Raw genomic sequence first — 49682 nt, 5'->3', positions numbered from 1 at the left:
ATCGCCCTGCGCGAGGCGGCGACCCCGCTTGCGCCCCGCATCGCCGAGGCGGCGCCCGAGCGGCCCGCGGGAGCGGCCCAGTCGGCCACCGAGGTCGAACAGGCCTCGGGCGTCACGGTGTTCCGCCCGGCTGGTGCCACGGCCCCGGAGGCGCCGGTCATCATCCGCGTGCCGAACGCGAGCACGATCAAGCTCAACGCCGCGCCCGATCCGCGCCTGAGCGAGCGCGGGCGCCACGGCCCGCTGCCGCGGGTCGGAGAGGGCCGCCTGCGCCCCCTCGACCAGTATGCCCGCCCGGAAGAGCCCGGCCAGGGCCCGCGCATCGCGATCCTGGTGTCGGGGCTCGGCATCGGGCAGGCGGCGACCCTGGCCGCCATCGCGCGCCTTCCCGGGGCGGTGAGCCTCGCGCTCTCACCCTACGGCAGCGACCTCGAGAAGACGGCGGCCCGCGCCCGCGAGGCGGGCCACGAGATCCTGCTCCAACTCCCGATGGAGCCCTTCGACTATCCCGACAGCGATCCCGGCCCCCAGGCGCTCCTGGCGGCCTCGCGCCCGGCCGAGAACCTCGATCGGACTGCCTGGGCCATGAGCCGCTTTCCCGGCATCGTCGGCGTCGTCAACCTGATGGGGGCCAAGCTCCTGGCGGAGCCCGCGGCCCTGGAGCCGGTCCTCAAGGAGGTCGCCGGGCGCGGCCTCGGCTTCGTCGACGACGGCACCGCGCAGCGCTCCCAGGTCGGAGCGCTGGCCGGCAAGGTGAAGCTGCCGGCCGCCCGGGCCGAGGTCGTGATCGACGCCACCGCGCTGCCCGAGGCGATCGATGCCGAGCTGGCCCGGCTCGAAGCGTTGGCCCGCCAGAAGGGCTTCGTTCTGGCCTCGGGCAGCGCCGCCCAGCTCACCATCGATCGCCTCGCCCGTTGGACGCGCGACCTGGAGACCCGGGGCATCCGGCTCGTTCCCGTCAGTGTGGCCCTGCGCCAACCGTCCGTCGCGAAGCTCTCGAGCGCGACGCCCTGACGGCGGGCGCGCTCCGCAAAAACTATCAAATGATAGAATCGAGGCCGGGGCGCAGCGAAAACGGAGAGGGCGCATCGCGTCTACTCGGCGCCCGCCGTTTCGTGACGGACACTTCCCTCCGCCATTCGCGCCGCGTTGCGGTGATCGACACGATCCTTCGCAATCCCGTAACCTTTCGGTGGTCACAAATGATTGACCGCCGAGGTTCGTGCGGCTTGCAAGATCGTGTCCGGAGCACGCCGTGTCGTTTCAAACGCTGTCGATCCGCAACAAGTTGATCGCTTCCTTCGCCCTGTTGACCGGGTTCCTGCTCGGGGTCGGCATTCTAGGGCTCGTCAGCATGCAGATTCTGCGCGACGACGCTCTGACGATTGAGCGAAACTGGCTGCCCAGTGTCCGGGCACTGGGCGAGATCGACACGTTGTCGGCACGCATGAACAGCGTGATGCTGCGTCACACCCAGGCCACCGATCCGCAGATGGTGGCCGGGATGGAGAAGGATTTCGAGCGCTTCGGCACCCGGATCGCCGAGCGGCAGGCCCTCTACGAGACTCTGATCACCTCGGCGGAGGAGCGCGCGCTCTACGACACCTACCGGCGCAACCTCGCGACGTTCGAGACCGAGCGGAACATCGTCCTCGACCTGTCCCGCAAGGGTCAGAAGGCGGAGGCCTTCGCCTTCTACGAGTCCAAGGGCCTCGTCCCGCGCCGGGCGATGTCGAGCGCCCTCGAAGCGCTGGTCGCCTACAACAACCAGGGCGCCACCCTCGCCATGGCCAAGAGCGAGGCGACCTTCTGGTGGGCCCGCACGGCGGCGATCGCCGCGGTCGGGCTGGGCTTCGCGCTCTCCGTGCTGCTGGCCACGATGATCGTGCGCGGCGTCACCCGCGGCATCGCCTCGGTGGTCGGGCCGATGCAGGCCCTCGCCGCCGGCGATCACACGGTCACGGTTCCCCACCGGGGCGCCCGCACGGAGATCGGGACGATCGCCGACGGCGTGCAGGTGTTCAAGGACAGCCTGATCCGGATGCGCGCCCTCGAGGAGGAGAGCGCGGCGGCCCGCGCCGATGCGGAGGTTCAGCGCAAGGTGGGCATGCGCACCATGGCCGATAACTTCGAGCGGGCGGTCGGCGGCGTCGTCGCCCTCGTCTCCTCGGCCGCGACCGAGCTTCAGGCGACCGCCCAGGGCATGGCCGGCGCCGCGAGCCAGACCGCGACCCGGTCGGTCAGCGTGGCCGCCGCCGCCGAGGAGGCCGCCACCAACGTCAACACCGTCGCGGCGGCGGCCGAGGAGCTCGGCTCCTCCGTGCAGGAGATCAGCCGGCAGGTCAGCGGCTCGTCGATGCTCGCCCAGGAGGCCGTCGGCGAGGCGGCGCGGACGGAGGGGCATGTCCGCGAATTGAGCGAGGCGGTCGCCAAGATCGGTGACGTCGTCACGATGATCACCACCATCGCCGGTCAGACCAACCTGCTTGCGCTCAACGCCACCATCGAGGCGGCCCGTGCCGGCGAGGCGGGGCGCGGCTTCGCCGTCGTCGCCGCCGAGGTCAAGGAACTCGCCAACCAGACCGCCCGGGCGACCGAGGAGATCGTGGGCCAGATCGGCCGCATCCAGGGCACCACGGAGAACGCGGCCACGGCCATCACCCGCATCACCGGCCGCATCGAGGAGATCAGCCGGGTCGCCGCCTCGATCGCCGCGGCGGTCGAGCAGCAGGGCGCGGCCACGCAGGAGATCGTGCGCAACGTCGCCCAGGCCGCGGCGGGCACGGGCGAGGTCACCGGCAACATCGCGGGCGTGGCGGGCGCGGCCGAGGAGGCGGGCGTCGCCGCCGATCAGGTCCTGGCCGCCTCCACCGAGTTGTCGCGCCAGTCCGAGCACCTGCGCGGCGAGGTCGGCCGGTTCCTGGCCGGCGTGCGCGCGGCCTGATCCGCCCCGAGGTCGCGGCCCTCGTGCCGCGATCGTGAGGGGTCCGGCGACGGATCGCGTCGCCGCGGCGGCCAGGACGGCGTTGCCGGTGCGGCGGCGCCCGTCCTATGGTCGCGCCGCCATGACAAGCCCGAGCCGAGATCGTCCGCGCGACGAACCCCGCGTTGACCCCGCGCGCCTGCCCGATGGCGGCGCGCTGCCCTATCGCCCCTGCGTCGGGGTGGCCCTGTTCAGTCGCGCCGGCCTCGTCTTCCTCGGACGCCGCAAGAGCGAGGCCGGACCCGAGCACGTCGCCGACGGGCATGCCTGGCAGATGCCGCAGGGCGGCATCGACGAGGGCGAGGCTCCCCTCGCGGCGGCGCTTCGCGAACTCCACGAGGAGACCAACGTGCCGGCCGAGGCCGTCACGCTGCTCGCCGAGGCCCGCGACTGGCTGGCCTACGACCTGCCCCCGGATGTGACCAAACGGGCCTGGAAGGGGCGCTATCGCGGCCAGCGGCAGAAATGGTTCGCCTTCGGCCTGACCGGCGGCGAGGATGCCATCGACGTCGAGGCCCCCGGGGGCGGCCGGCACAAGCCCGAATTCGACGCGTGGCGCTGGGAGCGGCTCGAGGCGCTGCCCGACCTCATCATCCCCTTCAAGCGGCCGGTCTACGAGGGCGTCGTCGCGGCCTTCTCGGGCCTGACCGGATGGCACGCGGCGATGGGCGGAGCGGGCGAGGGCGCGTCATGAGCCGCGCGCGCGGCTGATCCGATGCGCTGGTGGTCGATTCCCCTCCTGGCGGCCCTGGCGTGGTTCGCCTACACGCTGACGCCGTTCTGGTCGCTCTACGGCTTCGCCCGGGCGGTCCAGGCGGGCGACAGCGCGGAGGTGGCCCGGCGCATCAACTTCCGGACCCTGCGCCTCTCGCTCGCCCGGCAGATCACCGCCGCGATCCGGGCTGAGAGCGGCGAGGCCGAGCCGCGGGAGCGCCAGCGCCTCCTCGATGCCGCGGCGACCCTGGCTTTGCCCGTGGTCGAGGCGCTGGTGACGCCGCAGACGGTGGTCGATCTCCTCGACGACGGCTGGCCCCAGGGCCTCGACCTCGCCGAGCCGTCCGCCCGCCACGACCGCCGCGACGGCCTGCGCGTCCCCGACCTCGCCCGGATCGGGCGCTACTACCTCGCCTCCGACATGCGCGGCTTCCGCTCGGTCGTGATCGCGGTGCCGCCGGACCGCCCGCGGCAGGAGCAGTTCCGCATCCGGATGCGGTTGCACGATTGGGGCTGGCGCCTCGTCGAGGTCGAGTTGTCCGACGAGCTGCGGGGGCGCATCGCCGAGAAAATCGCCGCTGGGGCCGCACGATTGCGTGAACGGGCCGGGCAGGACAAGGCAGCGCCCGATCCGTCCCCGTCGCCGGCCCGCTGACCGCCATGGACGCGGCGCCCGCCGCGCATAGGTGAGGGACGCCGCGGCCCGCGGTCTCGTGTCCGGAGCGTGTCCGTGGCCCAGGAATCCGCGCTCCAACCGGCGTCCGACTCCGCGTCGGCCCGCGTTGCCGCACCCGCCTCCTCCGAGTCGGGACGGCGTCTCGGACCGAGCCTGCTGCTCGGCACCCTGGGGATCGTCTACGGCGATATCGGCACGAGCCCGCTCTACGCCTTCAAGGAGGCGGTGCGGGCGGCGAGCGAGGGCGGGGCGCCGACACCGGTCGCCGTCACCGGCGCCGTCTCGCTGATCCTGTGGGCGTTGATCCTCGTCGTCTCCCTGAAATATGCCGTGCTGATCCTGCGTGCCGACAACCGCGGCGAGGGCGGCATCGTCGCCATGCTGGCCCTGCTCGGGGCGCGGCAGGCCCGGGCTGGCTCCTGGCAGGGCTGGCTCCTCGTCGTCGGCCTCGTCGGCGCCGCGCTCCTGTTCGGGGACGGGGCGATCACCCCCGCGATCTCGGTGCTCTCGGCGATCGAGGGCCTGAAGGTCGATGCGCCGGGGCTCGACCGCTTCGTCGTGCCGATCACCCTCGCCATCCTGGTCGGGCTCTTCCTCGTCCAGAGCCGGGGCGTGGCCTTCATCGGGCGGATCTTCGGGCCGGTGATGCTAGTGTGGTTCGCGGTGCTGGCCCTGCTCGGCATCGGCGGCATCCTCCAGGCGCCGCAGATCCTGAGCGCCGTCAATCCGCTGCGCGCCGTGGAATTCACCGGCCATGCCGGCCTGCATGTCGGTTTCGCCATGCTCGGCGCGGCCTTCCTGGCAGTGACGGGCGGGGAGGCGATGTATGCCGATCTCGGGCATTTCGGCGCCCGGGCGATCCGGGTCGCGTGGTTCGCCCTGGTGCTGCCGGCCCTCGTGATCCACTATTTCGGGCAGGGCGCGATCCTGCTCGCCGACCCGTCGGCGGCGGAGAACCCGTTCTACCGCCTCGCCCCGGACTGGGCCCATTACCCGCTAATCGGGCTGGCGACCCTCGCGACCGTCATCGCCTCCCAGGCGATCATCTCGGGCGTGTTCTCCCTGACCCAGCAATCGATCCAGCTCGGCTTCCTGCCGCCGATGCGCGTCGTCCACACGGCTCCGGACGAGCGCGGCCAGATCTACGTGCCGACGGTCAACTGGCTGCTGGCCGGGGCGACCCTCGCGGCGGTGGTGATCTTCCGCTCCTCCGATGCCCTGGCCGGCGCCTACGGCATCGCGGTGTCGCTGCTCATGGCGATCACGACGCTGCTCGCCGGGCTGGTCGCCCGCAAATGGGGCTACGCGCTCCCTGCGGTGCTCGCGGTCAACGGCGCCTTCCTCCTGGTCGACCTGATCTTCCTCTCCGCCAACAGCGTGAAGATCGTCGAGGGCGGCTGGTTTCCGCTGGTGCTGGCGGGCTCGGTCGCCTTCCTCATGCTGACCTGGCGCAAGGGCAATGCCTGCATGGAGGAGGCCCGGATCAACCGGCGCCCGCCGGAGGCCGCCTTCCTCGAACGGCTGCGCACCGACCCGCCGATCACCCTTCCGGGCAGCGCTGCCTTCCTGTCCTCGGCCACCGAAGGCATCCCGCTGCCGATGGTGCGCGTCGTCGACCGGCTCGGCGCGCTCCACACCCGCGTCCTGATCGTCACCGCCCTGTTCGAGGAGGCCCCGACGGTTCCGGCGGCGGAGCGGGCCGAGGTCCGCACCGTCACCCCCGACATCCGCCGGGTGATCCTGCGCTACGGCTTCATGCAATCCGCCTCGATCCCCGAAGGCCTGCGCTGCGCCGTCGCCGCCGGCCAGTTGCCGGAGGCGTTCCTGCACGATCTGACCGTCTTCGTCGGCCACGAGACCATCATCCCGGTCTCGGACCAGCGCGGCATGTCGGCTTGGCGTGAGGCCCTGTTCGCGGTGATGCAGAACAACGCCGAGCGCACCGGCGCTCATTTCTGCGTGCCGGCCGCCCAGGTGGTCGAGATCGGCACCGAGATCGAGATCTGAGCGGCCCCGCCCGCTCAATCGTCGGGCTGGCCCTTCATCCGCAACTGCGAGGCCACGCATTCGCGCATGGCGTCCTCGATGCGGGCCTTCTCCGCGTTGGCGTAGCCCGCCACGTCGTCGATGCACTTCACGAAATAGCCCGCGGTGAAGCTCTCGTTGACCGAGACGAAGGCCTTGCCGAAGCGGCTCGCGAGCTGCAGGCGGTCCATCGCCGAGCTGTCCCGCCAGGCCTGCAGCGTGTCCGTCATCGAGAGCGCGCGGGCCGGCCCCGGCAGGAACAGGGCGGCGGCCAGGACGGGAATGAAGAGGCGGCGCATTCTGCGAGATTCTCCCGGTGACGGTTTCTGTTTTTTCGATGCGCGACCGAACATTGCGCCCGCTTTCGATCGATCCGCGGCACAGGATCGGTCGCTTGTCGGGGAGATAGACCGCATCGATCGGTAAGGCAGCCGCGCGCCCGCCGCGATCTTCTTAATTTAGTCTGAGAAAGCCAGGCCGCACTCGGTCCCGGCGACGACTCATACCAAATCCGGTTGATCCCTTCGGGATGGCGGATGTGGGCTTCGCTCAAACGCCGCGCGGGCTTGCCTGATCCGGGCTCCGCTTTGATCAAGCGGAGCCCGGATCAGGCCGGCGCGCCGAGCGCGCCCGGCCCGAAGCCGAGGCAGGTTTCGACGCCGCGCGCCTCCGCGTCCGTCAGGAACACGACCAGCGCCGTGCCGCCATCGGCCGCGACCCACAGGCGGCGCGGCTCGGCGGCGGGCAGGCTGGCGTTGAGGGGGGCGAGCAGCGCCCAGTCGAAATCCTTGTCCGCCGGGAACGTGACGGGCGGGATCGGCGGCTCGGCCGCGAAGGCGATGCGGAAGCCGTGGCCGTAGGGCCCGAGATCCGGAACCGGCGTGGCCGTCACGTCGCGACAGGTCCAGGCGCCGAGCGTCACGAGGCGCCGAAACAGGTCCGTGTAGGTCTCCGGCTCGGCCCCATCGTAGCAATGGTCGGAGAACATCGTGGCGTTGGCGAACTCGTCCTCGATCCCGTCCGCGAGGCTGCGGTAGCTCCACAGGATATCGATGGCCAGGGCGTTGGGTGCCTGGAGGGTGAGGTCGCCGTCGGCCTCGTCGCCGACCGCGAATTCGGGGTGCTCGGCCATCCCCCGGGCGACCTCCCGGAGGGACAGATCCCGAAGATGCGGCCCGAGCCGAATCCCGGCCGCGAGGAGGCCCGTCAGGGCCGCCTCGACGGCGGAGACCTCGTCCTCCCTCCGCGGGTGCCGGAGCGGCGCGTCGAAGGCCGGGGCCGGTTCGGCCCGGCCGAGGAGCCGCCGGAGCCAGTCGATCATGCCCCGTCCTCCCACAGCCATGCCGCGCCCCGCACGCCCGAGGCGTCGCCGTGAAGGCTCGCCCGCACCGGCGTGTCGAAGGCGTCGGAGAAGACGTGCGGCGCGATCCGGTCGGGGAGGGCGGAGACGAGGCTCGCGATGCGCGAGAGGCCGCCGCCGATGACGATGACGTCGGGATCGAGGAGGTTGACGGTGGCCGCCATGGCCCGGCCGAGCCGGTCGAGGTAGCGCGCCAGGGTGGCCTCGGCGGCGGCGTCGCCGCTCTGCGCGGCGGCGACGATCTGTTCGCCGGTCGCGGCCTCGCCGGTCCGCGCGCGATGGTCGGCGGCGAGCCCCGGGCCGGAGAGCCAGGTTTCGATGCAGCCGCTCCGCCCGCAATAGCAGTCCGGCCCCGGGCGCTCGTCGTCGCCCGGGCGGGGCAAGGGGTTGTGGCCCCATTCGCCGGCGATGGCGTTGCGGCCCGTCAGCGCCCGGCCCTGCACCGCGAGGCCGGAGCCGACGCCGGTGCCGAGGATCACCGCCCAGACGATCGCCGCCCCGGCGCCGGCCCCGTCCACCGCCTCCGACACCGCGAGACAATTGGCGTCGTTCTCGACGCGCACCGGCCGGCCGAGGCGGGCGGCGAGGTCCTGTTCGAAGGGACGCCCGTTGAGCCAGACCGAATTGGCGTTCTTGACGAGGCCGGTCCGGCGGGAGAGCGCGCCGGGCATGCCGATCCCGATGCTGGCGCCCGCCGCCCCGGCCTCCGCCTCGAGCCGCGCGACGAGGTCGGCCACGGCGGCGACCGTGCCCGGGTAATCGCCCCGCGGGGTCGGCACACGGGCCTCCGCCCGCGTCGCCCCGTTCGGAGCCAGGGCGATCCCGGCGATCTTGGTGCCGCCGAGATCGATTCCGATCCGCAACCGTCCGGACGCGTCCAAGCCGCTACTGCGCCGCCACGGCCTTCGGGGGCGTGGTGTCGGTGTCGCCGGGCGCGGTCGGCGACTCGTCGGAGATCTCGGTGCCGATCGAGACCGGATGCGCCATGACCTGGGCGAGCTTCTCCCGGTCGAGTTCGCCCTCCCAGCGGGAGACCACCACGGTGGCGACGCCGTTGCCGATGAGGTTCGTCAGCGCGCGGCACTCCGACATGAACTTGTCGACGCCGAGCACCAGCGTCATCGCGGCCACGGGAACCGGATTGCCCGGGATGGCGGCCAGGGTCGCGGCCAGGGTGATGAAGCCCGCGCCCGTGACGCCCGAGGCACCCTTCGAGGTCAGCATCGCGACGAGGAAGATCGTCGCGTATTGCGTGATCGTGAGGTCGGCGCCCACCGCCTGCGCCAGGAACAGCGTGGTGAGCGTCATGTAGATGTTGGTGCCGTCGAGGTTGAACGAGTACCCCGTCGGAATCACGAGTCCGACGACCGAATCCGAGGCGCCGAGGCGCTTCATCTTGGTCATCATGTGCGGCAGCACGGTCTCGGAGGAGGAGGTGCCGAGCACGATCAGGAGCTCGTCCTTGATATAGACGAGGAACCTGAAGATCGAGAACCCGGCGAAGGCCGCGATGCCGCCGAGCACGACGAAGATGAACAACAGCGAGGTCGTGTAGAAGGTGCCGACCAGCCAAGCGAGGTCGATGACCTTGCCGATGCCGTACTGGCCGACCGTGAAGGCCATCGCGCCGAAGGCGCCGATGGGGGCGAGCTTCACGATGAGGCCGATGATGCGGAAGAAGACCTGGCCGGCCGCGTCGATGCCGTGGGTGATGCCCTCGCCCTTCTTGCCCATGCCGGTGAGCACGACACCGGTCAGGATCGAGATGAGCAGCACCTGGAGCAGGTCGCCGCTGGCGAAGGCGTCGAAGAAGCTCTTGGGGATGATCCCGAGCAGGTGAGCGACCGTGGAATCGGCCGCCGCCTTGCTGGCGTAGCCCTCGACCGCCTTGGCGTCGAGCTTGGTCACGTCCGCGCCGAAGCCGGCGCCGGGCTGGATGATCTCGCCGACCAGGATGCCGATCAGGAGCGCGACCGAGGAGACCACCTCGAAGTAGATCAGGGCTTTGAGGCCGACCCGGCCGACCTTCTTGAGGTCGCCGATCGAGGCGATGCCGTGCACGATGGTGCAGAAGATGATCGGCGCGATCATCATCTTGATGAGGGCGATGAAGGCGTCGCCCATCCACTTGAATGACTTGCCCCATTCCGGGCTCGCCCAGCCCACGAGGATGCCGAGCGCGATGGCGATCAGCACCTGGATGTAGAGCACCCGGTACCAAGGCACGTGAGCCGTCGGCGGCGCGGCGGGCGCGCCCGCATCATGGATTGCGGAATGGGCCATGTTTCCTCACCGATAACGCGCCGTGCAGCCTTCGCCCGGGCCAGCTGCACGGGACGCTAGTCCCATTAATCCGCCCCCTCAATGGCGCCTCGGTAGTCGGCGCCGGCTTTGTAACCGACATCGCTGTCGACAAAGTCGCGGCGCCTCTTCCGGGAATCGCGGCTCGGGCCCAAGCTCCCCGGTAGCGGCAAATCGTTCGAGGCCTTCGCGGAAATCCCGTTCCGCGCGGTCCGTCCGTCCCGGCCGTGGAGCGCCGTATCCGTGACCCTGCTCTCGCGCTTCCGGGGCGTCCTGTCCGGCCGTCTCCCCGTCCTCGGCCTCCTGTCCGGGGCCCTCTTCCCCGCCGCGCCCGCGGCGGCGACGGTCGTCGCCCGGGTCGATCAATCGGCCCAGCGGATGCAGGTCTATGTCCGGGGTGTGCTGGCCCACGACTGGCCGGTCTCGACGGCCCGGCGCGGGTTCGTGACGCCCAATGGCCGGTTCCGGGTCGGGCTGATGGCGCCGATGTGGCGCTCGCGCAAGTATCACGGCGCGCCGATGCCCCACGCGATGTTCTTCCGCGGCGGCTACGCCATCCACGGCACCGACGCGGTGGGCGCCCTCGGGCGGCGGGCGAGCCACGGCTGCATCCGTCTGCATCCGAGCCATGCCCGGGCCCTGTTCCACCTGACCCGCGCCCATGGCGGCACCCAGGTGGTGATCCGCAACTGACGGGCCGATGCGGGCCAAGGCCGCCGCCGGGCTTGTCCGACACGGCGCATCCGCGCGTCGAACCGGCTTCCACTTCGTCGGAATGCGCTCTAGAAGCGCTCCCATGCTCGGCTTGATCCCCTCGGCGTCGCGAATTACGGGCCCGGCCTCCGCGTAGGCACCGCCTCCTGGCGGCCGCCGGATGCCGGGTGAACGCGTGCTCTCCCCCTCGCCCCCACCCCGTTCCCATCTCGCCCGTCGAGCCGTTCAGAAGACGCCGGACCCGCCATGAGCGACCTGACTGCCGCCCCCGCGGCCGCCCGCGACTATTCGCGGACCCTCTTCCTGCCCAAGACCGAGTTCCCGATGCGCGCAGGGCTGCCGGCCCGCGAGCCGCTCCTGCTGGAGCGCTGGGCGCGGATCGGCCTCTACGAGGCGATCCGGGCCGCGGCGAAGGGCCGGCCGCGCTTCGTGCTGCATGACGGGCCGCCCTACGCCAACGGCAACATCCATATCGGCCACGCCCTCAACAAGATCCTCAAGGACGTGATCGTGCGCAGCCAGGGCGCCCTCGGCCGCGATGCCGATTACGTGCCGGGCTGGGACTGTCACGGCCTGCCGATCGAATGGAAGATCGAGGAGCAGTACCGGGCCAAGGGCAAGAACAAGGACGAGGTGCCGGTCCTGGAGTTCCGCCAGCAATGCCGGGCCTTCGCCGCGGACTGGCTGAACGTTCAGCGGGACGAGTTCAAGCGTCTCGGCGTCACCGGCGACTGGGACCGGCCCTACTCGACCATGGCCTTCCCGGCCGAGGCCCGCATCGCCGCCGAACTCATGACGTTCGCCGCGTCCGGCCAGCTCTATCGCGGCTCCAAGCCGGTCATGTGGTCGGTCGTGGAGAAGACCGCGCTGGCGGAGGCGGAGGTCGAGTACGAGGAGCATGTCAGCGACACGATTTTCGTGGCGTTTCCGATCCGTACCGGGGCTCCCGCGGATCTTGCGGACGCCCGCGTCGTCATCTGGACCACGACCCCCTGGACGATCCCGGGCAACCGGGCCGTCGCCTATTCCAAGAAGGTCGCCTACGGGCTCTATCGCGTCACCGCCGCGGACGACGACAACTGGGCGAAGACCGGCGACACCTACCTCCTCGCCGACGCGCTCGCCGAGGGCGTGTTCAAGGCCGCCCGCGTCGAGGGCTTCGAGCGCCTGTCCGATGTGCCGGCCGCGGCGCTCGCCGGGCTGACGTTGTCGCATCCCCTGAGCGACTTCGATCCCGGCTACGGCTTCCCCGTGCCGATGCTCGACGGCGAGCACGTCACCGACGAGGCCGGCACCGGCTTCGTCCACACGGCGCCGAGCCATGGCCGCGAGGATTTCGAGGTCTGGACCGCCAATGGCCGCCGGCTGACCGAGGTCGGCATCGAGACCCGCATCCCCTACACCGTCGATGCCGACGGGGCGCTGACCAAGGAAGCGCCGGGCTTCGCGGGGCGGCGCGTCTTCACCGACAAGGGCGACAAGGGCGACGCCAACAAGGCGCTGATCGCCGCGCTCACCGAGGCCGGCGCGCTCGTCGCCCGCGGCGTGCTCCGCCACCAGTACCCGCATTCCTGGCGCTCGAAGAAGCCGGTCCTGTTCCGCAACACCCCGCAATGGTTCATCGCGATGGACCGGCCGGTCGATGCCCTCGGGAATCGGACCCTGCGGGAGACGGCGCTCCACGCCATCGAGCAGACCCAGTGGGTGCCGCCGCAGGGCAAGAACCGCATCACCGGCATGGTCTCGGGCCGGCCCGACTGGGTGGTCTCGCGCCAGCGCGCCTGGGGCGTGCCGATCACGGTCTTCGTCGAGCGCGAGACCGGCACGGTGCTGCGCGACGAAGCGGTGAATGCCCGCATCGCGCAGGCCTTCGTCCAGGAGGGTGCGGATGCGTGGTTCGCCGATGGGGCGACCGCGCGTTTCCTCGCGCCCGACTACGATCCGGCGAACTACGAGAAAGTGACGGACGTGCTCGACGTCTGGTTCGATTCCGGCTCGACCCACGCCTTCGTCCTCGACGACCCGGAGGCCTTCCCCGGCCTCGCCGGCATCCGCCGCGCCCATGACGGCGGGCCGGACCGGGTGATGTATCTCGAAGGCTCCGACCAGCATCGCGGCTGGTTCCAGTCCTCGCTGCTCGAATCCTGCGGCACCAAGGGCTACGCCCCCTACGACGTGGTGCTGACCCACGGCTTCGTCCTCGACCCCAGGGGGGAGAAGATGTCGAAGTCGAAGGGCAACGTCGTCGCGCCGCAGACCGTCATCAAGGAATCCGGCGCCGACATCCTCCGGCTCTGGGTCGCGGCCTCCGACTATTCGGACGATCTGCGGATCGGGCCGGAGATCGTCAAAACCTTCGCCGAGACCTACCGCAAGCTGCGCAACTCCCTGCGCTGGATGCTGGGCTCGCTCGCCCACCGGGTGCCGGGCGACGACGTCCCGCTCGCCGAGATGCCGGAACTGGAGCGGCTGATCCTGCATCGCCTCGCCCAGCTCGACGGCGAGATCCGCGAGGCCTACGCGGCCTACGACACCAAGCGGATCGTGGCGCTGCTGAACGGCTTCATGACCGGCGATCTCTCGGCCTTCTACTTCGATGTCCGCAAGGACGCGCTCTACTGCGATCCGATTGCCTCGGTGACCCGGCGCGCGGCTTTGCAGGTCATCGACGAGGCGTTCCGCCGGGTCACCGTCTGGCTCGCGCCGGTCCTCGCCTTCACGGCGGAGGAGGCGTGGCTCGAGCGGTTCCCGTCCGAGGGTGGGTCGGTCCATCTCCAGACCCTGCCGGAGACGCCGGCGGCGTGGCGCGACGCTCCCCTGGCGGAGCGCTGGCAGGCGATCCGGCGGGTGCGCCGCGTCGTCACCGGCGCCCTCGAGATCGAGCGGGCGGCCAAGCGCATCGGCGCGAGCCTGGAGGCGGCCCCGACCGTGTTCATCGCCGATCCCGACCTGCTCGCGGCCCTCGACGGCGTCGATTTCGCGGAGGTCTGCATCACCTCGGCGATCACCCTGCGGGCCGGCGAGGGGCCGCCCGACGCCTTCCGCCTCGACGAGGTGAAGGGCGTGGCCGTGGTGCCCGCGCGCGCCGAGGGCCGCAAATGCGCCCGCTCCTGGCGGGTCACCGAGACGGTCGGCGCCGACCCGGCCTATCCCGACGTGACGCCCCGCGACGCGCAGGCCCTGCGCGAATGGGATGCGGCGCATCCGGAGGCGGGCGCGGCGTGAGCGCGCCGGAGCCGAACCCGCTACCGCGTCAGCGCCTCCCCCGGCCGGGGGAGCGCCTTGTCGCGTGGCTGTGCATGAGGTGGGGCGGCCTCTCCCGATGACGCCCTTCCACGCCGGCGTGGTGACCGCCCTCGTCACTCTCGCGCTCGATCAGGCCTCGAAGCTCGGCCTCTATTTCGGCACCGACCTCGTGATGACGGGGCCCTGGCGGGTCGCGCCCTTCGCCGATCTCGTCGTGGTGTGGAACCGGGGCATCTCCTACGGCCTGTTCCAGCAGGAGGGGGGAATCGGGCGCTGGCTGCTCGTGGCGCTCTCCCTCGTCGCGTCGGTCGGTCTCTCGGTCTGGATGCACCGGGCCGGCAGCCGACTTCTCGCGGTGGCCCTCGGCCTGATCGTCGGCGGCGCTCTCGGCAACGCCATCGACCGGGCGGCCTACGGCGCCGTGTTCGACTTCGTCCACCTCCATGCCGGGACATGGTCCTGGTACGTGTTCAACGTGGCCGATGCCGCCATCGTCGCGGGCGTCGTCGGTCTGATCCTCGACAGCCTGAGGCCGGTGGCCCGGCCGCCGGACTCCGCCGCGCCGGAGGGCGAGGGCCCGCGCCCATGACGGTGGGGCTCATGACGGTGGGGGCCATGACGGTGGGGATCCGTCGCGCGAGCGCCCACGGTGCCATACGATCGCCCGAAACCCGGCTCACGCCCGTCCGACAGGGTCCGGTAGACGACTCGACGAGAGGGTCGTTGTCCGGCTGACCGCCCCGACATCCGGGGAACGGGGCCGGCCCGAAGCCTGAAGGGGGGCGGCATGAGCGGGCGGTTCGGCTTCATTCGGAGTTCGATGACGGGACTGGCCCTCGGGGCCGGCCTGATCGCCGGGGGCGCAGCCCGGGCCGAGGGCGAGTTCATGCGCGACGCCCTGAGCAACATGGGCCTGATCGAGCCCGATCGCCCCGCCATCACCTACCGCGAGCGCGCGCCGCTGGCGATGCCGCCCAAGCTCGGCGGCAAGGACGACCTGACCGCCGGCCTTCCGGTGCCGCGCGCCCGTCAGGCCGACCCCGCCTGGCCCAAGGATCCGGAGACGCTCCAGCGCGAGCGCGCCGCGGCCGAGGCCCGCAAGCCGATCACCCGCGGCGCCCAGGGCCGCATGAACGACAACAACGAGACGCTGTCGATCTACGAGATGGACGCCGGGCGCCGGGCCGGCGCGGGCGCGGTCTCCGCACCGGCGGGCAGCCCCGGACAGGGCGACACCCGCGACTCGACCTGGCTCAACCCCTTCGAGATCTTCAAGGGCAAGACCGCGACGGCGGAGCCGTCCGTGGCCGAGCCCGACCGCGACACCCTCACCGACCCGCCCACCGGCTATCGCAAGGCGCCGGTCAAGGTCGCCAAGCCGCAGGGCATGCCCGTCGGCGGCCCGATCAGCGACAACGAGGAAGCCGATCCCCGCGCCTACCTGCGCAACCAGGGGCGCTGACCGGACGGGCCGGCGAACGTCCGCCGCGGGGATCGTTGTCCCTGTGCTGCGTCCCGAGACGGGGGCGGCGGGGCGCGTCGGATTCACCGCGTTCGGCCATCGGGGTGGCCGCGCGGACACGACGCGCGGTACGGTATTTGCCCCCGGCACGCATTCCCGCGACAATGCCGGGGATCGGGATGGACAGAGCGGACGGGCGGAAGTGCCCCCGCATAGGGACAGACAATGCACCTCTACCGGAAGGCCATCGCTCCTGTCGGACCGCGGCGCGGCCTCGCGCATGCCGGCCGCGTGGAGGCCGCCCCGTTCGGGCGCTCGGAGGCCGGCGGGCCGGAGGTCTCCGCCTTCGTGCTCGATAACGGGCTCGACGTGGTGGTGGTGCCCGACCACCGCGCCCCCGTCGCGACGCACATGATCTGGTACCGCAACGGCTCGGCCGATGATCCGATCGGCCAGTCCGGCATCGCCCACTTCCTCGAGCACCTGATGTTCAAGGGCACGGACAAGCATCCGGCCGGTGCCTTCTCCAAGGCCGTCTCCGGGCTGGGCGGCCAGGAGAACGCCTTCACGAGCTACGACTACACCGCCTATTTCCAGCGCGTCGCCCGCGACCATCTCGGCACGATGATGGGCTTCGAGGCCGACCGCATGGGTGGCCTCGTCCTCGACGACGCCGTGGTGGCGCCAGAGCGCGACGTGGTGCTGGAGGAGCGCCGCATGCGGGTCGAGACCGATCCCTCCGCCCAGCTCTCCGAGGCGATGTCGGCCTCGCTGTTCGTGCACCACCCCTACGGCATCCCGATCATCGGCTGGATGCACGAGATCGAGGAGCTGAACCGCGGCCACGCGATCGACTATTACCGGCGCTTCTACACCCCGGAGAACGCGATCCTCGTGGTCGCCGGCGACGTGACCCCCGACGAGGTGCGGCGCCTGGCCGAGGACACCTATGGCCGCGTGACCCCCCGGGGCACCCGGCCGGTGCGGGTGCGCCCGCGGGAGCCGGAGCCGCGGGCCATGCGCCGGATCGCGGTGGCCGATCCCAAGGTCGAGCAGCCGACCCTGCAGCGGCTCTACCTCACCCCCTCCTGCATGACCGCCCGCGACGGCGAGGGCCACGCCCTCGAACTGCTCGCCGAGGTGATCGGCGGTGGCGCGACCTCCTTCCTCTACCGCAAGCTCGTCCTGGAGCTCGGCGTCGCCGTGAATGCGGGCGCGTGGTACATGGGCTCGGCGATGGACGACACCCGCTTCGCGGTCTACGCGGTGCCGGCCGAGGGCGTCAGCCTGGAGGCCCTGGAGGAGCAGGTCGACCGCGTGCTCCGCCGCGCCGCCGAGGCCCTCGACCCGGAGGCGATCGAGCGCGCCAAGACCCGGCTCGTGGCCGAGACGATCTATTCCTCCGATTCCCAGAGCTCGCTCGCCCGCATCTACGGTTCGGCGCTGGCCATCGGCGAGACCGTCGAGGAGGTGCGCCGCTGGCCCACCGACATCGAAGCCGTGACCCGCGACCGGCTCGTGGCCGTGGCCGCCCGCTACCTCGTGCCTGCCCGCTCGGTGACCGGCTACCTGACCAAGGCCCGCGACCCGGAGATCGCGCTGGCCTGACGCTGCCGTCCGCCCTTTCTCGGCGTCCTGCGCGGCGCCTACGGTATTGATCCAAGGACGTTACGATGAACCTCGCCGAGACTGGCACCCGCACCGCGACCTCGCCGACCCAGGCGCTGCCGGTGCCGGCGGCCCCCGGCATCGAGGCCTGGCACGTCGCCTCGCCGGTGGTGCCGCTGATCGCGCTCTCCTTCACCTTCGAGGGCGGCGCCGCCCAGGATCCCGAGGGCAAGGCCGGCACCGCGCAGATGCTCGGGCGCCTGCTCGACGAGGGCGCGGGTGATCTCGATTCCGATGCTTTCCAGGAGGCGCTGGCCGCCCGCGCGATCGAGCTGAGCTTCCACACCGGCCCGGATTCCATCGGCGGGTCGCTCAAGACGCTGGTGAAGCACGCCGACGAGGCGATCCGCTTGCTGGCCCTCTCCCTGGCCGAGCCGCGCTTCGACCCGCCCGCCATCGAGCGGGTTCGGGCGCAGATGATCGCGAGCCTGCGCTACCAGCAGAACGATCCCGGCGTGCTGGCCTCCCGCCGCTACTTCCGCACGGCCTTCCCGGACCACGCCTATGGCCGGCCGTCGTCGGGCACGGTCGAGAGCGTCTCGGCCATCACCCGCGACGACCTCGTGGCGATGCACCGCGCCCTGATCGGCCGCGGAGGGCTCAAGGTCGCCGCCGTCGGCGCCTTCGACGCCGATACGATCACCGCCATGGTCGAGCGCGCCTTCGGCCGCCTGCCCGAGGCCGCGCCGCTCACGCCGTTGCCGGCCACCAGCATCCGCGAACTCGGCCAGCGGATCGTGGTCGACCTCGACGTGCCGCAATCCGTCATCCGCTTCGGCCTGCCGGGCATCGCGTGGCGCGATCCGGACTTCATCCCGGCCTATGTCCTCAACCACATCCTGGGGGGCGGGGCCTTCACCTCGCGCCTGTTCCAGGAGGTGCGCGAGAAGCGCGGGCTCGCCTACTCGGTCGGCACCTCGCTGACCTCGCACCGGGCGGTCGCCATGACCTGGGGCTACACCGCCACCAAGAACGAGCGCGTGGTCGAAGCCCTCGACGTGATCGGCGACGAGATCGGCCGACTCATCACCGAGGGACCCTCCGACGAGGAACTCCAGAAGGCCAAGGACTACCTCACCGGCTCCTACGCCCTCGGGTTCGACACCTCGACCAAGATCGCGGGCCAGCTCGTGCAGATCGCCTTCGAGGGACTGGGCATGGATTACATCGCCCGACGCAACGACCTCGTGGCGAGCGTCTCGCAGGACGACATCCGCCGCGCCGGCGCGCGCACGCTCGGCGACGGCCGGATGCTGGTGGTCGCCGCGGGCCGTCCGACCGGGATGTGACCCGGCACCGTCACGCATGAGAGAACCGGCCGGCACGCGGAGACGCGCTGCCGGCCTTCTCATCTTCGGCCGCCGCTCCGCGGGTCAGGAGAGCGTCGCCTCCCTGACGAGAGCGGGGCGTCCCTTGGGCTCCCACCCGAAATCCCTATCTGGAGCCTTCCCGGATCTTTTTTCCCGAGGCCCCGCGATGCAGCTCACCGGACTCCACCACGTCACGGCCGTCACGGCGCGCGCGGCCGACAACCTCGCCTTCTACACCCGCGTCCTCGGCCTCCGGCTCGTCAAGAAGACCGTCAACCAGGACGACGTCTCGGCCTACCACCTGTTCTACGCGGACGGGCGCGCCTCGCCGGGCTCGGACCTCACCTTCTTCGACTGGCCGGCCCCGCCGGAGCGCCGCGGCGGCAACAGCATCGTGCGCACCAGTTTCCGGGTCGCGGGGGAGGGGACCTTCGACTGGTGGCGCGCCCATCTCGCCCGCCAGGGCGTGCGCCATCATCCGGCCGTGGAGCGGGACGGGCGCCTGACCCTCGATTTCGAGGACGGGGAGGGCCAGCGCCTGAGCCTCGTCGACGATGGCGGCGCGGGCGAGGCCCATCCCTGGGAGGGCAGCCCCGTGCCGGCGGCGCACCAGATCCGCGGCCTCGGGCCGATCCGGCTCGCCGTGGCGCAGCCCGAACGCACCGAAGCCGTGCTGACCGAGGTCATGGGCTTTCGCCGCGCCCGGACCTTCGAACTGCCCGAGGGCGCGGTGACGGTGTTCGAGACCGGGCCGGGTGGTCCGGCCGCGGAGGTCCATCTCCTGCGGGATACGAGCGCCCCGGCCCGGCAGGGCGCGGGCGGCGTCCACCACGTCGCCTTCCGGGTGCCGGACGCCGATTACGAGGCCTGGGCCGACCGATTGAAGCAGCGCCGCATGCCCTCCAGCGGCCCGGTCGACCGCTACTACTTCCGCAGCCTCTACTTCCGCGAACCCAACGGCATCCTGTTCGAGATCGCCACCGACGGGCCGGGCTTCGCGACCGACGAACCGATGGAGCGCCTCGGCGAGGGCCTCGCCCTGCCGCCGTTCCTGGAGCCCCGCCGGGCCGAGATCGAGGCGGGGTTGAAGCCGTTGTAGGGCGGCGCTCCGATGCGGGGCGCAAGGGGCTGCCATGCATCGGATTCAAGAACAGTTCCAGACAAAGGCACATTTCAGGGGCTGTGGCGTCCCTGCGTCTTGACGCGGATGCTGCGCCTGCGAGAAGACCCCGCGCGAGACGCTTCCAGAATCGGGAACCCTGCGGCCGATGAGCAAGTACAACGAGGAGCGCGTCCTGTCCGTCCACCACTGGACCGACACGCTCTTCTCCTTTCGCACCACCCGTGATCCCGCCTTCCGCTTCCGCAACGGCGAGTTCACGATGATCGGCATCGAGGTCGAGGGCCGGCCGCTGTTGCGCGCCTACTCCGTCGTGTCGGCCAATTACGAGGAGGAGCTGGAGTTCTTCTCCATCAAGGTGCCCAACGGCCCGCTCACCAGCAAGCTCCAGCACCTCAAGGTCGGCGACCCGATCATGATCGGCAAGAAGCCGACCGGCACCCTGGTGCTCGACAACCTCCTGCCCGGCCGCCACCTCTACCTGCTCGGCACCGGCACCGGGCTCGCCCCGTTCCTGTCGATCATCAAGGACCCGGAGACCTATGACCGCTTCGAGAAGGTCGTGCTCGTCCATGGCTGCCGGCAGGTGCAGGAACTCGCCTATGGCGAGACCATCAACGAGACGCTGCCCAAGCACGAGTTCCTCGGCGAGATGATCGCGAACCAGCTGATCTACTACCCGACGGTCACCCGCGAGCCGTTCCGCAACCGCGGCCGGATCACCGACCTGATGACCTCGGGCAAGCTATTCGAGGATATCGGTCTGCCGGCGATGTCGATCGAGGCCGACCGCTTCATGCTGTGCGGCTCGCCGGAGATGATCAAGGACACCCGCGCGATGCTGACCGGCCTCGGCTACGAGGAAGGCAACCACGGCGAGGCGGCCCACTACGTGATCGAGAAGGCCTTCGTCGAGAAGTGATTCTTTTCGGGGAGAGGGCGGCGCGCCGCCCTCTCCATCGATCCCAACCATCCCCCTCATCCTGAGGGGCCGCGCAGCGGCCTCGAACGAGGGCTCCAGGGATCGCGCGCGAACCGGAGCCCTCTTTCGTGAGTCCGCTTCGCTGAGGCACCTCAGGATGAGGGTGCGGGTGGGATGCGCGTCATCCATCCGTGTCCCTTCGAGCCGCCATGCCGCTTCCGCCAGCCCTGTTCATTGCCGGCGCCGGCACCGAACTCGGAAAAACCTACGTCACCGCCGCCCTCGTCCGCCGCCTCCGCGCCGAGGGGCGTCCCGTCCGCGCCCTGAAGCCGCTGGCGAGCGGTGTGCCGCCGGTGGACGATCCCGCCTTCGCCGAGAGTGACACCGGCCGCCTGCTCGCCGCCCAGGGCCTCGCGCTCACGCCCGCGGCGGTCGCCGCCTGCTCGCCGTGGCGCTTCGCCGCTCCGCTCGCCCCGGACCTCGCCGCCGCTCGCGAGGGCCGTCACCTTGCCCTCGCCGACCTCGTCGGCTGGTGCCGCGCGCGCCTCGCCGAGGCGGCGGCCGGCGAGACGGTGGTGATCGAGGGCGTCGGCGGGCTGATGAGCCCCGTCACCGAGGCGGCGACCGGCCTCGACTGGCTGAAGGCCCTGGAGCTTCCGGCGCTCCTCGTCTCCGGCTCCTATCTCGGCGCGATCAGCCACGCGCTCACCGCACTCGAGACGCTGCGGGCCCACGCGGTCCCGCTGGCCGGACTCGTCGTGAGCGCGAGCGAGGGAGCGCCGACGCCGCCCGAAACCGTCGCGGCGGCGATCGCCCGGCACGGCCGGGTCGCCGTCTCCGTGGTGCCCCGGGGCGGGGACTTTCCCGATCTCGCCCGCGATCCCGGCTGAGGCGGCCGTCCGCCGCCCGGCTTGCCGGATGCGTCGCTGACGGTCACCGTGGCGGGCGCCGAACCCGCCGCGAAGAGGATTGTCTCGCCGACATGACGTGCCGTGTTTCCGCTCCGACCGCGTCCCTTCTGACCGCCGTTGCCGTTGCCCTCGGCTCTCCCGTGCCGCTGCGGGCCGAACCGGTGGCGGTTCGGGTCGCCTCCTCGGTCGAGGGCGTCGAGGTCGCGGCGCTCGCGAGCGTCCCCAAGGCGCCGCCGGAGATCGGGGAGACCGCCCTCTGCGCCCGCTTCATCGTAGCGCCGAAATCCCCCGCCGGCCGGCGCGTGACCGAGGCGGGCTGGGCGGTGACGGGCGAGGCCCGGCTCGGGCGCTTCCAGGCCGTCAGCTTCGCCGGCCGGTTCACGCAGGGGACCAGCGGCTCCTGCGAGATCGGGAACGGCAATGTCGGAATCTTCGAGGGCCAGAGCCTGCGGGCGGTCGCCTATGCCCGCAAGGGCGCGACCCGATCGATCGGCCGGCTGGTGCCCTTCGGCGACGGCCTGCGCCTGTGGGACGGCGGGTTCCTGCCTCAGCCTTTGGCCGATCTGCGCCTCGATGCCGTCGGCGGTGGGGTCAGCGTCGTCCCGCTGGCCCCGATCGAGGCCATCTGCGGCGGAAAGGGCCTCGTTCCGAACGTCTACGGCCAGCCGATCACCCGGGCCCGCGAATGGCTCCGGCAGGCCGGCTGGAGGCCGGTGACAGGGCCGGCTCCGGAGGATCCGCGCAGCCGCGAGGGCGATCTCGTGAGGATGGGCGTCGCGGAGGTCGAATCCTGCTCCGGCACCGGGTTCGGCTTCTGCGCCTACGGCTACGCGCGTGAAGGGGTCGCCCTCTCGGTCACGACCGTCGGCGACGGCGACGATCCCAGCGTGTCGGGTTACGTCGTGGACTGCCGGTCCTGACGTCGGCCCTCCGCGGCATGGGGAGGGCCGCCGGCCCTGGAGCGCTCGCCGCCGAAGGGGAGGCCGGCTCGGCTTGAGAGAGCGCGGCAAACCAAAGACTGAGCGCCGTGCTCAGGTTTCGACGTGATGGGCCTAGCGCCGTTCCTTCGGTCCCACCTTCGGCTCGCGGGATTCCTGGATCTCCTCGGCCTTCTCCTCGTCGGTGTCGCTGCTGCGCTTGATCGTGCCCTCGGGATTGGCGGTCAGTTCCTTGACGATGGCGACGAGCTCCTTGCACTCCTTCGGAAAGCCGTAGGATTCGAGCACGATCGCGGCGTCGCGCAGGGTCCGCAGATCGCGCACGACCTGCGCGTTCTTGGCCTCCTGCAGTTCCTTCTTGGCGGCGATGGCCGGTTCGAGCCCGTTCTCCTCGACGGCGCAGGCCGCGTGGGCCACCGGGGCGAAGGCGAGCAGGAAGAGGGCGCAGGCGAGGGAGCGGCGCATCGGTGGGCTCGTTGCTGGTGGGGGCGGGAGAATCAGCCGCGGTGGCGCAGCAGGTCGTTCGTCAGGGCCACGATCTGGGCCGTGCGATAGGGCTTGGGCACGAACACCGATTCGGCCACCGCCTCGGCGGAGGACAGGCCCTCGCGCCCGCCCGACGTATAGACCACCGGCAGACGCGGCAGGCTGCGGCGGGCCCGGTGGGCCAGCGCGATCCCGTTCGTGTTGCGGGCGAGATCGATATCGGTGAAGAGCAGGTCGACCCGCTCGCTCGACAGGATCGCCTCGGCCTCGTCGGCGTCGGCGGCGGTCAGCACCCGGTATCCCTCGTCCAGAAGGGCCTCGGCGGCCAGTTCGCAGACGAAGGCCTCGTCCTCGACCACGAGGATCGTGTCGGCGCTCGGCGCGAAGTGGAACGGGGGCAGGGCGGCGGGGGTGCACGCGAAGGGGATCATGGCAGAACTCCAACTCACCCGGGCTCGGACAACGGCCGAGCTTGCGGATCGCCGGACCAACGGGGCCGTGGAGGGCCGCGTTCACCGTGATTGCATCGATTTGCGCGCAATTGGTAACCGATTGGTTAACCTTGACGGGACGGTCGTGACCCCTTCGTGACGCGGCGCTGGCAGATCGGCTTCGGCGTGGTGCTGACCGCGCTCGCCGGTTTCGTCGACGCCCTGGGTTTCATCCGGCTCGGCGGCCTCTACACCTCGCTCATGAGCGGGAACACGACGCAGCTCGCCGTCTCCCTCGGCCACGGCGAACCCTGGGGCGCCGTGCTGCCCGCGCTCCTGATCCTCGCCTTCCTGGTCGGCGCGGTGAGCGGCGGGGCGCTCGCGGCGCTGACCCCGCCCCGCTGGGTCACCCCCGCGGTGCTGGCCTTCGAGACCGCCGCGGTCACGGCGGCGTTCGCCGCGGCGGTCGAGGGCACCCGGGTCGGGATCGCGGCCCTGTTCCTAGCCCTCGCCATGGGCGGGCAGAACGCGGTGCTGGCCCATGTGCAGGGGTTTCGCGCCGGCACCACCTTCATCACCGGCGCCCTGTTCTCGTTCGGGCAGAAGCTCGCCCTGGCGCTGGCGGGGCGCGGGCCGCGGTTCGGCTGGGTCGGCGACGGCGCCGTCTGGATCGCCCTGCTGACCGGGGCGGTTGCCGGAACCTACGCCCACGGGCATCTCGGCGTCGCGGCGCTGGCGATCCCGGCCTGCGTCGCCGGGGTTCTCTGTCTCGGTGCCTGCCTCGTGATCCTCTCGGGCCGGCCGGTGGCCGGCTCCCTCCGCTCGCTTGATTCAGGAAGGCCGTTCGGATGAGCGTCTCCGCTCCCTCCCTCACCGACCACATCGCGCCGGTCGAGGCCGGTGCCCACGTCACCGCCGCGCTCTGGCTCGGCGACACCCTCGCTCTCGCCCTGGGTGACGGGCGCGTGCTGCGCGTCTGCGACGGCGCTGTCGCCGCGACGGCGGCCCATCCCGACGGCGCGATCCTGGTCGCGGGCGGCGACGGGCGCCGCCTCGTCAGCGGGGGCGATGACGGGCGGGTCGCCGCCACCGACGCGGCCGGCACGGTCACCGAGCTGGCCGTCGCGAAGGGCGGCGCATGGGTCGATGCGCTGGCGCTCCACCCGGACGGCGCGCTCGCCTTCTCGACCGGCAGGAACGTGGTCGCCCGGGATGCCAAGGGCCGCGAGAAGACCTTCTCGGCGCCCTCCAGCGCCCGCGGGCTGGCCTTCGCGCCGAAGGGCTACCGGCTCGCGGTCGCCCACTACAACGGCGTCAGCCTCTGGTACCCGAACCTCGAGACGCCGGCCGAATTCATCGAGTGGAAGGGCTCGCATATCGACGTGGCGTGGTCGCCCGACGGGCGCTTCGTCGTCTCGACCATGCAGGAGAACGCCCTGCACGGCTGGCGCCTCCAGCCGGACCGGGGCCACATGCGCATGTCGGGCTATCCCGCCAAGGTGCGCTCGCTGTCGTGGTCGGCGGACGGGAAATGGCTCGCCACCAGCGGCGCGGAGGCCGCCATCGTCTGGCCGTTCGACACGAAGGAGGGCCCCACTGGCAAGGCGCCGCGGGAATGCGGCGTGCGCCCGGCCCGGGTCTCGCGGGTGGCCTTCCATCCGAAATCGCCGGTGCTCGCCATCGGCTACGAGGACGGCTGCATCCTGCTCGTGCGCTTCACCGATGCCAGCGAGCTGCTGGTGCGCCCGGCGGTGAAGGGCAGCACGGTCTCCGCCCTCGCCTGGGACGCGACCGGGGGCCGGCTCGGCTTCGGCTGCGCCGACGGGCAGGCCGGCGTCCTGACCCTGCCGGGTTGAGCCCGTGGCCCTGTTCGGACGCGGGGGCGAGCGGCCCGGGGCGGCTGCCCGGCGGCGGGTCGAGGCCTGGGTGCGGGCGGCGGGCGGTTATGGGCCCGGGACGGCCCTGACTGTCAGCGAGATCGTCTGCGCTGATCCGGCTTGTCCCGGCACCGAGACGGTGATCCTGATCATGGCCCCGGGGGCGCCGACCCGGGCCGTGAAGCTCGCCGGCGCCCTCGACGATCTGAGCGAGGCGGCGGTGCAGACGGCACTCGCCGGCTCTCCCCGGCCGGGCGAAACGCCCTAGAACCTGCAGGACACAGTCAGGGAGGTCGTCCGCCGTGTTCCGTGTCGTCCGCACGCTCGGCCTCGCCTTCGGCCTCCTCGCCGCCGTCCTGGCCGCCCAGGGGCCGGAATTCGCGCAGCAATACGGGCAGCGCCTCGGCGGGGCGCTGGACGAGCTGCGTCGCCAGATCGCCTCCCTCGACGCCGACGCCCAGGCCACCGGCCGCAGCCGGGATCAGGCCTTGGCGCAGCTGCGCAGCAATCCGGACGCCTTCGTGGCCCGGCGCGGCGAATCGGCCCGCGCCGACGTCGACCGGCTGAAGGATCTCGAGGCGCAGAAACAGGCCCTCGACGGGGCCGAGAGCCCGCTCGGCCGCCTTTTCGTCATCGCCCGTGGGCCGGACATGGACATCGCGCGGGCGGCCTATCGCGACTACCAGCCCGCGGTCCCGACCACGACCGACGGCTTCGTGGCGGGCCTGATCGGCTTCCTCGGGGCCTGGGCCGGCTGGCGCGTCGTCGCCGATTTCGGGCGCCACATGGCCCGGCGCGCCCGCCGCCGGCCGGCCGCGACGACGCCGGTCTGAGCCGCCCGCAGGTCGGGGGTGGAGCTTGAGTGTTGCACGGCACCTACAGCCCGTCCCGGCGGGCTGCACTAGGTAGGAACGACGCGCGACCGCGCGATGCGCCGGATCCGGTCCCCTTCACCCATGCCGCGTCTCCCGAGCACGACCGTGGACCCCGCCCTCGACGCGGCGGCTCTCCTGCGCCGCCTCGGCTTCTTCGGCCTGTTCGTGGCGCTGCCGGTCTGCGCCCAGGTGTCCCGCCGCGCCACCGTGGTCCTCGCGCCCATCGCCGTCGTGCTGCTCATCACCGCGAGCGCCATCGACCGGCGCCAGCGCGCCGTCGACACCTCCCTGCGGCGCCTGCTGACGGCCCCGGCCTTCCTCGCCGGGATGCTGGTGGTGTTCTGGTCCGCCCTCTCGCTCGCCTGGACCCCGTTTCCCGGGCCCGCCAGCGAGCGCTTCGGCAACCTGCTCTTCACCGTCGCGATGACGCTGCTCGCCTATCTCGCGCTGCCCGACCGGATGCGCTCGGCCAATCTCTACCTGCTGCCCCTCGGCGTCGGCGCGGCCTCGGTGGTCGCGATCCTGATCGCGCTGGCGGGCGACGTGATGTTCCGGGGCACGCCGAACGGCGACAGCGCCCTGGAGCGCGGCGCCATCGTGATCGCCCTGCTGGTCTGGCCCGCGGTGGCGTGGCTGCGCTCGCGCCGCCGCGACACCGAATCCCTGGTCCTGGCCGTGCTCGCCGCCGCCGCCCTGGTGACCGCCCCGGTCTCGACGCCGCTCTTCGCCCTCGCCATCGGCGCGCTCGCCTTCGCCCTGACGCATGCGCGGGTGTCCCTCGGGGTGCGGGTGACCGCGACGGTCGCCGCCGGGCTGCTCGTGTTCGCGCCGCTCCTGCCCTTCCTCGCCCGTCCGGTGGGCGTGGCCCTGCTCGGGCCGACGGCGCCGGGCGTGCTCGCCCTCAAGGCGTGGCAGAAGCTCGTGGCCCTGGAACCGCTGCGGCTCATCACCGGCCACGGTCTCGAGACCGCCCTGCGGGGCCGCGTGTTCGGCATCGTGCCTGCCAACGCGCCGACCACGATGCTGTTCGAACTCTGGTACGAGCTCGGCATCGTCGGCGCCTTCGCCATGGCCTTCGCCCTCTACCGCGCGATCCACCGGACCGGGCGTGATGCGACGGCGCTCGTGCCCTGCGCCATGGCGGCCTTCGCCACGGCCTTCGCGATCGGCGGCGTCGGCGTCGGGCTCACGGTGGTGTGGTGGCTGACGACGGTCGCGCTGACGATCCTCACCTTCGTCGCGGTGGAGCGCGGCCAGTTCCGCCACAGCCGCCCCAAGGTCGGGCGGATCCCGCGCCTGCCGGTCCGGGGCGGTCCTCAGGCCTGATCGCCGATCGCCGCTTCGTCGATCTCCTCGGCGGCGGCCTCGATCCCGGCCATGTCCTCGTCGGAAAGGCCGAAATGGTGGCCGATCTCGTGCACCAGCACGTGGGTGACGAGGTGGCCCAGCGTCTCGTCGTGCTCGGCCCAGTAATCGAGCAGCGGCCGGCGGTAGAGCCAGACGGCGTTCGGCATCTGGCCCGTGGCGACCTCGCCGGCCTGCGCGAGACCGACGCCGCGGAACAGGCCGAGCAGGTCGAACTCGCTCTGGCAGTCCATCTCGGTCAGCGTTTCCTCGTCGGGGAAGTCATCGACATGGATGCGCACGCCTGCGCAGAGCCGCCGGAACTCCTCCGGGAGCGCGGCGAAGGCCGCGTCGGCCAGGACCTCGATCTCGGCGAGGCTCGGGGCACGGGTCTCGGCCCAGCCGCTCACGGTGCCGCTCATCGGCAGGACGACTCCGAGACGGGGGAATCCGTGGCCGCGGGCAGCACGCAGCCGCGCAGGAAGCCGGCGAGATCGCTGGTGATGTGGTCGATATGCGGCTCCCGCACCGCCTCCTGCTCGAAGCGCTCGCGGAACGGATCGGGGGTCGGCGGCACCACGAGCACTGTCGCCATGCCGAGATCGTGCGGCACCACGAGGTTGCGGGCGATGTCCTCGAACAGGGCGGCGCGGCGGGGATCGACGCCGTGGCGCTCGAGGAAGCGCTCGTAGGTCGAGCGGTCCGGCTTCGGGACGAAATCCGCCGCGGCGATGTCGAACACGTCCTCGAAGTGGTTCAGGATGCCGAGCTTCTCCGCCACCGTCTCGGCGTGGCGGCGCGAGCCGTTGGTGAGGATCAGCTTGCGGCCCGGCAGCCGCTCGATCGCCGCGCCGAGGGCCTCGTCCAGGGCGATCGTCGAATGGTCGATGTCGTGGGCGAAGTCGAGGAAGTCGTGCGGGTCGATGCTCGATTCGACCATGAGCGCCTTCAGGGTCGTGCCGTAGCGGTGGTAGAAGTACTTCTGCAGCGAGCGCGCCGACAGGCCGTCGAGCCCGTAGAGACCCATCACGTAGAGGGTGATCCGCTCGTCCACCTGCGGCCAGACCCGCGCCTCGCTCGGATAGAGCGTGTTGTCGAGGTCGAACACCCAGGTGTCGACATGCCCGAACCCGCGGGCATCGGCGGTGGTGAAATGGGTTTCGGCGGGACAAAGCACGATCGAGGCGGCGCCTGCGCTCGGGGGAAGGGGACGGGATCGCCCCCTTCTTCATCTAGGGTTTCCGACCGGTTCGGGAACGAGGCGCCGCCGCGCTCCTGCGTCGCCGGGCCGGTGCGGCCCGACGGTCAGGTCCGCCGGATCAGCGTGCCGGCGCCGAAATCGGTGAACAGCTCCAGCAGTGCGGCATGCGCCACCTTGCCGTTGAGGATGACCACCGCCTCCACGCCCTGCTCGAGGGCGTAGATGCAGGTCTCGACCTTCGGGATCATGCCGGCCGTGATCGTGCCGTCGGCGATCAGGCGTCGGCACTCCTCCACGGTGAGTTCCGGGATCAGCTTCTTGTCCTTGTCGAGCACGCCCGGCACGTCGGTCAGCAGCAGGAGCCGCTTGGCGCGCAACGCCCCCGCGATCGCCCCGGCGAAGGTGTCGGCGTTGACGTTGTAGGTCTTGCCGTCCTGTCCGTAGGCCACGGGCGCGAGCACCGGGATCAGCTCGGCCTTGAGCACCGCGTCGAGCACCCCGCGCTCGACATGCTCGGGCTCGCCGACGAGGCCGAGATCGACCGCCTGCTCGGTGTTGTTGTCCGGATCCTTGATCGTGCGGAGCGCCCGCTTGGCGCGGACCATGTTCCCGTCCTTGCCGCACAGGCCGATCGCCCGGCCGCCCTCGGCGGCGATCCAGCCGACGATCTGTTTGTTGATCGAGCCGGCCAGCACCATCTCGACCACCTCGACGGTGGCCTCGTCGGTGACGCGAAGCCCGCCCTTGAACTCGGATTCGATGCCGAGGCGCGCCAGCATCCGGCCGATCTGCGGGCCGCCGCCATGCACGACGATCGGCTTCACGCCGGATTGCTCCAGGAGCACGATGTCCTCGGCAAAATCCTCCGCCGCCGCCGGGTCGCCCATGGCGTGGCCGCCGTACTTGATGACGACGATCTCCTGGTCGTAGCGCTGCATATGGGGCAGCGCCTGGGTCAGGATCTCGGCGCGCACGTGCACGTTCGGCAGCGGATCGGTCATCGAATGCTCGTTCGCCTCGTTGGGTCGGATTCGCGAGGGCTTCTAGCGCAGCCCGCCCGCGACGCGAAGCGGCCGGTTTCGGCCCCTTCGCGATGCGCCGGTGACGGCGGTTTCGAGTGCGGTACGAGCCGAATGTAACAGCTGATTAACCTTAACCTTCGAAGATTCCCCTCGACCAACGGGGGCGACTCACCATGCTCAACGCCGATCTTCCGGAACCACGTCCGAGCCTGACCCATCCGGGCCTGATCGCCCGCGTGGTCGAGCGTCTCGGCCAGGGCGCCGAATCTTCCGCGGAGGTGTGGCGCAAGCTCACCGAGTCCTATGCGGTCGATCTCGACGCGGTGGCGGCACTCCTGCCCTGCGCCGAGCCCGAGCCGCTCTGGCTGACGGTCCGCAGCGGCACCAGCGGGCGCTGAGACGGCGTCAGCCGATCACGGTCAAGGCGTCGCCGGTCCGCACGACGCCCCCGGCCAGCACCTCGGCGTAGACGCCGCAATCGCTGTGGCCGAGATGTTTCGACAGCGCCGGCGGGATCGAGAGATCGCGGATGCCGGTCTGCGGATCGACGTTGACCGCCGCGCAGCGCACTGTGCGCCGGGCGAGCTTCAGGCGCACCCCGCCGGGCGTCTCCATCACCGTTCCGAGCAGGTCGTTCTCCGCCCAAGCCTCCAGCCCGTCGAGATAGAGGTTGGCGCGAAAGCGCAGGGGATCGACGGGCGCACCGACCAGATCCTCGATCGCCGCCACGCTCGCCCGGTTGACGAGCGAGACGTAGCCGTCGCGGGCATCCGTGAAGCGGTAGCCGGGCGGCGAGGCCAGCACCCGCGGCGCGCCGCGCAGCGCCTGCGGCACAAACCCCCTCATGAAGTCGGCGACCGCGTCCCGGCCTTCCGGCCTGCTCAGATCGGCCGAGACGGCCTCCCGGCCGTTCTCCTCGATGATGAGGCAATGCGTGGCCGGATCGAAGCGGGTGCGCAGCCGCGCCAGCGCCTCGTTGCGCATCAGCATCAGGTAGGCGACCTTGGGCAGGTGGCGCGGCGCCACCTCGTTGAAGCCCGACGGGCCGTTCTCGATGGCGTAGAGCCGGTCGCCGGGAAAGTAGCCGCTCGTCTCAAGGTCGGCGCTCTCCAACGCTTCCGGCGAGAGGCCTTTGACGGGGTAGCGGTAGAGGGCGGCGATGCGGAGGGCGGGGGCAGCGGTCATGGCCCCTGGCTAGCTCCGCCGTGAGCGGTCGGCAAGCATGCGCGCCGGGTGGCCTTCCCGGTTTCCGGGCCCCTTGTGTTACGAAAAGGCAACACCCAATTCACCCCTGCCGGCGGCTGCCAACGAGCGCCGGTGCTCCGGCGGGGTCACCCCGCGGGGCGACGCATCGGACGTCTCGTGCCGCCCTGGGCGGGCGAAGGGGTCGATTCGGGGAAGGACACACGACGCATGAACTTCGAAAAATACACCGAGCGCGCCCGCGGCTTCGTCCAGGCGGCGCAGAACCTGGCCGTCCGCGAGGGCCATCCGCAGCTCGCGCCGGGCCATCTCCTCAAGGTGCTGCTCGACGATCCCGAGGGTCTCTGCGCCGGCCTCATCGACCGGGCCGGCGGCCAGTCCCGGGTCGCGCATGCCCAGATCGAGACGTGGCTCGCCAAGCAGCCGAAGGTCTCGGGCAATGCCGCCCAGCCCCAGGCGACGCGCGACCTCGTGCGCCTGTTCGACACCGCCGAGAAGGCCGCCGAGAAGGCGGGCGATTCCTACGTCACCGTCGAGCGGCTGCTCCTCGCCTTCGCGGTCGAGAAGGATTCGGAGGCCGGCCGCATCCTCGCGGCCGCGGGCGTCACCGCGGCCTCGCTCAACGGCGCGATCAACGCGCTGCGCAAGGGCCGCACCGCCGACAACGCCTCCGCCGAGAACGCCTACGACGCGCTCAAGAAATACGCCCGCGACCTCACCGAGGCCGCCCGCGAGGGCAAGCTCGATCCGGTGATCGGTCGCGACGAGGAGATCCGCCGCACCATCCAGGTCCTCTCGCGGCGCACCAAGAACAATCCCGTGCTGATCGGTGAGCCCGGCGTCGGCAAGACCGCCATCGTCGAGGGGCTGGCGCTGCGCATCGTCAACGGCGACGTGCCGGAATCCCTCAAGGAGAAGAGCCTGCTCGCCCTCGACATGGGCGCGCTGATCGCTGGCGCGAAGTATCGCGGCGAGTTCGAGGAACGGCTGAAGGGCGTGCTGTCCGAGGTCACCGCGGCGGCTGGCGGCATCATCCTGTTCATCGACGAGATGCACACCCTCGTCGGCGCGGGCAAGGCGGACGGGGCGATGGACGCCTCGAACCTGCTCAAGCCCGCTCTGGCCCGCGGCGAACTGCATTGCGTCGGCGCGACGACGCTCGACGAGTACCGCAAGCATGTCGAGAAGGACGCGGCGCTGGCCCGGCGCTTCCAGCCCGTCTTCGTGTCCGAACCGACCGTCGAGGACACGGTCTCGATCCTGCGCGGCATCAAGGAGAAGTACGAGCAGCATCACGGCGTGCGCATCCAGGATGCGGCTCTGGTGGCGGCGGCGACCCTGTCGAACCGCTACATCACCGACCGCTTTCTGCCGGACAAGGCCATCGACCTGATGGACGAGGCCGGCTCGCGTCTGCGCATGCAGGTCGATTCGAAGCCCGAAGAGCTCGACAACATCGATCGCGAGATCGTGCGCCTGAAGATCGAGGGCGAGGCCCTGAAGAAGGAGAGCGATTCGGCCTCCCGCGACCGGCTGGTGCGGCTCGAGCGGGAGCTGGCCGATCTGGAGGAGCAATCCGCCTCGATCACCGCCCGCTGGAAGGCCGAGAAGGACAAGCTGGGCGCGGCCGCCGAGCTGAAGAAGAAGCTCGACGAGGCCCGCAACGACCTCGCCGCGGCCCAGCGTCAGGGCCAGTACCAGCGCGCGGGCGAACTCGCCTACGGCGTGATTCCGGGCCTGGAGAAGCGGCTCGCCGAGATCGAGGCCGCGGCGGAGGGGGCGGTGGCCCGCGACGGCATGGTCGAGGAGGCGGTGACGCCGGCCCATATCGCGGGCGTCGTCTCGCGCTGGACCGGCGTGCCCGTCGACAAGATGCTGGAGGGCGAGCGCGAGAAGCTGCTCGCGATGGAGGAGGCGCTCGCCCGGCGCGTCGTCGGCCAGCGCGAGGCGGTCGAGGCGGTCTCGACCGCGGTGCGGCGCGCCCGGGCCGGCCTGCAGGACCCGAACCGGCCGATCGGCTCGTTCATGTTCCTCGGGCCAACCGGCGTCGGCAAGACCGAGCTGACCAAGGCGCTCGCCGGCTTCCTGTTCGACGACGACACGGCGTTGGTGCGCATCGACATGTCCGAGTACATGGAGAAGCACGCGGTCGCCCGCCTGATCGGCGCGCCTCCGGGCTATGTCGGCTACGAGGAGGGCGGGGCGCTGACCGAGGCCGTGCGGCGCAGGCCCTATCAGGTCGTGCTGTTCGACGAGGTGGAGAAGGCGCATCCGGACGTGTTCAACGTCCTCCTGCAGGTGCTCGATGACGGGCGCCTGACGGACGGGCAGGGCCGCACCGTCGACTTCCGCAACACGCTCCTGATCATGACCTCGAATCTCGGGGCCGAGTATCTGGTCAACCAGCCGGCGGGCCAGGACACCGACGCGGTCCGGGACGAGGTGATGGGCGTGGTTCGGAGCCACTTCCGGCCCGAATTCCTGAACCGGGTCGACGAGATCATCCTGTTCCACCGGCTCGCGCGCTCGGAGATGGGGGCGATCGTCGACATCCAGCTCGGGCGCCTCGCCCGGCTCCTCGAGGATCGCAAGATCACCCTCGACGTGGACGAGGAGGCCCGCACCTGGCTCGCCGACAAGGGCTACGACCCGGCCTACGGGGCGCGGCCGCTGAAGCGGGTGATCCAGAAGAACGTGCAGGATCCGCTGGCCGAGGCCCTGCTCTCAGGCCTGATCCACGACGGCGCGTTGGTGCCGGTGCGCGTCGGCCCGGCCGGCCTGATGATCGGCGACGTCGCCGCCGAGCGCCGGCCGGCGGGCGTGCTGCTGAACTGATCCGATCACGCTCCGGCCCGGTGGGGACCTCCCGCCGGGCCGGGCCCTCGATGGCCGCCGTTCCGGCGCGCGACCGATCCCGGGTCGCGGCGCCGGAACGGCGCGTCAGCGCACGGTGATGTGGAAACGACCGCGATAGACGACGCCGTAGGGACCGACGACTTCGAGCGCGACATCGTCCTCGCCGACGAAGCCCGGATCGGAGGTGTAGACGATCCGCTGGCTGGGCAGCTTCCGCACATTGCAGACCGAGCGCGGATCGGCGGCCGGGTAGACCGGATAATCCTGGCCCTTCTCGATCGTCACGCGTCCGTACCGCGGGCTCCGGAGCAATCCGAGACTGGCCGGGCCCATCGACTTGCAGTCCGGCGAGAGGAACAGCAGCGGAAAGATCGGCTGCGCCGTCCCCGACGGGACGATCCGCTCATAGGTCCGCAGCGGCCCTGCGCCGCTCACAGCAGGGAGGGCGCAGCACAGGAAGGCCGCACCGACCAGGGACAAACCGCGCATCGTTCGAACTCTCCGTCATCCGCCGCTCGGGCGTGATGTCAGAGTTGCATACACGTAGAGGTATCGAAAAATGTCAAAAGATGGATTCCATTCAGGCCGCGGTGATCACATTTTCGTGATCGATCGTCGTCTCGTTGCGCGGGGGCTCGGGTGGTTTCCGACGCGGCGACGCTGAGGTTGACGGCGGTCGCCGCGTCTCACCCGGCTCTGCGTCTCGCTCGGCCCCTCGTCTCCACCCGGCTCCTGGCGAATCGCCCGATCACCCTCGACGTGGACGCGGCGGCCCGCCCCGTCACCCGCGACGGCGTCTCAGCGCACGACGATGTGGAATTCCCGCCGCAGCGGGGCACCGAAAGAATCGATGAGCTCGACCGAGAACTTGTCCTCGCCCACATAGCCGGGCGCGGAGGTGTAGGTCAGAACCTGACTGGGAAACTTGCGGGTATTGCAGCGGAAGCGCGGATTGTCCGGGCCGAAATTGGTGAAATCCATCCCGTCGACGATGGTGACGCGCCCGTTTTGGGGAGTCTCGACGAGACTGATCGGCACCTTACCCATCGGCTTGCAGGTCGGGTCGACCCCGATGACCGGGAACAGCGGTTGCGCGAGACCTGAGCGTGCCACACGCTCAAGCACCGGAAGCGGCCCGGCTTCGGACGCGATCGACGCGAAGGCGGACAGGAGAGCGGCGCCTGAGACGAGGAAACTGCGCATCACGATCGTCCTTGCTGAGGAAGCCAAGCGGGCCGCGCCCTACCGGATGGAGATGGGGAACCGGGCGCGAGCCGGTCTGCCGAAGGAATCCGCGGCCTCGACGACGAACGTGTCCTCCCCTGTGTCACCGCGCATGGGCATAGGGAAGATATTCGTCGCCATCGCCGATCCGATCGGGGCAGGGACACCTCATACATCCAGAGGTTTTATCGCCAAGCTCCGACGGCGGGTTTAATCCATCTTATGTTATCACGATTTCGTGATGCAAGCGGCCGGCCGCGATCCGGTGTTCCGCCCTGTCGGGTCGAGAGTCGGACCGAACCGCATCTTGCGCTGCAACAAAATCCCGCCGAAAACAGAGGCATGACCGCCGAAACGCTCACCTACGCCATCGGCGACATCCACGGCTGCGCCGACCTGCTCGACCGGCTCTTGGACCGCATCGATGCCCACGCGGCGGGGCGCGCGAAGAAACTCGTGTTCCTCGGCGACTACATCGACCGCGGGCCCGACAGCGCGCGGGTGATCGAGACGCTCCGAAAACTGCAATGGCGCGAGCCGGACGAGGTGGTTTGCCTGATGGGCAATCACGAGGCGATGCTGCTCAAGACCCTGCAAGAGCCTGGCGCGCTCGAACACTGGCTCGTCAATGGCGGCACGGCGACGCTGACCTCCTTCGACATCACCGGCCCGGAAGAGATCCCCGGCGACGTGCTCGATTGGGTCGAGACCCTGCCGACCCTCCATTCCGACCCGCTGCGCTGGTATGTCCATGCCGGATTCCGGCCGGACGCCGAGACCCCCGATCCCGACCGGGAGGTGCATCTCTGGATTCGCGAGCCGTTCCTGTCGGCGGACCACGATTTCGGCCGTCACGTCGTCCACGGCCATACCCCGCAGACCCGCGGCGGGCCGGAGCTGAAGCGCTTCCGGACCAATCTCGACACCGGCGCGGTCTACGGCAACGCGCTGACCGCCGGCGTCTTCTCAGACCGGCAGGGGCAGCCCACGGAAATCTTGAGCGTTCCGGCGGCCTGACGCCCCGGCGGTCTTGAGGCCGATCCCGCTTCCGCCCCATACCTTGGCCGGCGGCGCCCGGTGAGCGCCGCAGCACGCGGACGGGACCCCATGACGCCGGACAGCCGACGCACCGAGGATCGCGGGCTCGCCCGCCTTGCCCTTCGATTCACCGACTGGGCGGAGAAGTGGTTCCCCGACGCCTTCGTGTTCGTGGCGATCGCCGTGGTGATCGTGGCGGGCGCCGCGCTTCTCAACGGCGCGCCGGTCCCGGCGGTGACGAAGAGCTTCGGCGACGGCTTCTGGAGCCTGATCCCCTTCACCATGCAGATGGTTTTCGTGACGATCGGCGGCTACGTGGTGGCGACCTCCGCCCCCGTCCAGGCGCTTATCGAGCGGATGGCGCTGGTGCCCAAGACCGGCCGCAGCGCCATCGGCTACGTGGCGCTCGCCACCATGCTGTCCTCGCTCCTGAGCTGGGGCCTCAGCCTGATCTTCGGCGGCCTGCTGGCCCGGGCGCTCGCCCGCCGCACCGACCTCAAGATGGATTACCGCGCCGCGGGGGCCGCCGCCTATCTGGGCCTCGGCGCCACCTGGGCGATGGGCCTGTCCTCCTCGGCCGCGCAGCTCCAGGCGAACCCGAAGAGCCTGCCGCCGGGCCTGTTGCAGATCACCGGCGTGATCCCCTTCAGCGAGACGATCTTCCTCTGGCAGTCGGTCCTCATCACCGTGATCCTCGTGGCGATCTCGACGGTGATCGCGGTGGCCTCGGCGCCGGGCCCCGACACGGCGGTGACGGCGCAGGCGCTCGGCATTGACGTCACGAAGGAGGAGCAGGCGGTGGCGCCGCCCAAGCAGCCCGGCGAGTGGTTGGAGCACGCCCCCGTGCTCACGGTGCTGATCGGCCTGCTCGCCGCCGGATGGCTGATCCAGGAATTCCAGCGTCAGGACTGGATGGTCGCGATCTCCAGCCTCAACACCTACAACTTCCTGTTCCTGATGACCGGCTTCGTGCTGCACTGGCGGCCCAAGCGCTTCCTCGTGGCGCTCGGCAAGGCGGTGCCGGCCACTGCCGGCATCCTGATCCAGTTTCCGTTCTACGCAGCGATCGCGGCGATCCTGACTGGCGCCAAGAACGCCGCCGGCCACAGCCTCTCGGACGTCATCGCCCACGCCTTCGTGGCACTGAACACGCAAGGCAGCTTCCCGCTCGCCATGGGCGTCTACTCGGCGCTGCTCGGCTTCTTCATCCCCTCGGGCGGCGGCAAATGGCTGTTGGAGGCGCCCTATGTGATGCAGGCGGCGAACGAATTGAAGGTGCATCTCGGCTGGGCCGTGCAGGTCTACAACGCGGCGGAAGCGCTGCCGAACCTCATCAACCCGTTCTTCATGCTGCCCCTGCTCGGCATCCTCGGCCTGAAGGCCCGCGACATCGTCGGCTTCAGCTTCCTGCAGCTGATCGTCCACCTGCCGCTGGTGCTGTTCCTGCTCTGGGCGCTCGCCTTCACGCTGGAATATCACCCGCCGGTCATTCCGAGCTAACGTCCTTTCCGCCGAATTGGGCACCGGTTCGGCGTAGGAGCGCGACACAACAAACACGGAGCGGTGCGCTCGGTTGACGGTGACCGGGCACGGCTCTCCGTGGGGCGGAGGGGGCGTTCATGCGCAAGGTCCAGATCGGTCTGGTCGTCGCCCTCGCAACGAGTGGTGCGAGGGCCCAGGATCGAATGCCGGACATCCCGCCCGCGCAGCAGACCGAGGCGCAACGCAAGGCCTCGGAGGAGTTCCTGGCCGCGCGCAAGGTCCCCGTCTTCGGGCCGTTCGTGCCGCTCCTGCGCAGCCCGCACCTTATGCTCAACGCGAGCAACATGGGGCTCTACCTGCGCTACAACAGCGTGATCCCGCTCAAGCTCAGCGAGTTCACGATCCTGCTCACGGCGCGGGAATGGAGCCAGCAGCTCGAATGGCACATCCATGCGCCGATCGCGCTGAAAGCCGGGCTCGATCCGGCGATCGTCGAGGCGGTGCGGGAGGGCCGGCGCCCCGACGCCATGGGCGAGGAGGAGACGCTGGTCTACGCCTTCTCGACCGAACTCCACCGCACCAAAGCGGTCAGCGACACGACCTATGGGCGCGTGGTGGCCAAGTTCGGCGAGCAGGGCGCGATCGATCTCGCCGGCATCAACGGCTACTACACGCTGCTGGCCATGACCCTGAACATGGCCCGCACCGCGCTGCCCGACGGCGCCAAGCCGCCGCTGCCGGACCTGATTCGCTAGGACGGCTTGCTCGGCGGAAGGCCACGCTACGCCTGCGGGAAAAGAACCTTGACCTGATCGTTCTGCTCTACTGGTCGAGCGAGGAGGCGCGAGGCCACGGACGTCAGACCTTCTTTTTCCATTACAATGCGAGGCTTGCCCCATCGCAAGGATCGCTCGCGCAGGGCGGTACATGGCTCTGCAACGCTATCGACGACGTCGATTGCCCAACGAGGTTCGTCGCGCAGGATCATCAGCTGACGATAGAGAGTATCGATCTTTCTGAGGCCCGGGGGAACGTTCTTATACAATCCCCATTCGTAGTTTTGATGTTTTCTAACGATGCATTCTCCTAAGAGAGTCGCAATATCAAATGCGACATTCAAGCCGCGCCAAGGTCCGGTCCACGTCGGGTTGTGCGTCTTAATGGACTCGCCCGTTTCGCGCGGGGTCAGAAAGGCACCGTATTTCCAAATCCACCGATCAAGTTCCTTGGCGCGATCCAAAGAAGGATCGAGTTGGATGCTAAAATTCGATAAGAGCTTGAGGACGTTCAGGACGCGTTGCTCCCGCGTACGCATGAAATGTGCAAAATTCGTCTCGACTTGCTCATCCGAAAGGGTCGGCCGGTAGCCCGGATGGGGAGGAATGTAGATCGGATAGTCGGCGATCGCCCGTTCGAGCCGCCTCCGCCTCCAGGCGGAAAAAAACATGAAGGGGGGTGGGGGTTCGTACTGCGAAGGCAACGTGCTTGCCTGGTCGATCTCGTAAGGCTGGCCTTCGACTTCGGTCACAATGTCATCGGTGATTTCAACGTTTTCCTCTCGATAGACCCCCTTTGACGACGTAACGCGAGTGGCAACTTCAAAACCTGTTTCGCAGATAAGAAGGCGCGCATCGAGTTCAGGCATCTGTTTGCACAAATGCTGCACTAAGAAATTCAGAAAAATTCCTTTTAGGCAAGCTTTTATTTCAATAAACTTATCGGAAATACTGATTATTTCAATCTCATCGGATCCGATTTCCGTCAATATCTCCAGAGACTCGATGGTCTGGGGATCGATTGAGGATTTTTCGCCCAATTCATTTGAAATTTCGATTTCAAAAACATCATAGCGGAAATCGACAATTCGCCCGCTCTCGTCGGCTTTGAGATATTTCCGGGAAAATTCGATTACGACATGGCTCGGTCCGGAAAATTCGAATCGATGATTGAAATAAATGCCCATGAGGGATCCCGGTGACCGATGCGAGGGCACGCGTGTTGGCGGCTCGGCGAACGCGCCGAGCAACCCCAGGCTGCATCATCGTCTCGATACAGTAAAGCTCGAAGAGCCGCTTCAGTCCGGTTCGACGCTCACGCCTTGCGCGGCAGAAGGGCCGCCACGGCGGCCAGCACCCAGCCCGCCATCAGCACGAACCCGCCGGTCGGCGCGGCCATCGGGAACAGCGCTTGGCCCGCAAGCGCCCGCATGGCCAAGTCCCCTGAGAACAGCACGAGTCCCAGCATCAGCGCGCCGGCCGCCACGCGGGTAAGGCTGCCGTGGGTGAGGCCGGCGGCGGAAAAGCCGACGAGAGCCAGCACTGCGGGGGCGTGGAACAGCAGGAATTGGGACACCGTCTTCAGCGTCTCGCCGCCGCTCGTATGCGCGGCCGCTGCACTCCCGGCGACGCCGAGGAGACCGGCGAGCGCGGCCGACGCCGCGAGCGCGCGGTCGAGGCCGGTCACGCGCCGCGCTCCTGCAGCAGGCGGGCGACGCTGGCGCGCAGTTCCGGCACGCCGCGGTCGTCGCGGCTCGAGGTCAGCAGAATCTCCGGATAGGCCGCCGGGCGGCGGGCCAGGGCCGCGCGGATGCCCTCGATGCGCGCCTCGATCTCGGACTTCCTGAGCGCGTCACCCTTGGTCAGCACGACCTGATAGGAGACCGCGGCCTGGTCGAGCCCGTCGAGGAGGGCGGTGTCGATCTCCTTCAGGCCGTGGCGCGAATCGATCAGCACGTAGACCCGGGCGAGGTTCGAGCGGCCCTTGAGGTAGGCGTGGATCAGCTTGGTCCAGGCCTCGACCTTGGCCTTCTCGACCGCGGCGTAGCCGTAGCCCGGCATGTCGACGAGGGTGAACCGCTCGCCGATCCGGAAGAAGTTGAGCTGCTGCGTGCGCCCCGGCGTGTGCGAGGTGCGCGCGAGTGTGTTGCGCCCGGTCAGCGCGTTGACGAGGCTCGACTTTCCGACATTGGAGCGGCCCGCGAAGGCGATCTCGACGCCCTCCATCGGCGGCAACGCCCCGAGCGCCGGAGCGGCCGAGGTGAAGTCGGCCGCGCCCGCGAAGAGCAGGCGGCCGGCTTCCAGCAGTTCGGGGGTGGGATCGTCGGTTGCGGCGCTGGTCATGGTCGGAAGCCGCTGCTTGCCCTCCCGGTGACCGGAAGGAGAGGAGGGGAGAAGGTTCGGAAGGGCGCCGTGGCGGCCTGTTGCGAACCCCACCCGCCCGCTCCCCCCGGTACGGGGAGGAGCGTCATGCGCGGGGCCACCGCTGCGCGAGCGATGGCCCCGATTGTCGGCGGCTCAGCTCTTGGCGGCGGCGTTCTTGTCACGTTTGAAGGTGCCTCGGAGGTTGTCCCACAACTCCACCTTCACGCCGTTGCGGCGCATGATGACGTATTGCTGGATGACCGAGAGCAGGTTGTTCCAGGCCCAGTAGATCACCAGACCGGCCGGGAACGAGCCGAGCATGAAGGTGAAGACGATCGGCATGAAGGTGAAGACCTGCGCCTGGACCGGGTCCGGCGGCGCGGGGTTCATCTTCATCTGCACGAACATCGTGATGCCCATGATGATCGGCCACACGCCCAGATGGATGAAGTCGGGCGCGGCGAAGGGGAGCAGGCCGAACAGGTTCAGGATGTTGGTCGGGTCGGGCGCAGCCAGGTCCTGAATCCAGCCGAAGAACGGCGCGTGCCGCATCTCGATGGTGATGAATAGGACCTTGTACAGCGCGAAGAAGACCGGGATCTGGATCAGCACCGGCCAGCAGCCGGCCACCGGATTGATCTTCTCCTTCTTGTACAGCTCCATCATCGCCTGTTGCTGCTTCATCTTGTCGTCTTTGTAGCGCTCCCGGATGGACATCATCTCGGGCTGCACGGCCTTCATCTTGGCCATGGAGACGTAGGAGCGGTTGGCGATCGGCAGGAAGAAGATCTTCAGGATCAGGGTCACGAGCAGGATCGAGACACCGAAGTTCCCGGCGAGGTGGAAGAAGAAGTCCAGCGCCCGGAACATCGGCTTGGTCAGGAACCAGAACCAGCCCCAGTCGATCATCGAGTCGAACTCACGGATGTTGAGCTCGCGCTTGTACGCGTTGATCTGGTTGACTTCCTTGGCACCCGCGAACAGCCGCTGGGTCGCCGTCGCCGAGGCGTTCGGCGCCACCGTGACGCCGTCACCGCGCGCGCTGGTCTGATAGACCTTGGTGGTCCCGTCGGTGCGCTCGGTGAAGGCGCCGGTGAAGGGCTTGTCCTGCTCGGGGATCGCGGCCGCCGCCCAGTACTTATCGGTGATGCCGACGAAGCCGCCGGTCACGTTCGACCACGCCTTGCCGCGGGTGTTGGCCCCGCCATAGGCGGGCTCCTTGGCGATGGCGTCGTAGCTGTATTCCTGCAGGCGATCGTCGCCGAGCCAGCCGATCAGGCCCTCGTGCAGCACGTAATAGCCCTGGGTGTGCGGTTTCCCCCAGCGCGACACGAGGCTGTAGGGATACAGCGTCACCGGGTTGGCGGATTTGTTCTCGACTTCGTCGCGGACCGTGAACATGAACTTGTCGTCGACGGCGAGGATGCGCTTGAACAGCAGGCCCTGGCCGTTGTCCCAGGTCAGCGTCACGGCCTTGCCGGGCGCGACGAGATCGCCGTCGGCGCTCCAGAGCGTGTCGGCGGTGGGCAGGGGCCCGGCATTCTGGCCGACCCAGCCGAACTCGGCATAGTAGGGATTCGGGCTGCCGGTGGGCGAGAGCAGGACGATGCGCGGGCTCTCGTCGCTCACGGTCTCGTGGTAGTTCTTCAGGCTCACGTCGTCGATGCGTGCGCCCTTGAGCGCCACCGAGCCGTAGAGGGCGGGCGTATCGACCCGCACCCGGGCCGAGCGCGCAATGGCGTCCTCGCGGGAGACCGGGCCGGCGGCCGGAGCCGGCAGCGTACCCGGCACCGGGGCGGAGGGGCCGCCCTGCTGCGGGCTCGGCGCCGGCAGGCCGTCCGCGGTCGGGACGCCGGGCTGGCCCGGAATCTGGCCGGCAGTCTGGCTCTGCGCCGTCGCCTGCTTCTGCCGCTCGGTCGCCGGGCCGGTCACGAAGTAGTGCCAGCCGAGCAGCACCACCAGAGACAAGCCGATCGCGACGAACATGTTCGTCTTGTCGTTACCCATCGGTCGATCCGTCAGGCGCCTTCGAAGCGGGAAGAGGGGCGGAGGGGGGCGAGGAGCCGGCCGGCCGGTTCCGGCCACGGCGGGGGCCGCGAACGGGAGCTGGACGGTCGGGGGCGTGAGCGGGTTTCGGGCCCGGGGGCCGCGTCACCGAGCGGAGCGCGCGCCGCAGATCCTCGATCAGACTCTCGAACGGCGCGTCGAGAGCGGGACGCCGGGCGATCACGACCACGTCGGCCCCGATCTCGGGCGCGCCCTCGGACGCCGCGTCGAGCGCGCTGCGCAGGCGGCGGCGAATCCGGTTGCGTTCGGTCGCATGGCCCACGCGCTTGGTGATGGTGAAGCCGAGGAACAGACCCTCGGCGGGGGCGCCGTCGCGCTGCTCGCCCGGCTCGCGCAGGCGCCCTTGCGCGCTCATGCGCTCGGTGTGGAAGCGCCGGCCCTGAGCCGCGGCCAGGAAGTCCGGGCGCCGCCGGAGGCGGCGGATCGTCGACACGGGCGCTCCGGAGCCAAGCCCTGCGAAACCGGCAGGGCGGTGAGGCGGCGCCGCCACGGGCGGCGCCGGAGGTCGCAGTTCAGGCGGAGAGGCGCTTGCGGCCGTGCGCGCGGCGGGCGGCGATGACCTTGCGGCCGCCGGCGGTCGCCATGCGGGCGCGGAAGCCGTGACGGCGCTTCCGGACGAGCTTGCTGGGCTGGTAGGTTCTCTTCATGGCGGGTCTCCGGCGGGCGAGGCGTGAAGCCCGGCGGCGCTGCGAGCGCGCGGACCGTGCGACGAGCCTCGAAATGGGATCTGCAAACGCGAAGGGCGCCCGGAACGGGGCGCCGCATCGCAGTGGCGCGGCTTATGGCGGAGGGGGCGCCGCAAGTCAATGACGCGCCGATCCCGCGGAATCCTGGCGGGCCGAGGCCTGTCCGCGGGGCTGCCGCCCGCCCGCTCAATCGTCCGTTAACCTTTCCGGTCTACGATAGGGGACATCCAGATTGTCTGGATCCTGAGTGGGATCTCTGTCCACTCTGTTTGATGCCTCCCTGTAGACTCGTGACAAGCCGCTCTCCGGAGCGGCTTTTTTTTGCCCGCGCGGCCGTTCCAGAGAGCGCATGGCGCGTCTCGCGGCGGCCTCCTGCCACGGCCGGCCCATTAACGTTAAAAGATCGTGAAGCCCCTCCCGCCCCCGGTTCGGCGCTACACTTGCCCCGAGAGCGACGAACGCAGCGGCGGCGTCCCATATCGGGACACAATGTCCGACGAAGCGGCACAGGAGGCAGGATGACCGAGTTCGACGTGACGTTTCGGGACGAGCGGCATTGGGTGAGCTTCGGCGAGTCCTTCGTCGGCTCGGAGGGTTTCAAGGCCTTGTTTCGCGACGGGATGCTCCTCGTCGAGGAGACCGCGGCCTATCTCGACGGCGAAGGGCGGGCCGAATCGCGGCTGATCTCGCGTGACGCCACGCTCGCCTATGCCAGCGAGAGCATGCGGCTCACCACGCGGCTGATGCAGATCGCCTCGTGGCTGCTCGTGCAGCGGGCGGTGTCCGAGGGGGAGATCACCCTGGGTCAGGCCCATGAGGAGAAGACCCGGGTCAAGCTCAACGAGGTCGACCGGACGCTGGCCGAAGCGAGCGATGCCTTCAGCGCCTTGCCGCTGCGGCTCCAGGACCTCGTGCGCCGCTCGCGCCGGCTGCATGCCCGCATCCTCCACCTCGACAAGCTGATCACCGAGGACGACCGGCCCATGCCGGTACCGCGGGAGAGCCCGGTGAGCGCGCAGGTCGGGCGCCTTCGGGCGGCGTTCGGCGGAGAGTGATCACGGCGCGGCTCTCGGGAGCCCGCGCAAACGAAAACGGCGCCGCAAGCGGCGCCGTTTCAGCGAATCGGGCTCGCGCCCGATCGGCAGACGATCACTTCTTGCCGAAGCCGAGGCCGCCGAACCGGCTGTTGAAGCGCGACACGCGACCGCCGCGATCGAGCATCTTCTGCTCGCCGCCGGTCCAGGCCGGGTGCGTGGTCGGGTCGATGTCGAGGTTGAGGACGTCGCCTTCCTTGCCGTAGGTGGAGCGGGTCCGGTACTCGGTGCCGTCGGTCATCACGACCTTGATGAAGTGGTAGTCGGGGTGCTCCGTCCCCTTGGCCTTGTCGGCCGCATTCTTTGCCATGACGAATTCCTGAGGTAGCACGCCGACCGGCCTCTCCACCGAGGGCATGAGCCTAGGGCAAAAGATCGCGCGCATTCGGTTGAGGGCGCGCCTATACCTCACCGCCCGAGGGTGGACAAGGGACGCCGGGACACGCCAGGAGTCCCGAACAGAAGAAACGATGACGAGGAACGATGGCCCGCGCGCGTGAGGCGAACGCCGAGATCAGGGATGCGAACGCCCGGGGGAGGGCGCCGCTGGGAGCCCTGAAGCCCCTGATTCCCTTTGCCAGCCGCTACCGCGGACGCATCCTGGCGGCGCTGGTCTCCCTGATCGCCGCCTCCGGCGCGACGCTGGTCGTGCCCATCGCGATCCGGCGGGTGATCGATCACGGCTTCTCGCCCGAGGGGCAGGCGCTCATCGATTCCTATTTCGTGGCGCTGCTCGGCGTCGTGGCGGTGCTCGCGGTGTCGAGCGGGGGCCGCTACTACTCGGTCGTCACCCTGGGCGAGCGGGTCGTGGCGGATCTGCGCTCGGCGGTGTTCGCCCGGCTGACGACCCTCGACCCGACCTTCTTCGACAAGTCGCAATCGGGCGAGATCGTCTCGCGGCTCACGGCGGATGCCACCCAGGTCAAGGCGGTGTTCGGGGTCTCGATCTCGATCCTGCTGCGCAACCTGTTCCTGTTCGTCGGCGCCGTCGTCATGATGGTGTGGACGAGCCCGGGCCTGTCGATCCTCGTGCTCGCGGCGATCCCGCTCATCGTCTTCCCGCTGATCGTGTCGGGCCGCGGCGTGCGCCGCCGCTCGCGGTCCGCCCAGGACCGGCTCGCCGATGCCTCGGCCTATGCCGCGGAAGCCGTGGGGGCCGTGCGCACCATGCAGGCCTTCGGCATGGGCCGCACCACCGCCGCGCGATTCGCCGGGGCCTCCGAGAACGCCTACCAGGCGGCCCGCGCCTCGATCACCGCCCGCGCGCTCCTGACGGGCGTCGCGATCTTCCTGATCTCGGCCTCGGTCGTCGGGGTGATGTGGTACGGCGCCAAGGGCGTGCTGGCGGGCACCACCTCGGCGGGGCAGTTGTCCCAGTTCGTGCTCTACGCGGTGTTCGGGGCGAGCGCGCTCGGCCAGCTCTCGGAGGTCTACGGCGAGCTCGCCCAGGCGGCGGGCGCCGCCGAGCGCCTCGGCGAGATCCTGGCGACCGAGCCCGCGATTCGCTCGCCCGAGGACCCGACGCCGCTGCCCAGCCCGGCCCGGGGCGCGGTCGCCTTCGAATCGGTGCGCTTCCGCTATCCGACCCGGCTCGAACACGCGGCCCTGGACGGCATCTCCTTCACCGCGGCGCCGGGCGAGCGCATCGCCCTGGTCGGCCCGTCGGGCGCGGGCAAGACCACGGTGTTGCAGCTGCTGCTGCGCTTCTACGACGCCGACGAGGGCATCGTGCGCCTCGACGGCGTGCCACTGCCGCAGGCCGATCTCGATCAGCTTCGCGCCCGCCTCTCGCTGGTGCCGCAGGACCCGGTCGTGTTCTCGGGAACCGTGACGGAGAACATCCGCTACGGCCGGCCCGAAGCCAGCCAGGCCGAGGTCGAGGAGGCCGCGCGGCTCGCCAATGCCGACGGCTTCGTCCGGGCCCTGCCGCAGGGCTACGCGACGTTGCTCGGTGAGCGCGGGACCACGCTCTCGGGCGGTCAGCGCCAGCGCATCGCCATCGCCCGGGCGATCCTCAAGGACGCCCCCGTCCTGCTCCTCGACGAGGCGACCTCGGCCCTCGACGCCGAGAGCGAGCGCGCCGTGCAGACCGCCCTCGACCGGCTGATGCGCGGGCGCACCACCCTCGTCATCGCCCACCGCCTCGCGACCATCCGCGCCGCCGACCGTATCCTTGTCTTCGACGGAGGCCGCATCGTCGAGGAGGGCACGCACGAGAGCCTGTTGGCCCAGGGTGCCCTCTACGCGCAGCTCGCGAGTCTCCAGTTCACCGACGCCTTCGACGAGAGCGCCCGCGCCCGCGATCCGGGGCCGAAGGTGGCGGCGGAATAGCGGTGCTCGACCTCACCCGCTTTCCCCGGGCGGCGCTGACCGACGGGCCGACCCCGATCCGCTCCCTCGACCGGCTTTCGACCCATCTCGGGAGCGCGCTCAACGGCGTGCGCCTGTTCGTGAAGCGCGACGATGTCGGCCCTGTCGGCGGAGGCGGCAACAAGCTGCGCAAGCTCGAATTCCTGCTCGGCCAGGCGCTGGCCGACCGGGCCGACACGGTGATCACGGTCGGGGCCCTGCAATCGAACCACGCCCGGCTGACGGCGGCGGCGGCGGCCCGCCTCGGCCTCGCCTGCGAGCTGTTCCTGACCCGCAGCGTGCCCCGGGACGATCCCGACTACACCGGCAACGGCAACCGCCTGCTGCAGGATCTGTTCGGCGCCCGGGTCCACCTGCTGCCGGGCGAGGCCGATTCCCTCGCCCAGGCCGAGGCGCGGGCCGAGGCCCTTCGGAGCGAGGGGCGGCGCGTCGCCGTCTTCCCGTCCGGCGGGTCGAGCCCCCTCGGCTGCCTCGGCTACGCGGCCTGCGCGGCCGAGATCGCCGAGCAGGCGGCCCATCTCGGCCTCGACTTCTCCCGCGTCGTCGTGCCGAACGGCAGCGCGGGTACCCATGCGGGCCTCGCCGCGGGGTATTTCGCCCTGGGTCGCGATCCCGGCCTCGTTCTCTCCTACGCGGTGCTGGCCTCCGAGGCCGAGGCGCGGGCGGCGACCCATCACCGGGCCCGCGAGACGGCGGCGCTGATCGACCCCGCCTTGAACCTGCCGGAAGACGGCATCGTCGTCGACGGCCGGCATCGCGGCCCGGGCTACGGGATCCCGACCGAGGGGATGCGCGAGGCCGTGCGGCTGATGGCGCGCACGGAAGGGCTGCTGCTCGACCCGGTCTATAGCGGCAAGGCCTTCGCCGGGCTGCTGTACGATGTGGGCGCGGGCGCCTATCCGCCGGGCGCCACGGTGCTGTTCGTGATGACCGGGGGCGTGCCGGGGCTGTTCGCGTATCGCGGCGCGCTCTAGGCGGCGGGTCACGGGACGTCCGGGGCGGCGTCCGGCTCCGCGGCGGGCTCGCCGCCGACCATGGGCGTCGGAGCGGCCGGCGGTGGCGCGCGGGGGCGGGCCTGCCAGGGTTTCGACTCCCCGTTGCCGCGCGTCGTGACCAGTTCGGGCTCCCCCGGGCCGAGGCGGAGCGCGGTCGCGCCGCGGGCCGCCAGGAAGGCCCGGTCGATGCGCAGCGGCGCCGCGCAGCCCGGCGGGGCGGCCAGGCGGCTGATCAGGATGTCGGCGCGCAGGCAATCCTCCGCGAAGGCGCGCCGGTCGGTGACCAGCGCGACCGTCCGGCCGTCCACTGTGCGCAGGGTGCAGCCGAGGCGGTCGCAGCGCAGGTCCGGACCGCTGCCGACCTCATCGGCCCGGCGCGGATCGCCGTCCGCCTTCAGCCATTGCTCCAGCACGAAGGCCGGCGGGCGCCCGAGCACCGAGAGCCGCCCGTCCGCCCCGCGCACGGCGGCGCCCGCGCCGTCGCGGTCCACGTAGATATCGAACCGGGCCGGGGCGGCGGCGAAGGCGAGGCCGAGCGCCGCCGGAAGCAGCGCGAAGAGCCGCAGCCGCGAGACCGGCAAGGTCGCGAGCAGCAGCGCCGAAGCGAGCCACCCCAGCGCACCCGCGCCGAAGGCCGGCAGCACCACGGTCGCTCGGCTGAAATCGGCGATCCAGGCCGAGATCTCGAGCATCCCGCGCACCGCGAGTCCCATCGCCCACCAGACCGGCCGGTCGAGGGCGAAGGGGTAGGCGAGCATCCCGACGACCGCCGCGGGCATCACGGCGAGCGAGACCAGCGGCAGGGTGAGGGCGTTGCCGACGAGGCCGAAGGGCTGGACGGTCTGGAAATGGTAGGTCGCGAAGGGGGCCGTCGCGATCTGGGCGACGAGCGTCGTGGCCAGCGTGCCGGTCACCATGGTCGCGGCCCAGGCGGCGGCCCGCGCGGTCCGCGACGCGCCCTCCCGGCGAAGGACCCGCCCGTCGAGGAGCGGCGCGCAGGCGATCAGGCCGGCCACCGCCCCGAACGACATCTGGAAGCTCGGGCCGAGCAGCGCCTCGGGCTCGCGGGCCAGCGCCAGGATCGCGGCGAGGGCGAGATTGCGCATGCTGAGGGCCGGCCGGTCGACGAGGATCGCGCCGAGCATGACCAGTGTCATGATGAGGGCGCGCTCGGCCGCGACGTCCCAACCCGAGAAGGCGCAATAGGCGGTGACGCCGGCCATCGCGACCCCCGCCGCGATCTTCTTGATGGGCCAGGCGAGCGCCAGGACCGGCACCAAGGCGAGGCCCGCCCGCACCAGCCAGAACACCACGCCCGCGGCGAGCACCATGTGCAGGCCCGAGATCGAGACGACGTGGTAGATGCCCGCCGCCCGCAGAACCGCGTTGGTCTCCTCGGTGATGAGACCGCGCTTGCCCGTCACCAGGGCGGCGGCCACGGCGCCGGCCTGGCCGCCGATCGCCTCGCTGATGCGACGGGTCAGGACGTTGCGCGCCTCGTCGATGCGGGCGGCGAGTCGGAGCTCAACGGGGAGCGGCGCGGTCGGGGCACGGATCTCGACCTTGCCGGTCAGGGAGCCCACGGCGCCGATGCCGCGGAAATAGGCGTCCCGGGCGAAATCGTAGCCGCCGGGCCGCGCGGCCTCCGGCGGCGGCAGCAGGCGGGCGGTGGCGCGGATCGCGTCGCCGGGGCGCACGACCTGGCCGGAGCGATGGGAGACCCGGACCCGGTGGGGCCGCGCGGCCGCGTCGAGATCGCCGAAGCGCTCGACCCGCACGATCAGCCGGGCCCCGCCCTCGCGCTCGTCGAGGGCCTCCACGAGGCCGACGAGCGGGGCGATGGTCGTGCGTGCGAGCACCGGTCCGGCCACCGAGGCGACGCGCCACACGCCGGCCGCGAAGCCGAGGAAGGCGGCGGCGAGGCCAAGAGCCACGGCGAGC

At 70.5% G+C, this 49682-nt stretch carries 48 protein-coding genes; 28 read left to right on the top strand and 20 right to left on the bottom strand.

Annotated elements, in window-relative coordinates:
• From LW587_RS14425 to LW587_RS14405, 5 genes are all read left to right on the top strand, one after another.
• Window positions 1–1014 (top strand): divergent polysaccharide deacetylase family protein (locus tag LW587_RS14425; protein WP_232630285.1); only part of this gene is annotated, 1014 nt, incomplete at its 5' end.
• A 241-nt stretch (window positions 1015–1255) separates the two neighbouring features.
• Window positions 1256–2944 carry a methyl-accepting chemotaxis protein gene (locus tag LW587_RS14420; RefSeq protein ID WP_232630284.1) on the top strand — a complete coding sequence of 563 codons (1689 nt, stop codon included), beginning with the start codon at window positions 1256–1258 and terminating at the stop codon, window positions 2942–2944.
• Window positions 2945–3065: 121 nt separating this feature from the next.
• On the top strand, window positions 3066–3677 hold the full coding sequence (locus tag LW587_RS14415) for an RNA pyrophosphohydrolase (protein ID WP_232630283.1): 612 nt from the start codon (window positions 3066–3068) through the stop codon (window positions 3675–3677).
• 21 nt (window positions 3678–3698) lie between these two features.
• Entirely contained in the window at window positions 3699–4352 is a 654-nt protein-coding gene (locus LW587_RS14410) for a DUF2939 domain-containing protein (protein WP_232630282.1), read from the top strand.
• Between the two features lie 174 nt (window positions 4353–4526).
• Window positions 4527–6380, top strand: a complete 1854-nt coding sequence (locus tag LW587_RS14405) for a potassium transporter Kup (RefSeq protein WP_232630287.1) — start codon at window positions 4527–4529, stop codon at window positions 6378–6380.
• Window positions 6381–6394: 14 nt separating this feature from the next.
• On the opposite strand, the gene LW587_RS14400 is transcribed toward LW587_RS14405, so the two are convergent.
• From LW587_RS14400 to LW587_RS14385, 4 genes are all read right to left on the bottom strand, one after another.
• Window positions 6395–6697, bottom strand: coding sequence for a hypothetical protein (locus LW587_RS14400; protein ID WP_232630281.1), 303 nt, complete (start codon window positions 6695–6697; stop codon window positions 6395–6397).
• A 308-nt stretch (window positions 6698–7005) separates the two neighbouring features.
• Window positions 7006–7719 carry a hypothetical protein gene (locus LW587_RS14395; protein WP_232630280.1) on the bottom strand — a complete coding sequence of 238 codons (714 nt, stop codon included), beginning with the start codon at window positions 7717–7719 and terminating at the stop codon, window positions 7006–7008.
• The gene (locus LW587_RS14390) at window positions 7716–8621 is read right to left on the bottom strand and encodes an ROK family protein (protein ID WP_232630279.1); all 906 of its coding nucleotides are present in this window, start codon (window positions 8619–8621) and stop codon (window positions 7716–7718) included. Before LW587_RS14390 ends, LW587_RS14395 begins: the two co-directional genes overlap by 4 nt.
• A 22-nt stretch (window positions 8622–8643) precedes the next feature.
• Window positions 8644–10041 carry a dicarboxylate/amino acid:cation symporter gene (locus tag LW587_RS14385; protein WP_232630278.1) on the bottom strand — a complete coding sequence of 466 codons (1398 nt, stop codon included), beginning with the start codon at window positions 10039–10041 and terminating at the stop codon, window positions 8644–8646.
• A gap of 261 nt (window positions 10042–10302) precedes the next feature.
• On the opposite strand from LW587_RS14385, the gene LW587_RS14380 reads away from it, so the two are divergent.
• The 10 genes from LW587_RS14380 (at window position 10303) to LW587_RS14335 (ending at window position 22332) form a co-directional block, all read left to right on the top strand.
• Window positions 10303–10752 carry a L,D-transpeptidase gene (locus tag LW587_RS14380; RefSeq protein WP_232630277.1) on the top strand — a complete coding sequence of 150 codons (450 nt, stop codon included), beginning with the start codon at window positions 10303–10305 and terminating at the stop codon, window positions 10750–10752.
• 267 nt (window positions 10753–11019) lie between these two features.
• Complete coding sequence (gene ileS, locus LW587_RS14375; RefSeq protein WP_232630276.1) at window positions 11020–13998, top strand: isoleucine--tRNA ligase; 2979 nt, start codon at window positions 11020–11022, stop codon at window positions 13996–13998.
• A gap of 97 nt (window positions 13999–14095) precedes the next feature.
• The gene (gene lspA / locus LW587_RS14370; RefSeq protein WP_232630275.1) at window positions 14096–14608 is read left to right on the top strand and encodes a signal peptidase II; all 513 of its coding nucleotides are present in this window, start codon (window positions 14096–14098) and stop codon (window positions 14606–14608) included.
• Between the two features lie 231 nt (window positions 14609–14839).
• On the top strand, window positions 14840–15481 hold the full coding sequence (locus LW587_RS14365) for a hypothetical protein (RefSeq protein WP_442919150.1): 642 nt from the start codon (window positions 14840–14842) through the stop codon (window positions 15479–15481).
• Between the two features lie 225 nt (window positions 15482–15706).
• A complete protein-coding gene (locus tag LW587_RS14360; protein ID WP_232630273.1) occupies window positions 15707–17089 on the top strand; it encodes a M16 family metallopeptidase in 1383 nt (460 codons plus the stop codon).
• A 65-nt stretch (window positions 17090–17154) separates the two neighbouring features.
• Window positions 17155–18438, top strand: coding sequence for a M16 family metallopeptidase (locus tag LW587_RS14355; RefSeq protein WP_232630272.1), 1284 nt, complete (start codon window positions 17155–17157; stop codon window positions 18436–18438).
• A gap of 187 nt (window positions 18439–18625) precedes the next feature.
• On the top strand, window positions 18626–19558 hold the full coding sequence (locus LW587_RS14350) for a ring-cleaving dioxygenase (protein ID WP_232630271.1): 933 nt from the start codon (window positions 18626–18628) through the stop codon (window positions 19556–19558).
• A gap of 169 nt (window positions 19559–19727) precedes the next feature.
• Window positions 19728–20501, top strand: coding sequence for a ferredoxin--NADP reductase (locus LW587_RS14345; protein WP_232630270.1), 774 nt, complete (start codon window positions 19728–19730; stop codon window positions 20499–20501).
• Between the two features lie 209 nt (window positions 20502–20710).
• Window positions 20711–21391: a dethiobiotin synthase gene (gene bioD, locus LW587_RS14340; RefSeq protein WP_232630269.1), complete on the top strand. Its 681-nt coding sequence runs from the start codon at window positions 20711–20713 to the stop codon at window positions 21389–21391.
• 92 nt (window positions 21392–21483) lie between these two features.
• Window positions 21484–22332 (top strand): hypothetical protein, encoded by an 849-nt coding sequence (locus tag LW587_RS14335; protein WP_232630268.1) that lies wholly within the window; start codon window positions 21484–21486, stop codon window positions 22330–22332.
• Window positions 22333–22464: 132 nt separating this feature from the next.
• Here the strand turns inward: LW587_RS14335 and LW587_RS14330 are convergent, their stop codons facing one another.
• Both LW587_RS14330 and LW587_RS14325 read right to left on the bottom strand, forming a co-directional pair.
• Window positions 22465–22815, bottom strand: coding sequence for a photosystem reaction center subunit H (locus LW587_RS14330; protein ID WP_232630267.1), 351 nt, complete (start codon window positions 22813–22815; stop codon window positions 22465–22467).
• Between the two features lie 32 nt (window positions 22816–22847).
• Window positions 22848–23267, bottom strand: coding sequence for a response regulator (locus LW587_RS14325; protein ID WP_232630266.1), 420 nt, complete (start codon window positions 23265–23267; stop codon window positions 22848–22850).
• A 156-nt stretch (window positions 23268–23423) separates the two neighbouring features.
• On the opposite strand from LW587_RS14325, the gene LW587_RS14320 reads away from it, so the two are divergent.
• From LW587_RS14320 to LW587_RS14300, 5 genes are all read left to right on the top strand, one after another.
• Window positions 23424–24119: a YoaK family protein gene (locus LW587_RS14320; RefSeq protein WP_232630265.1), complete on the top strand. Its 696-nt coding sequence runs from the start codon at window positions 23424–23426 to the stop codon at window positions 24117–24119.
• A complete protein-coding gene (locus tag LW587_RS14315; RefSeq protein WP_232630264.1) occupies window positions 24116–25123 on the top strand; it encodes a WD40 repeat domain-containing protein in 1008 nt (335 codons plus the stop codon). The genes LW587_RS14320 and LW587_RS14315 overlap by 4 nt, the downstream gene beginning before the upstream one ends.
• A gap of 4 nt (window positions 25124–25127) precedes the next feature.
• Window positions 25128–25412, top strand: a complete 285-nt coding sequence (locus tag LW587_RS14310) for a hypothetical protein (protein WP_232630263.1) — start codon at window positions 25128–25130, stop codon at window positions 25410–25412.
• 34 nt (window positions 25413–25446) lie between these two features.
• Complete coding sequence (locus tag LW587_RS14305) at window positions 25447–25977, top strand: DUF2937 family protein (protein ID WP_232630262.1); 531 nt, start codon at window positions 25447–25449, stop codon at window positions 25975–25977.
• Between the two features lie 123 nt (window positions 25978–26100).
• Window positions 26101–27345, top strand: a complete 1245-nt coding sequence (locus tag LW587_RS14300; protein WP_232630261.1) for a peptide ABC transporter permease — start codon at window positions 26101–26103, stop codon at window positions 27343–27345.
• On the opposite strand, the gene LW587_RS14295 is transcribed toward LW587_RS14300, so the two are convergent.
• The 3 genes from LW587_RS14295 to argB form a co-directional block, all read right to left on the bottom strand.
• Window positions 27336–27785, bottom strand: coding sequence for a metallopeptidase family protein (locus tag LW587_RS14295; RefSeq protein ID WP_232630260.1), 450 nt, complete (start codon window positions 27783–27785; stop codon window positions 27336–27338). The two genes, LW587_RS14300 and LW587_RS14295, sit on opposite strands and share 10 nt — an antisense overlap.
• Window positions 27782–28540: a pyrimidine 5'-nucleotidase gene (locus LW587_RS14290; protein ID WP_232630259.1), complete on the bottom strand. Its 759-nt coding sequence runs from the start codon at window positions 28538–28540 to the stop codon at window positions 27782–27784. Before LW587_RS14290 ends, LW587_RS14295 begins: the two co-directional genes overlap by 4 nt.
• 128 nt (window positions 28541–28668) lie before the next feature.
• Complete coding sequence (gene argB, locus LW587_RS14285; protein ID WP_232630258.1) at window positions 28669–29565, bottom strand: acetylglutamate kinase; 897 nt, start codon at window positions 29563–29565, stop codon at window positions 28669–28671.
• A 194-nt stretch (window positions 29566–29759) separates the two neighbouring features.
• Between argB and LW587_RS14280 the strand changes: the two genes are divergently transcribed.
• Window positions 29760–29984 carry a hypothetical protein gene (locus LW587_RS14280; protein ID WP_232630257.1) on the top strand — a complete coding sequence of 75 codons (225 nt, stop codon included), beginning with the start codon at window positions 29760–29762 and terminating at the stop codon, window positions 29982–29984.
• Window positions 29985–29991: 7 nt separating this feature from the next.
• Here the strand turns inward: LW587_RS14280 and LW587_RS14275 are convergent, their stop codons facing one another.
• A complete protein-coding gene (locus LW587_RS14275; RefSeq protein WP_232630256.1) occupies window positions 29992–30771 on the bottom strand; it encodes an MOSC domain-containing protein in 780 nt (259 codons plus the stop codon).
• Window positions 30772–30999: 228 nt separating this feature from the next.
• Here LW587_RS14275 and clpB point away from each other — a divergent pair, with 228 nt between their 5' ends.
• A complete protein-coding gene (gene clpB, locus LW587_RS14270) occupies window positions 31000–33624 on the top strand; it encodes an ATP-dependent chaperone ClpB (protein ID WP_232630255.1) in 2625 nt (874 codons plus the stop codon).
• Between the two features lie 105 nt (window positions 33625–33729).
• Here clpB and LW587_RS14265 read toward each other — a convergent pair whose 3' ends face one another.
• A complete protein-coding gene (locus LW587_RS14265; RefSeq protein WP_232630254.1) occupies window positions 33730–34134 on the bottom strand; it encodes a hypothetical protein in 405 nt (134 codons plus the stop codon).
• A 309-nt stretch (window positions 34135–34443) separates the two neighbouring features.
• Complete coding sequence (locus LW587_RS14260; protein ID WP_232630253.1) at window positions 34444–34848, bottom strand: hypothetical protein; 405 nt, start codon at window positions 34846–34848, stop codon at window positions 34444–34446.
• Between the two features lie 363 nt (window positions 34849–35211).
• Here LW587_RS14260 and LW587_RS14255 point away from each other — a divergent pair, with 363 nt between their 5' ends.
• The 3 genes from LW587_RS14255 to LW587_RS14245 all read left to right on the top strand — a co-directional run bounded on the left by LW587_RS14255 (window position 35212) and on the right by LW587_RS14245 (window position 38144).
• Entirely contained in the window at window positions 35212–35886 is a 675-nt protein-coding gene (locus LW587_RS14255) for a metallophosphoesterase family protein (protein ID WP_232630252.1), read from the top strand.
• Window positions 35887–35976: 90 nt separating this feature from the next.
• Window positions 35977–37407, top strand: coding sequence for a short-chain fatty acid transporter (locus LW587_RS14250; RefSeq protein WP_232630251.1), 1431 nt, complete (start codon window positions 35977–35979; stop codon window positions 37405–37407).
• Window positions 37408–37526: 119 nt separating this feature from the next.
• A complete protein-coding gene (locus tag LW587_RS14245) occupies window positions 37527–38144 on the top strand; it encodes a carboxymuconolactone decarboxylase family protein (RefSeq protein ID WP_232630250.1) in 618 nt (205 codons plus the stop codon).
• A gap of 26 nt (window positions 38145–38170) precedes the next feature.
• Here LW587_RS14245 and LW587_RS14240 read toward each other — a convergent pair whose 3' ends face one another.
• The 6 genes from LW587_RS14240 to rpmH form a co-directional block, all read right to left on the bottom strand.
• Window positions 38171–39352, bottom strand: coding sequence for a hypothetical protein (locus LW587_RS14240; protein ID WP_232630249.1), 1182 nt, complete (start codon window positions 39350–39352; stop codon window positions 38171–38173).
• A gap of 128 nt (window positions 39353–39480) precedes the next feature.
• Window positions 39481–39852 (bottom strand): DUF423 domain-containing protein, encoded by a 372-nt coding sequence (locus LW587_RS14235; protein ID WP_232630248.1) that lies wholly within the window; start codon window positions 39850–39852, stop codon window positions 39481–39483.
• The gene (yihA, locus tag LW587_RS14230) at window positions 39849–40508 is read right to left on the bottom strand and encodes a ribosome biogenesis GTP-binding protein YihA/YsxC (RefSeq protein WP_232630247.1); all 660 of its coding nucleotides are present in this window, start codon (window positions 40506–40508) and stop codon (window positions 39849–39851) included. Before yihA ends, LW587_RS14235 begins: the two co-directional genes overlap by 4 nt.
• A gap of 174 nt (window positions 40509–40682) precedes the next feature.
• Entirely contained in the window at window positions 40683–42536 is a 1854-nt protein-coding gene (gene yidC, locus LW587_RS14225; RefSeq protein ID WP_232630246.1) for a membrane protein insertase YidC, read from the bottom strand.
• Window positions 42529–43029 (bottom strand): ribonuclease P protein component, encoded by a 501-nt coding sequence (rnpA, locus tag LW587_RS14220; protein WP_232630245.1) that lies wholly within the window; start codon window positions 43027–43029, stop codon window positions 42529–42531. The genes yidC and rnpA overlap by 8 nt, the downstream gene beginning before the upstream one ends.
• Before the next feature lie 79 nt (window positions 43030–43108).
• Window positions 43109–43243 carry a 50S ribosomal protein L34 gene (rpmH, locus tag LW587_RS14215; RefSeq protein WP_012253788.1) on the bottom strand — a complete coding sequence of 45 codons (135 nt, stop codon included), beginning with the start codon at window positions 43241–43243 and terminating at the stop codon, window positions 43109–43111.
• A 557-nt stretch (window positions 43244–43800) separates the two neighbouring features.
• Between rpmH and rcdA the strand changes: the two genes are divergently transcribed.
• Window positions 43801–44337: a protease adaptor protein RcdA gene (gene rcdA, locus LW587_RS14210; protein ID WP_232630244.1), complete on the top strand. Its 537-nt coding sequence runs from the start codon at window positions 43801–43803 to the stop codon at window positions 44335–44337.
• Window positions 44338–44431: 94 nt separating this feature from the next.
• Here the strand turns inward: rcdA and rpmE are convergent, their stop codons facing one another.
• The gene (rpmE, locus tag LW587_RS14205) at window positions 44432–44686 is read right to left on the bottom strand and encodes a 50S ribosomal protein L31 (protein ID WP_232630243.1); all 255 of its coding nucleotides are present in this window, start codon (window positions 44684–44686) and stop codon (window positions 44432–44434) included.
• A gap of 173 nt (window positions 44687–44859) precedes the next feature.
• Between rpmE and LW587_RS14200 the strand changes: the two genes are divergently transcribed.
• The gene (locus LW587_RS14200) at window positions 44860–46707 is read left to right on the top strand and encodes an ABC transporter transmembrane domain-containing protein (protein WP_232630242.1); all 1848 of its coding nucleotides are present in this window, start codon (window positions 44860–44862) and stop codon (window positions 46705–46707) included.
• A gap of 2 nt (window positions 46708–46709) precedes the next feature.
• Window positions 46710–47720, top strand: a complete 1011-nt coding sequence (locus tag LW587_RS14195) for a D-cysteine desulfhydrase family protein (protein WP_442919149.1) — start codon at window positions 46710–46712, stop codon at window positions 47718–47720.
• An 8-nt stretch (window positions 47721–47728) separates the two neighbouring features.
• On the opposite strand, the gene LW587_RS14190 is transcribed toward LW587_RS14195, so the two are convergent.
• On the bottom strand, window positions 47729–49682 hold a 1954-nt coding region (locus LW587_RS14190; protein WP_232630241.1), incomplete at its 5' end, for a ComEC/Rec2 family competence protein.

The organism is Methylobacterium sp. Leaf118 (assembly GCF_920984675.1).
In the GTDB taxonomy this organism is placed as follows: domain Bacteria; phylum Pseudomonadota; class Alphaproteobacteria; order Rhizobiales; family Beijerinckiaceae; genus Methylobacterium.
The sequence above is the reverse complement of the archived record's forward strand: the minus strand, read 5'-3'. Positions and strand labels throughout refer to the sequence as shown.

Bases quoted from the DNA above. Each gene is read 5' to 3' on its own strand.
- rpmE (WP_232630243.1), bottom strand. From the start codon at position 44,686: ATGGCAAAGAATGCGGCCGACAAGGCCAAGGGGACGGAGCACCCCGAC.
- LW587_RS14265 (WP_232630254.1), bottom strand. From the start codon at position 34,134: ATGCGCGGTTTGTCCCTGGTCGGTGCGGCCTTCCTGTGCTGCGCCCTC.
- yidC (WP_232630246.1), bottom strand. From the start codon at position 42,536: ATGGGTAACGACAAGACGAACATGTTCGTCGCGATCGGCTTGTCTCTG.
- ileS (WP_232630276.1), top strand. From the start codon at position 11,020: ATGAGCGACCTGACTGCCGCCCCCGCGGCCGCCCGCGACTATTCGCGG.
- LW587_RS14400 (WP_232630281.1), bottom strand. From the start codon at position 6,697: ATGCGCCGCCTCTTCATTCCCGTCCTGGCCGCCGCCCTGTTCCTGCCG.
- clpB (WP_232630255.1), top strand. From the start codon at position 31,000: ATGAACTTCGAAAAATACACCGAGCGCGCCCGCGGCTTCGTCCAGGCG.
- LW587_RS14255 (WP_232630252.1), top strand. From the start codon at position 35,212: ATGACCGCCGAAACGCTCACCTACGCCATCGGCGACATCCACGGCTGC.
- rcdA (WP_232630244.1), top strand. From the start codon at position 43,801: ATGACCGAGTTCGACGTGACGTTTCGGGACGAGCGGCATTGGGTGAGC.
- LW587_RS14365 (WP_442919150.1), top strand. From the start codon at position 14,840: ATGACGGGACTGGCCCTCGGGGCCGGCCTGATCGCCGGGGGCGCAGCC.
- LW587_RS14415 (WP_232630283.1), top strand. From the start codon at position 3,066: ATGACAAGCCCGAGCCGAGATCGTCCGCGCGACGAACCCCGCGTTGAC.
- LW587_RS14395 (WP_232630280.1), bottom strand. From the start codon at position 7,719: ATGATCGACTGGCTCCGGCGGCTCCTCGGCCGGGCCGAACCGGCCCCG.
- LW587_RS14240 (WP_232630249.1), bottom strand. From the start codon at position 39,352: ATGGGCATTTATTTCAATCATCGATTCGAATTTTCCGGACCGAGCCAT.
- LW587_RS14410 (WP_232630282.1), top strand. From the start codon at position 3,699: ATGCGCTGGTGGTCGATTCCCCTCCTGGCGGCCCTGGCGTGGTTCGCC.
- LW587_RS14250 (WP_232630251.1), top strand. From the start codon at position 35,977: ATGACGCCGGACAGCCGACGCACCGAGGATCGCGGGCTCGCCCGCCTT.
- LW587_RS14325 (WP_232630266.1), bottom strand. From the start codon at position 23,267: ATGATCCCCTTCGCGTGCACCCCCGCCGCCCTGCCCCCGTTCCACTTC.
- rpmH (WP_012253788.1), bottom strand. From the start codon at position 43,243: ATGAAGAGAACCTACCAGCCCAGCAAGCTCGTCCGGAAGCGCCGTCAC.
- LW587_RS14360 (WP_232630273.1), top strand. From the start codon at position 15,707: ATGCACCTCTACCGGAAGGCCATCGCTCCTGTCGGACCGCGGCGCGGC.
- LW587_RS14350 (WP_232630271.1), top strand. From the start codon at position 18,626: ATGCAGCTCACCGGACTCCACCACGTCACGGCCGTCACGGCGCGCGCG.
- LW587_RS14345 (WP_232630270.1), top strand. From the start codon at position 19,728: ATGAGCAAGTACAACGAGGAGCGCGTCCTGTCCGTCCACCACTGGACC.
- argB (WP_232630258.1), bottom strand. From the start codon at position 29,565: ATGACCGATCCGCTGCCGAACGTGCACGTGCGCGCCGAGATCCTGACC.
- bioD (WP_232630269.1), top strand. From the start codon at position 20,711: ATGCCGCTTCCGCCAGCCCTGTTCATTGCCGGCGCCGGCACCGAACTC.
- yihA (WP_232630247.1), bottom strand. From the start codon at position 40,508: ATGACCAGCGCCGCAACCGACGATCCCACCCCCGAACTGCTGGAAGCC.
- LW587_RS14295 (WP_232630260.1), bottom strand. From the start codon at position 27,785: ATGAGCGGCACCGTGAGCGGCTGGGCCGAGACCCGTGCCCCGAGCCTC.
- LW587_RS14245 (WP_232630250.1), top strand. From the start codon at position 37,527: ATGCGCAAGGTCCAGATCGGTCTGGTCGTCGCCCTCGCAACGAGTGGT.
- LW587_RS14315 (WP_232630264.1), top strand. From the start codon at position 24,116: ATGAGCGTCTCCGCTCCCTCCCTCACCGACCACATCGCGCCGGTCGAG.
- lspA (WP_232630275.1), top strand. From the start codon at position 14,096: ATGACGCCCTTCCACGCCGGCGTGGTGACCGCCCTCGTCACTCTCGCG.
- LW587_RS14385 (WP_232630278.1), bottom strand. From the start codon at position 10,041: ATGGCCCATTCCGCAATCCATGATGCGGGCGCGCCCGCCGCGCCGCCG.
- LW587_RS14330 (WP_232630267.1), bottom strand. From the start codon at position 22,815: ATGCGCCGCTCCCTCGCCTGCGCCCTCTTCCTGCTCGCCTTCGCCCCG.
- LW587_RS14275 (WP_232630256.1), bottom strand. From the start codon at position 30,771: ATGACCGCTGCCCCCGCCCTCCGCATCGCCGCCCTCTACCGCTACCCC.
- LW587_RS14200 (WP_232630242.1), top strand. From the start codon at position 44,860: ATGGCCCGCGCGCGTGAGGCGAACGCCGAGATCAGGGATGCGAACGCC.
- LW587_RS14300 (WP_232630261.1), top strand. From the start codon at position 26,101: ATGCCGCGTCTCCCGAGCACGACCGTGGACCCCGCCCTCGACGCGGCG.
- LW587_RS14335 (WP_232630268.1), top strand. From the start codon at position 21,484: ATGACGTGCCGTGTTTCCGCTCCGACCGCGTCCCTTCTGACCGCCGTT.
- LW587_RS14355 (WP_232630272.1), top strand. From the start codon at position 17,155: ATGAACCTCGCCGAGACTGGCACCCGCACCGCGACCTCGCCGACCCAG.
- LW587_RS14260 (WP_232630253.1), bottom strand. From the start codon at position 34,848: ATGCGCAGTTTCCTCGTCTCAGGCGCCGCTCTCCTGTCCGCCTTCGCG.
- LW587_RS14280 (WP_232630257.1), top strand. From the start codon at position 29,760: ATGCTCAACGCCGATCTTCCGGAACCACGTCCGAGCCTGACCCATCCG.